We start from the raw sequence: 57,671 nt of genomic DNA, 5'->3' as shown, positions 1-57,671 counted from the left end.
TGCCTATGGTATGGATAAAAAGCAAGGCGATAGCACCGTTGCTGTATATGACTTAGGTGGTGGTACTTTTGACGTCTCAATCATCGAAATCGCTGATGTCGATGGTGAGCAGCAGTTTGAAGTCCTAGCGACCAACGGTGATACATTCTTGGGTGGTGAAGATTTTGATTCAGCGCTTATTGATTATCTGGTTGATGAGTTCAAAAAGCAGCAGGATGTTAACCTAAAGGGTGATTCTCTTGCCATGCAGCGTCTAAAAGAAGCTGCTGAAAAAGCGAAGATTGAGCTATCAAGCGCCCAAAGCACTGAAGTCAACTTGCCTTATATCACAGCAGACAGCAATGGTCCTAAGCATTTGGTTATTACCATTAGCCGCTCAAAGCTAGAAGGCCTGACTGAAGATCTAGTCAAGCGTACGATGGGTCCTTGTAAGATTGCTCTAGAAGACGCTGGCATCAAATTATCTGATATCGACGACGTTATCTTGGTCGGTGGTCAGACTCGTATGCCACTAGTACAAAAGCAAGTTGAAGAGTTCTTTGGTCAAGAGCCACGTAAAGATGTCAACCCTGATGAAGCAGTTGCTGCTGGTGCGGCGATTCAAGGTGCGGTACTCTCTGGTGACAAAACCGACGTATTGTTATTAGATGTGACGCCATTGACGCTAGGTATTGAGACGATGGGCGGTGTTATGACGCCAGTTATTGAGAAAAACACGATGATTCCGACTAAGAAATCACAAGTTTTCTCAACCGCTGAAGACAACCAGCCAGCAGTTACGATTCAGGTCTATCAAGGTGAGCGTAAAATCGCTAATCAAAACAAAATGCTTGGGCGTTTTGATTTGACGGATATCCCACCAGCACCGCGCGGCCTACCGCAAATCGAAGTGACTTTCGATATCAACGCTGACGGTATCATGAACATCTCAGCGACTGATAAAGGTACGGGTAAAGCGCAAAGCATCCAGATTAAAGCAGATTCTGGCTTGTCGGATGAAGAAGTCGAGCAAATGGTACGTGACGCTGAGGCAAATGCTGAAGAAGATGAGAAATTTGCTAACCTTGCGCAAGTGCGTAATGAAGCCGACGGTCGTATTCATGCCGTACAAAAAGCTCTAAAAGATGCTGAAGATAAAGTCACTGAAGAAGAAAAATCATCAGTAGAAACGGCTATCTCTGATCTTGAAGCGGCAACTAAAGAAGACGATCATGATGATATCAAAGCTAAGCTTGAAGCATTAGACAATGCCTTTTTACCAGTAAGCCAAAAGATCTATGCTGATAGCGGCGCAGGCAGCGAGGGTATGGATCCAGGTCAATTTGGTCAAGAGACAGAATCTGCAGATAGCACGCAAGCGGATGATGATGTCGTTGATGCTGAATTCACTGAAGTTGATGAAGATAAAAAGTAAGCTTTTAAACTATTAGCTTAATCTTAATTAAAAACGCATTCTTCGGAGTGCGTTTTTTTATTGCGTAAGATACTGATAATATTGTATTTATTGTTATATATATTTGAAATGGTAGCCACTTTGGTAGCCATCTGTTTATAATTTTAACTATTGGTAGCCATTTTTATCTAATTTGAATGTCAGGTCTTGTCAGGTTCTAACGTGTCCAAAAACTAACACACCCTGTCAGGCTTGCGAGCGTCCACCGTCCGAATAACGATCTTTACAGGCTGCACGTTGGTATCATCAGTAACGCCCTTATCTAGCCCTAGTAACTTCGCCTTACTCATTGTAGCGGTGACCATAGCAGACGCTTGATTGTTAGCCTTAGCCATTAACCTAGCGTCATCAAGTTCGATCACTAAATCATTAATACTCACATTCATTCTTTACCTCATAATATCTTTGTAGGTTATCGATGCTTGCTCAGCTGACAAGTCATTCATAAGATCACTAATGGTCTGCACCTCATCGGCATTGATGTCTTTAATCACTGGCTTATCAAAACCTAATAGCTTTGCTGTGGTAACCGTCGCTTGTATCATAGCGGTGGGCTTGCGTTCCTCTATTGCCATTTGACGCGCTTGTTCTAGCTGCTCTAATAAGTCGTCTAGCGATAATCTACTCATCATCTCAATACTCATCTTCTAACTCATTGCTAATAGCGAGTGCTGCTTCTGGTGATAATCCTGTAATATTAAAAACGACTGGCTTATCGTTTGACGCTAAGTCTTTGATGGGTTTATCGAGTCCTAGTAACTTTGCTTGTGCAATGGTCGCCACTACTAGCGCGTTTGGGTTGTGGTCATCTATCGCCATTTGCTTAGCGAGCTGTAAATCTTGCATTAAGTCGTTAAGATCAGGTAATCGCATTTAATCCCTCAATGAGTGCAATTTAGTTTATCTAGTGTTTGCTGCCAAACTTGAGCGCTAAGCTGGTCATGCTCTGTCACCAACTTATCAAACGTCTTTGAGTGCATGTAGCGAGGCTTAGCACCTATCCCATGAATAACGCCTTGCTGCCACCCTAAACGCGCTCTAATGGCTGCTATACGGCTAAACACTCTATCTATCGGCTGTTGTAGCTGACTGCCATAATTAGCACCAATGCAATGACGGCATACATACACGCCAGCGCAATATAAAACACTGACACGCTGCGAGCATTTAGGGCATAGCCACCAGTAACGATAGCCGCCATAGTGACAAGCTGATTTTGATAGCTGAATAGAGTATTGATAGGGCTTGCTGCGGTGGGTGTAGCTGACTTCGATATATTTAGCGTTACCCTGTTTAAGCTGCTCACGATAACGTGAGATTGGTAGTTTTAAGTAGTCGTTTAGACTGTGAGTAGTGGCAAGTGCTGGCATATTATCTAAATAATTAGGTAAATTCATCTTTATTATATCATCGTGAATAATATTAACCTTAATTATTCTCAACTCTGAGCGTATCTAATTAATCAGTATAAATAATACAATTACCTTAGATATTGCACTGACAAAACTGACAAAACTAAATGTCAGACAATAAAAAAGGCGCTATTTTTAAATAACGCCTAGATACTGCACTGACATAACTGACAAAAACTATATAATCTCGGTCAATCTTGAATTGATAGAGTAACGCTCTGTCGGTCTGCCTCCCTGCCCTGTGCTTGGTATCTCCTGCCAGCTTAACCAGTCATTTTCGACTAATATTTCAAGCGCATTAAGTACATCATCAGTATCAGTCAAACCTTTCCAACCTTTGCGGATCAGTTGCCTAGCCGTAAAGCCATGACTGATCCAGTCGGTTGTGTCAGTTTTGTCAGCTCCCTTTTTGACCATTTTCATTATTTTATCGGCTAAATAAGAGGCTTTGATATTCGCGCTATCGGTGACAGTGCTATATATTCTCATCATGTGGCTCTCTAACACTTCGCACCATGCTAGCGCTGCTTTAAGTGCGTTCATGTTGACTGCACCTAATGACGTACCATGTTCGATACAATCGACTAAGTGAAAGACTAATGCTAATGACGGTACTGTTTTAGCATACTTGATTAGATGCTCAGCTATGATGCTATGCTCAGCGTCACTAGCTCTTACTTTAAGCGCGTCATACCAACTCATAAACACTTGATAAGCGTCATCAGTAAAGCGGTAATAAGGGCGCTTGTGATAGTCATCAATCGGGTTTGCACCATAGCGCATAAAGTCACCTAACTGCATACTATCAATCGTTTCAAACAAGCTATAGATAGCGTCACGGCTTGGCTTGTCAGGTGGCAAGTCACGCTCTTTACTGTTTGGTAATGGGTCGGGGTAAACCATCAACTGAAAGCGCTGAATAAGTCCGTCATTGCCTAGCCCTTTCATGGTTTTAGATAGGTAATACTCGAGCTTGTCAGGCTGAATACCACCAATAACCGATAAACAATGGGTGTCGATAAACACTGAGCCTCTGCCTATTCTATCGACTTGAAAGCTACCTAAACCATTAAAGCCCTCAAGATAGAATGATCGCGCTTGTTGATTGCTTTCACTCTCTAATGAAGCAAGCCAACCTGTCAGCTCATCACGCTTTACCAGCATACCGTTTTTGTGTTTGCTCTCAAGCTCTCCGATACTCTCAATCGTACCGTCATCAGTTACGTAACGTTTGATCTCAGGTATCAGCTCATCACTCTGCTTTGACTCTGCCAATTCTTGCGCTTTGGCTTTGAGATCATCTTGGCTTATCTCAGCGTCGTCATCAGTTTGGGTCGCTAGTCTTTTGGCAAGGTCACTGAGCTGCTTCTCAGCTGCCTTTGTCATGTGCTTGTTTAGCTCTTTTTGGGTGTCATGCTCGAGCTTGTCCTCCTTGTGCTTGTCTGAAGCCAGTGCGACTAAATGCGATATAGGCTTCAATCCATCAGATAATGACGGTGATTTCTTACTTGATGGGTTACCAATGATTGCACCATAAAAGTTCGGTACTACTTCCCAGTTGTCGTACATTTTCGGGTAGATGCTCAATTTTGAGCCTATCAAGCTGCCTAACGATACCATCAAGGGCATTAGCACATATTCAATAGGTACGCTCAAGCGCTCAGCACAGTTTGAAGCATAATCCCATAGCAGTTTTGGCATTATATCGCTTGTGAGTGTCTTAACTGGTGGCAGTGTTTGACTGATTGGCTTGGGCTTTGGTTTGCCTAGCGCCTGTAAGTCGATAACTTCAGCATCAGCGATTAAGTCATCATAATCAGCATCAAACTCAAGCGCGTCATAAATGAGCGTATGCTCACAAATAATGGCTTCAACATTCACGCCTTTAAGCGGTGTTATGACTTTGGCCTTGTGCTGTGAAGTGGTCATGATAGTTACTTGCTGCACCTCTGCAAAATGTTTCACCGTTCGATTAAACAAGCTCGGTACAAGGCAAGTGAGTACCGTTATATCAATACCTAATTTACGATAAGCGTTATAACAGCGCACTGCCTCAGCAATATCAGCTATGACTATCCACTTACTATCACGACTCATTGAGCCAATGACAAAGGCGCTTGGTATCTCGGTATCAGATATAAAGATACGTCCGTTATCGTCAAGCGGTATGCTGGCGAGTGTGACAATCTCAGCTTGATTATTAACTTTTAGCAGTCCGATAGTGTTAGCAGTGTCGAGCTGCTTTTCTCCTGCCAGCGCTCCTGTAAATATGCTAATATCTCTATCTAGATAGATAACTGAGTTTAATGATCCATTACTTAGTAAGCTTTCTAACGTGCCATGACCTGTTACATCTGCCAATGTAGCGAGTCTAAAATCTGCTATAAATTGTGACAAGCCTGTGCTGATAGCATGGGCTTTGTTATTTTTATCGGTTATCATCTTTACACTCCTTAGCATCACTTCGCGTCTGAGTCGCTGCCTGTTTGATTTGGCGGTAGCGGTAACCGTGTTTATGTTTTGCTTTTTGTGCTTTGCCATGTTTTGACTGAGCAAAGGCGACTTGTGCATCAAAAAAGGTTTGCGGTTTGTCTGAGTTATCAGTCATAACTTATTACCTCCAAATTTGTGAATGTTTGAGGGTGTTTGGGCTGGCATGAGGTGGCTAATAACAACATTACTAAGCAAGCTATTATTGAGATAAAACCGATTAGCGAGCGCTTGCGTTTAGGGTGCTGATTGTAGCTGTATTGGCTGTGGTCGGCTCTTAACTTGGCTTTGTTATCTTTGCTCATCTCTTACCCCTTCAACGTTAAAAGCGATTTCTGCTATTCGTGTGGATAGCTCTTTTAGTGAATTTACTTGCCTATCACCTGTCGGTAACGCACCGCTTAAAGCTAGTAGTTTGTTTTCTACTTCTACTATCTTGATCAGACTGTTGATGGTGATTACGTTGGCATGTAAGGTAATGATGAGCTGGTCGATAAAGTCATCAGTTATCATCAAATAACCTTGCTCTTTTAGACTCTCCATGACTTTATTTATTAAATCGGCTTCACTCATGATCTGCCACCTCGCTATCTAATAAGGTAGCTTCATCAAGCCAATAGACCGAAAAACGCTTGTCATTGTGCGTGACTATCTCGCTTTGAATGGTTAGCCCTGCGGTTCTTAGGTCATGAATGCGCTGTGCTAGGCATGTGATTTGATAAAGGCGGTATGCGTCCCACGTGGTTATGGTTGCCCCTGTCATTAAGTGTGCTCTAACAATATCAATCTGTGTCTTAGGTGCTGGCTGGTTGGTCACTGGGGCGGTGCTGGTGGCTGTAGTAGTCATAATTAAACCCCCTCGCTAACTGATTGCTGATTTTCAATAAAGCGCAAAATATCGCTATTCCTAAACATAGGAATACCGTTTATATTAATTGGCTTAGGGAATTTATCAGCTTTCCACCAGCGTCTTAGTGTTTGGTGGTGTAGTCCGATTAGGTCGGCTGTAGGCTGAATGCGTGAATAGCCTTGAGGGTTTAGTGGGGCTGGTTGCTCATCTTTAATTTGATGGCTGTTATTGATGGTTGGATTGACTCGTGTCATAAGATCACCTGTTAGTTAATGATTAGTAACAGGTGTCATATTAGGATTATGATAGATAAGGCGGTAGATGGTCATTCTAGCTTGAGGGGGTCAGGCTAGCATAGTAGGGTTAATAGTTACGCTTCATTACAATAACCTTTTAGCTTATCGTAAATTAGTTCTATTAAAAGTGTCCGCTGTTTATTTACTGTCTTGCCTCTAGGCATTTTGTTTTCTGATATTATTTCTAATATCTCAATAGGGGGGATAATTTCATCATTTAGCCACCTCTTTAAGGTTTTTTCTGAGCGACTGATACCAGTTATCTGCTTTGAGATTTCTATAACGTGGGCTGGCATTAAAATATGCGAGGTATCATAACTCCATACTTCACGCGCTACATTAGTGAAAGTTATTTTGTCTGTACGCTCTCGCCTTTCAATAGGTGTGAGATTTGTACCGCATAAAGAGGCATTCTTGTATAATTCTAAAGCATCTTTACACTTATTCCGCTTCAAACTCTCCAATGCTAGAAGTAATAATAAATATTCATTGTAACGCTCTTTGTCTTGGTTGCTTCTATCCAAAACATTGGCGTTTATCATGCTTTTGATACAACTATAACCATCTAACTTGTAGCACTGATAAAAATCATCTGCATTAAAATCATAAAGTTTAGAATAGTATTCTGAATTAACTAAGAATGACTTCATGAATAACTTCAGGTATGTCATGCGATTAGTAATATCTGATTTAAGACTAAGTACAAGGTCAGCATCTATCAATGCATCTACTTTTGCTAATTCTTTAATATCCATACTCACACCTTTACACACCTTTTAATAAAATAAGGTGCAAGGCGGTGGCGGCTTTAAGGTGTGTAAATCGCTGCCGTTCGGGGATCAATCCTAGCCTTGCAATTTGTTATGACAACATCGAGTCGTCAAAGTGGTTTTGTCAGTTTTGTCAGTGCAACATCAGCCATGTTTTATATTTTTATGACTCTTAAAATCAGCATGAATAATATTATCAAACTTGCCAGCTTTGATATTGTCTAGGTAGTTTGCCCAGTCGGTCATCATTTTGGTTCTGTTATCTAAAAAATTAAAACGACTATAAGCTCTACCATACTGATTAAGCATGGTATGACCTAGTGCGAGCTCGGTTATCAATTCATCATAGCCTAGTCGCTCCATTAGCATAGTTTTAGCGCTTGCTCTAAAACCGTGGGGTGTATGAATACCTTTGTAGCCTTTACCATCATTCATAAGATCACTGTTCATTACCTTGTTAATTTCTTGCTTATGATGATATGGCGCTGCTTTGCGTCTAGTGTTATGAAATACATACTCACTATCACCTGTAAGCGGTTGCATACGCTCAAGTATAGCTATGGCTTGCGGTGCTAATGGTATAACCATACTTGCCATCATGTCGCCGCGTCCTCTGCTTTTTTGCGGCTCAAAAACCCATTGCTTAGCGTTCAAGTCAATATCTGCCCACTTCATAGTACAAGCGTCACCAATACGGACAAAGGTAAGTGCTAATAGCTGTAAGATACTTTTGTTATAAAGTTGGTTTGCATCTTCTAACTGGTCAATATCGTTTAACAGTTCGGCGAAGGTATGCACATCATTACTTAATGCTGGGCTATGTTTGACAGTATGCGTTTTTAGCGTACCTTGTAGATCGCTTGCTGGGTTGTACTCAATAATCATATGAGCTTTAGCAATTTGTAAAATGCTCTTTAATATGGTTCTTGTCTTTAAACCCTTTGCAACATGCGTCTTTTGAATATCAGTAACAAACTTAATAACGACACTAGGCGTTATGTCAGTGACTTTCATTTGACCTAGTTTGTTATCTATCAGCTTTAATATAACTTCATTCTTTTTGTACGTGGTAGGGTTTAAGTGTTTGCTGGCTTGAACATCACGCCATTCATTAATGAAGTGGTTTAAGGTGTTTTTACGTTCAGCAAGCTCTTTTTGCTTTTCTTGATCTCTATGCTCTAACGGGTCAATAGACTTTGCGAGTAACTGCATGTTGTCGCTGTAATGTTGGCGAGCATCGGCAAGGCTTAACGCTGGATATTGTCCCAATGTCATATAAGGGCGTTTAGCAGTGATAGGGTGGGTGTAGCGGTGTCTAAAATCGACTGTAGCGCTTGTACTATCTTTATGCGGTCTTATACGCACTTCTAAGCCTTTATAACCTGCTATCGGATAACTGGCTTTTGTATCGGCTTGAACAGTTTCTTTGATAGCTCGCTTGATCTGGGTGTCGGTAGTTATCTCTTTTTTAGCCATGTTCTTATCACCTGTTTTTTTGGTAGCCACTTTGGTAGCCATTTACTGACTGTTTTTAGCGATTAACTCAGGTTATCACAGGTTATATAATACCGTCAAAGCCTTTAATATTAAAGGGTTGTAGTGTTATCAAGGTTTATCATAAGTTATCAAAAGATACATTCTTCGGAGTGCGTTTTTTTTAATTAAAAAAGGCCATTCATGGACATAAATATTGCTCAAAATCTACTCATGTAACAAAAGATTTCATATCTTAGCCTTTGTAACCCATTAGGAGATGATTGCTTGCACTTCTTAACCATCATGCCCTCAATAGGCTACAGAGTATTTGAAATACTTTGTTACTATGTACTCATCGTTAGCAAACAGGACGATAGAGCAAAAAGCTCACATAAATACATAACTTGTTTGTCATATTTAAATTAATGGAGAATACAATGAAAACTCTACAAAAAACATTACTCGCATTAGCTGTTGGTTCGTTCGTTAGCGTTGGTGCACAAGCTGCTGTTACTTACGGCAATGGTTATACAGGTCAGCCGTACGTTGGTGCTAAGATTGGTCAGTTTGACACTGATGTAGACGGTGATGATCCAACTGCTTATGGTATCTATGCAGGTTATAACTTTGACCCAAACTTTGGTATGGAAGTAGAATACGTCGGATCAGATGATGCGGATCTAGATAGTGGCTTCAATGGAGAGTATGACGTCAAGACTTACGGTGCCTACGGTACTTACCGCTATGCTTTCCCGAACACAGCCTTATATGCAAAAGGTAAACTCGGTATTGCTAAAACAGAATTAGAAGCTGATTTTGATGGCGGTGGCAGTGACTCTGTAAGTGATACAGGCATTGCTGGTGGTATCGGTTTAGGATATTCAGTCAATCAAGATTTCAGTGTTGAAGCTGAATATGCCATGATGGATAGCGATGCTGATGCGTCACTTCTAACATTAGGCGCTCATCTGAAGTTCTAATATTTTATTACTATAATTGATATAAAAAACGATCACCTTGGTGGTCGTTTTTTGTTTGCATTTCATAAAAACATTTGTTTGTTCTAACGATTTTTCTTGCTATTATGCATCTGTCACGAAAGCTTGCAGTATGAGCCCAAAGACGACGAATCTATATTTTAAATTTCAGCCTTTTATTAAAGGAAAGATATGAACAATTTACAGAAGTCTTTAATTGCTTTAGTCGCAGGTTCACTACTAAGTGTCAGCGCGCAAGCTGCTTTGTTCTCTGGCGTAGCAGGTTATACTGGACAACCTTATGCTGGTGTTAAAGTTGGTCAGTATAGCCCTGATGATGTTGATGATGACGCTTTTTCTTATGGGGTGTATGGCGGTTATAAGTTCACGCCAGAATTCGGTGTTGAAGCTGAGTATCTGACTACTAACGATGCTGATGCTTTTGATGATGAGTTTGAAAAGGCAGAGTATAGTGGTGATGTTTACGGCTTATACGCTACTTATGATTATGTATTTCCTAACACTGCGTTATACGCTAAAGGCCGCTTAGGTATTGCAAAAAACGAGATTGATGTCGATTATACTGATAATTTTGACACGCGTGAAAACGATAGTTTTAGCGAATCCGATACAGGAGTAGCTGGTGGCTTAGGTTTAGGGTATAACCTTACTCCTATGGCGAGCATTGAAGCTATGTATAATTTCTATCCTTCTGTTGAAGACTTAGATGTAGATGGTATCACTGTAGGTGCTCACTTTAAATTTTAGGATATAGTACAATTATCTAATGAAAACGATCACTTCGGTGGTCGTTTTTTTGTGCCTATAACTTTTATTAATAACTTTTAGGTTATCAAATCCGATAAGCTATAAATAACAGTATATTATTGATTTATAAGAGAATAGTAAGCGCTTAACTGTGCTACATTAAAGAATAGGAATGCATAGGAGCATACAGCGATGATTGAGACCCTTTGGATGATTGAGCCTTGGCATTGGTTGGTACTTGGCTTTGTGTTGATGATTGCTGAGATATTTATTCCTACTTTTGCAAGCCTTTGGTTTGGCGCAGCAGCATTGATTGTCGCCGCCCTAGCATGGCTCTTGCCTGTGCCTTTAGTCTTTCAAGTGATTATCTGGCTTGTACTATCGGTGCTATTTATGTTTGCTTGGATCAAATATATCAAACCGCTATCTATTAATCGCAGTAAAGCAGGACTAGATAGTAGTACGCTCATTGGTGAGACGGGTATGATCGTACTCAAACCGCAAAAGAATACTGCCGGAATCATCCGCTTTAATGTCCCTATTTTTGGCGCTGATGAGTGGCCTTGTCGTATTCGTAGTGAGAGCGTAGAGGTCGGCGATCGGGTTATAGTCACAGGATTAAGTGGTAACGATCTAATGGTTGCACCAACCAAACGTATCGCCGCGCCAAGTATTGCTACTCATCCTAATATCAATCCTGTTGAGAGCCGAGTCATACCCGAAAAAGCAAAAGCTAGTCGGCTTGATCTCAACAAACCTAATCTTGATAGCGTGCGCTTGAAGAACAAGTTTATCGATAAGTGAGGTATGGTTCAGAATCTTTATTGTAAGCTACCTTGATATCGCCAGAACTTTGACATTACCAGACGTAGAGCTAAAGGTGGTGTGAATTTTTTCTACAAATATAACGCTAGTCAAGCACCGTAATGATTTAGACAAAATTTTTTAACATTGCTGCGCTCTTGATAGCAATGGCTCAAGGAGAGCACTATGAACAGCATTATAAATAACATGAGTGGCGTCAGTATTGTGATGATACTTCTCATAGCCTTAGTAGCTTTTACCGTATTTAAAGGGGTACGCATCGTACCGCAGGGTTATAAATGGGTGGTTCAGCGCTTAGGTAAATACAATCAGACGCTAGAGCCTGGTCTGACGCTGATTATTCCGTTCATTGATAGAGTGGCGTACAAAGTGACGACCAAAGACATCGTACTCGATATTCCATCACAAGAAGTCATCACCCGCGATAATGTTGTCATTATTGCCAACGCGGTCGCTTATATCAATATTGTCCGTCCAGACAAAGCGGTCTACGGTATCGAAGATTATGAGTATGGTATCCGCAATTTAGTACAGACCTCACTTCGTTCTATCATTGGTGAGATGGATTTGGACAATGCTCTGTCTAGTCGTGACGAGATCAAAGCTTTGCTCAAGCATGCTATCTCAGAAGATATCGCTGATTGGGGTATTACTCTAAAGACCGTTGAGATTCAAGACATTAACCCCTCACAAACCATGCAAGCCTCTATGGAAGAGCAGGCCGCAGCAGAGCGTCTACGCCGCGCAACAGTGACCCGTGCTGATGGTCAAAAGCAAGCGGCTATCTTAGAAGCTGATGGTCGCCTTGAAGCCTCACGCCGCGATGCTGAAGCGCAAGTGGTACTGGCCAAAGGCTCAGAAGAATCTATTCGCCTTATTACCGCGGCGATGGGTGATGAAGAGATGCCGATTGTCTACTTACTTGGCGAGCAGTACATTAAGTCGATTCGTAAACTGGCAGAGTCTGATAATTCAAAAATGGTCGTGTTACCTGCTGATATTTTGAGCACCGTTAAAGGTATGGTCGGTGATAAGTTTAAAGTGTAGTCCATAATTTAAAAAAAGACCTCGCTTGAGGTCTTTTTTTTGGCTGCTCTTGTGACTATGAACGGTTAAATCACTTTAGAAAAACGGTCTTTATGTTTGACGCTTAGATACTCATCAAACACCATCGCTACGTTGCGACCAAGCAGGCGACCTCTGGGCAAAACGCGAATACCCGCTGCATCCATATCTATCAGCTTATCTTTTTGCATAGCATCCAACTGGCTGATCTCATCAATAAAATAAGTCACTGCATCAATACCAAATTTTTGATTGACGTCTTTAAAGTCGATATAGTCGTGACAAAGCAGATTCATAATCACGTACTCACGCAGACGGTCTTTGAGTGAGGTTTTGATGCTTTTAACAGCAGGAATCAGGTTAGGGTTATGACGTGCCTTATCAATACTCTCCTTATAAGCTTGCAAGTCGGTATCGTTTTGCAAAATATAGCGCGTATTACTATTGGCGATTTGGCTGATGGCTGAGACTCCAAAGCCGAGCAAATCGCAATCGCCCATGATGGTATAACCCTGAAAATTACGGTGTAATTTACCGGCGCGCTGTGCTATCGCCAACTCATCATCCGCTTTGGCAAAATGATCGATACCGATATATTGATAGCCTGCTGCAGTGAGCATATTGACCGTATTGCCAAGCATAGTGAGCTTGTCGCTAGGGCTAGGTAGATCCTCATCCTTGATCTGCCGCTGCGCTTTAAAACGCTCAGGCAAATGCGCGTAGTTAAACACAGACAGACGATCAGGTGACATCTCTATGATGCGTGCAACGGTCTTGGCAAGTGTATCAGGGGTCTGATGCGGGAGACCATAAATCAAATCAATGTTGATAGAGCCAAAACCAAGCTTGCGCGCCTCAGCCAAGATATGAGCAATCAATTCTGCTGAATGGACGCGGTTGACAGCGATTTGCACCGCGTCATCCAAATCCTGCACCCCTAAGCTAATGCGATTAAAACCAAGACTACGCAACGTTTTGAGGGTATTATCTCCAAGCTCGCGCGGATCAATCTCGATAGAGTAATCCCCTTTATCCTCATCCAAAAACTCAAACTGCGTCTGCAAAAACTTCCACAGTTGCACCAGCTCCTCATCGCGCAAAAACGTCGGCGTACCACCGCCTAGATGCAGCTGTTTAACGATAGGCTTATCACTACCCTCTGGCGCAGTTAGCAAACGGCGTTTTTGTTTTACCTCATCGATCAAATACGCTAAATAATCGCCCGAGTCACTGTTCTTTTTAGTAATAATTTTATTGCAAGCGCAGTAATAGCATAGATGACGACAAAAAGGGATATGAAAGTACAGAGATAATGGCGCGCGTGCTTCACGCTTTTGGAGTATTTTTGTCTCTAGATTTTCAGCGATGGGGGAGAATTCTAGTGCCGTTGGATATGACGTGTAGCGGGGCCCTGAACGATTGTATTTTTGGATAATGGCGTCGTCAAAGGCAGGGAGCTGCTTACTGGTGATACTGCCGCGCGTGCTAGCATAAGGGTTGTCAGGCTGGGCGGTAGGGCGCACGGTAGTAGGCGGCGCGTCATGTGCGTAATGATCAAATTCTGCCATGTCCGTATCCTTTTTTATATTGTAAACGTTTAGTAATGTCATTTTATTATATCAAATCCCTAATAAAAGTAGGGGTAATTTATGGTCTAAGGGTTTATTGGCTCAAAAAAATCATCAATGACACGACATTTGCGCGTCAGTAGATAATACTTTATTATCAATCAATCTGCATAAGGAAGTGCTCATGTCGTTCGCGCAAGTCTATACCCGCTCCGTAGTCGGTCTACATGCTCCGCAAGTTATCATCGAAGTCCATCTCTCTCAAGGCTTGCCTGCACTGACTATCGTCGGACTCCCAGCCGCAGCAGTCAGAGAGAGTAAAGATCGGGTGCGCTCAGCTATTATAAATTCAGGATTTCAGTTCCCCAACAGGCGTTTAACCATAAATCTTGCGCCAGCTGATTTGCCCAAAGACGGCGCGCGTTTGGATCTGCCCATTGCCATTGGTATTTTGGCCGCCAGTGGTCAGCTTGAGCCTGAGGTGCTCACTGGGTTTGAGTTTATCGGAGAGCTGGCTCTAAATGGCGAGCTACGACAAGTAACTGGGAGCCTTGCTGTTGCCCGAGCCATTAAGGCTGAACAGTCCGCGTCAAAAGAGACAGTAACAAAAGAGACAATAACGAAAGAGACATTAGCAACGCGTCAGCTTATGGTACCAAGCGCTAACGGCGCTGAGGCCAGCCGAGTGGACGGTATAGAGGTACTTGGCGCGATAAGTCTAAAGGCGGTTTGTGATCATCTGCAAGCGCTAACGGGTGCCACCATGACGGACAAACAGCTGACACCAGTTGTGCCAACGCCAGCCCCCAAACATACAGGGTATAAAGTTGATTTAGCTGATGTAAAGGGTCAGCATCATGCGCGCCGAGCGCTTGAGATCGCAGCTGCTGGCGGGCACTCATTACTATTCACAGGACCACCAGGTTCGGGTAAGACCTTGATGGCGTCGCGCCTACCAACGATACTGCCAGATCTTAGCGCTGAGGATGCGTTAGAGGTCGCTAGTACCTATTCGGTCGCAGATAGCGAGTATGACTATGGTACGCGCCCCTTTCGTCAAGTGCATCACACCATATCAGCAGTCGCCTTGGTTGGTGGCGGCTCACGTCCCAAACCTGGCGAGATTACCCTTGCCAATAAAGGCGTGTTGTTCCTTGATGAATTGCCTGAGTTTGAGCGCAGTGTATTAGAAGTACTACGCCAACCATTAGAAGCCAAGCAAATTACCATTAGCCGCGCCAACTCACAGATGACTTTTCCTGCCAACTTTCAGCTAGTGGCCGCGATGAATCCGTGTCCTTGCGGTTATGATGGCGACGCCTCTAATCGTTGCCGCTGTCGTCCTGAACAGATCAAGCGCTATCAAGATAAGCTCTCAGGGCCACTACTAGATCGTATTGACTTGCATATTACCGTACCTGCGCTACCAATAGCCGATCTGCAAAACGCGCAAGCGGGGGAGAGCTCAGAGCAAGTACAAACTCGAGTAGCCGCAGCGCATCAGCGTCAACTAACGCGACAAAACAAGGTCAATAACGAGCTAAGTCCTAGCGAGCTTGATGAGCACGTTCAGTTAGGCGAGAGCGAGCAAAAGATACTACAGATGGCGCAGCAGCGTCTCAATCTATCAGCGCGTGGTTATCACCGTGTATTGCGAGTTGCCCGTACCATCGCCGATCTTGCCGATAGCATCGACATCACCAGCGCTCATGTGTCCGAAGCGCTCAGTTACCGTAGTAAGTGATTGACTATTTTTGACCTTGATGAATTAAATCAAAACAGCCCGATGATATTGCCAGCATCATCTAAGTCAATACGCTCAGCTGAGGGCTGTTTTGGTAATCCTGGCATTTTCATAATAGGGCCACAAATCACCACGATAAACCCTGCACCACTTGAGATGCTGATATCGCGCACATGGATAGTAAAGCCGGTTGGTCGTCCTAATAGTTTAGCGTCATCGCTTAGAGAATACTGCGTCTTAGCAATACAAACAGGTATCTTATCGAGATTAAGTGCCTCTAGTCGCGCGATTTTGGACTGCGCAAGGCTGCTGATATCGATGTCATCTGCGCCGTAGATACGCTGAGCAATCGCGCGTATTTTATAAGCAATAGGTTTGTCACTATCATAAGCTAACTGAAAGGTGCTGGGTTTATCGTCATGCAGCATATCGAGCAGAGTATTCGCTAGTGTCTCGCCGCCTGCGCCACCTTTTTCCCATACTTGCGTGAGCGCCACTTTAACGCCTTTTGCCTGACAGGCTCGCCGTACTAGTTCAATCTCAGCATCCGTATCACTGACAAAATGGTTGATGGCGACAACGACAGGTAGACCATAGACGTTTTGCATATTATCGATATGCTTCATAAGATTAGGCAGCCCTTCCTCAAGGACAGGCAGGTTCTCAGCTGTCAGCTCGTTTTTGGTAACACCGCCATTATATTTAAGCGCGCGGATAGTCGCGACAATAACCGCTGCATCTGGGATGAGCCCTGACAAGCGGCATTTGATATCGCAGAACTTTTGCGCGCCAAGATCAGCACCAAAGCCTGCTTCGGTAAGGGTGTAATCTGCTAAATGCATAGCGACGCGAGTGGCAATCACTGAACTGCAGCCGTGGGCGATATTGGCAAAGGGACCACCGTGGACGAAAGCAGGTGTGCCCTCGATCGTTTGGACGAGGTTGGGTTTGATGGCCTCTTTTAATAAAACTGCCATAGCGCCGTGAGCGTTTAGATCACGAGCGTAGACTGGCTGTTTGTCTTTATTAAAGGCAACCAAAATATTACCCAAGCGCTGCTTTAAATCGTTTAAATCGGTTGCCAGACATAATATCGCCATGACCTCAGAGGCAACAGTGATATCAAAGCCATCTTCACGCATGATGCCATCAGTCGTCTTGCCGATACCGCTGATAATATTGCGCAGCTGACGATCATTCATATCGACCGCACGCCGCCAAAAGATTTGTTTGGGATCGATACCCAGTGCATTACCTTGATAAATATGGTTATCAATCAGCGCGGCTAGCAAATTATTGGCCGCACCAATTGCATGAAAGTCACCTGTAAAATGCAGGTTGATATCTTCCATCGGCAACACCTGCGCGTATCCACCGCCAGCGGCGCCGCCTTTGATACCAAATACTGGGCCTAAGGAGGGTTCACGAATAGCGACAACCGTTTTTTTACCTGAGCGCTGCTGCTGATGGATGCGATTGAGCGCGTCAGCCAGACCAATAGTGACCGTGGTCTTGCCTTCACCAGCAGGGGTGGGGTTAATGGCGGTGACTAAGATCAACTTGCTACGCTTGGTCGCAGGTACTGCAAATACGTCGGCGGGGTCTATTTTGGCCTTGTAATGTCCGTAGGGCTCGATATGGTCTGCATCTATGCCTAGCTTTTGCGCAATAGTATTGATAGGTTGCAAGATTGCTTGCTGGGCAATAGCAATATCATTAGGGACGCTCATACAGGCAATTCTCTTTTATTTATAATAGGCGGTGAGTCGCTGTTTAAAGGTTACTGATTCAAAACGTAATCAAGCAAATCTGCAAAGTTGTCAAAGGCGGCGCTAGGTCGACTATCTCGAATATCTTGACCGTAATTATAGCCGTAAGATAGCGCTAGGGTATCCATACCAGCGCTTTTACCAGCGAGCATATCATTGACAGAGTCGCCAATCATAACCGCTTGCATGGGCGTAAATCCAAGAGTCTGGTAGGTATGAAGCAGCGGGGTTGGGTCAGGCTTTTTAACTGGTAAGCTATCGCCGCCAAGCACGCTTGAGAACAGCGGCGTCCAACCAAAGCTCTCAAGTATTTTGGGTACAAAGCGTATGGGTTTGTTAGTCACGAGCGCTAACGTGTAGCCCGCTTGTTTTAATTGATGTAGACCCTTATCGACATCAGGATAAGCGACGGTTTTACTGGTTTCTATGTTGTTATAAGCCTCCAAAAATATCTGCTCTGCATGATCTGCCTCGGATGGTGTCAATGCGCCATCAGGTACTTGTGTCTGTCCAACCAGAGCACGCTCAACCAGCAGGCGCGAGCCATTACCGACCCACTCTTTTATCGTATCGAGCGAGTAGGTAGGTTTGCCAAGCGTTGTCAGCATCGTATTGATTGCGTCAGCCAGATCAGGAACGCTGTCGATCAACGTACCATCAAAATCAAATATCAACAGTTTTTTATCTTGCATAGATGTACTCATTATTATGTTTGTATTAAAAATACTAGGCTAAACCGATAGTTTTAAGGGTTAAAGTTAGCACTCAAACTAAGCCATTATTCTACTTCTTTGTAGCGCTCGCGATGCTCCTTTTTCATCCGTAGATAGTCTTCATTTGCGCGGCACTCATCCCATTTGGCTTTAAATATTTGCGCTGATTCTGCCTTAACGGGGTCTTCGATTTGCCGTGGTAATTCCTCGCGACCATGCGCACCGCTTTGACCTTTTTTATCATCAGGTACAGGGCCTTTGTACTTTTTACCGCCCTTATGATTGGCGTAGCGACGCGCGCGGGTGTAGCCCATCTGAATAAATTTGCGTGCCATATCGGCACCAACGAAGTCATCGTCTGCTAAATAGTCCAAAAACATCTGATAGATTTTTTCACTACTCTCACGAGCAATATCAGGCGTCGCAAAGCGCCAATGCGGCAGAATCTCAGACTTATATGGCTCAACGAGTAACACGCCTTGCTCACCGCGCCCCACTCGGTATAGTTCAGGCTGCGCGCGCAGATCTAGATTCTTATAATCCAAATCGTAATCAAATTCTCTCATTACCTTCACCCGCTTCTGTTAGTGCTACCCAGTATACTGAGCAAAACATGATGAAAAGTAGCATAAAAGTGTTATGAATGAGTATGTGCTTGCCTGATCTTTAGTCATAAAAAAACCCTCAAACTATATAGCTTGAGGGTTTTGGCTGCTTAATTAACAGCTAAATTAGGTCAACGAAATGGTGGCTCGAGGCAGGATCGAACTGCCGACACACGGATTTTCAATCCGTTGCTCTACCTACTGAGCTATCGAGCCGTCTTCGTTGAGGTCGCTATTAAACTAAATATAGGCGCTAGTGTCAAGTCATTTTTAGCTTTTCTACTATAATATAAATAAATACAGAAGTAATATAGGCAAACATAGATATCAGATCACTCTTTGACACGTAGCAGCTCATAATCGCTCATAATGTGATGGATATCGCTATCGACAGGGACGAACTGGCGCACACCTTTTTTGACCTCAGCGTCATAAACCAATTTGATGAATTTAGCGTCTATCGCGCGCCCCTTGTTTTGTTCGTGCACCGTCAAGTATTGCAAGCGTTTGGCGTCGGTCTGCCCATCATCAAAACAGCCAACCGCAGCGATAGGCTTGTCATTGAACATACCGACATACAGGTACTGACCACGCTTAAAACCTTGCTCAATAAGACTTAAGACCTCAGCGCCACTTGGCTGGGTATCATCGTTATCGTAGAGAGCTTGCAAGCGCTCAGCAAGCTCATTGTCGCGCGCAGGTTTTTTAATGAGCGGCGCATCTAGATCGTTAATAGCAATAGCTTCTAATGGCATGGTCGAATCCTACAAAGAGTACTTTTATAATGATTAAAATAAGTAAATTGATAATACTAAACACACTATTTTAGCATAATGATGTGAGCTTTACGCACGCGCCATAGCCGTTATGGTGCCGTTTTGCTATGATAGCGATACCTAATATACTTCTCGTCAAACCTATCAGAATTTTTTATCTTTATATACAGAGAACCGTCATGTCTACTGATGCCAACCAAAATCAACAGCAAAACTCAGCTCTAAATCAATATGGTCGCCCAGCGCGCACCGCCACCGTCGAACGTAACACTGCTGAGACGCAAATCACTTGTACCGTCAATCTTGATGGCACGGGTCAAGGGGTGGTCGATACCGGCGTGCCGTTTTTGGATCACATGATTAATCAGATCAAGCGTCATGGTCTCTTTGATTTAGACATCAAATGCGTCGGCGATACCTTTATCGACGACCATCATAGTGTGGAAGATACAGGCATTACCTTGGGTCAAGCCTTTAATAAAGCGCTCGGTGATAAAAAAGGCATCCGTCGTTATGGGCACTTTTATGCGCCGCTTGATGAAGCGTTAACGCGCGCCGTCGTCGATCTCTCAGGTCGTCCTGGCTTACATATGGACATCCCTTTTACTCGCTCGCACGTCGGTACTTTTGATGTCGATCTATTTAGCGAATTCTTTTACGGCTTCGTCAATCACTCATGGATGACGGTGCATTTGGATAATCTTAAAGGTAAAAACAGCCATCACCAAATCGAGTCGACCTTTAAAGCCTTTGCTCGCGCGCTGCGTATGGCCTGTGAGTATGATGAGCGCGCGCTTAATACGCTACCATCGACCAAAGAGGCGTTTTAATGACCAAAATAGCACTCTTAGATTACGGTATGGGTAACTTGCATTCGGTCAGCAAGGCACTCACCAATGTCGGCAGCGATGTGTCCATCACCAACGACCCCAAAGTCGTCGCAGCTGCTGATAAAATCGTCTTCCCCGGTGTTGGTGCGATGCGCGACTGTATGATCGGTATGCGTGATGCTGGCATTGATGATGTCGTACGTGACGCTATCTTTAATAAGCCCGTCATGTCGATTTGCGTCGGTATGCAAGCGCTGTTTGCAGAATCTAGTGAAAACGGTGGCACCGCTTGTTTGGGTATCCTAGACGGCAACGTAGAAGCCTTTGACCCAACGTGGATAGACGAGCAGGGCGCGACGATTAAAGTGCCGCACATGGGCTGGAATACGATTACTGATATGGATGAGAGCCATCCTTTGTGGAAGGGCATAGAGAACAATCAGCACTTTTATTTTGTGCACAGTTATTACTGCGCTCCTAACGATGAGTCCCAAATTGCCGCCATTTGCGATTACGGACAGCCGTTTTGTGCCAGTATTATCAAAGACAATCTATTTGCCACTCAGTTTCATCCTGAGAAAAGCCATACCGCAGGCTTGCAACTACTCAAGAATTTTGTCGAGTGGGACGTGTAGTTAGGTAAAAGTTAAATTTGGCAGTAAGGTGAGTTATCATAGGCGTAACTCACCTTTTTTATTATCTATAACTAACATTTGAGATAAATAAGTGGACTTTACTACTTTTAAACTAAGCGTCATTGAAGTGACAGGTCTTGCCAAAGATGCCTTACATATCTACGTTGGCGTCGGCGTCTACCTGCTCTGCCTGTTTATCCTACGTCCTATTATCAAAAAGCAAGCCATCCGCTCAACTTTTGCTTTGCTAGTCGCCATCGGCATTGCCTTACTAGGTGAGTACTTTGACAATAAACACATCATAGCGCCAAAAGGTCTAATGGCTTTAGAAGGCTCAGATATAAAGGCCAGTATTCATGACCTTATCAATACTTGCTTGCTACCCTTCGTGCTTTATACTTTGACTCTATGGACGACTATATTCCACCCTTCAAACCCGCAAGTTAAAATGTTGAGACAAAGATCTTAACTTACCGCCCTAAAAATAAGCTAAAGTAAGGGTGTTCTTTCAAAAACCTGAAAGAGGCGCTATTACTATGTTTATCTCCAGCAAGTTTAAACCTTACGCTGCTAGACTCCTTTCTACATTGACCGCTTTGCTGCTTAGCTTTGGCAGCCATCATTCGGCAATGGCTGTTCAGAATGTCATTGAATCGACAAACCCCTCTATTGAAAAACCATTAGCCCGCGTAACACCTGCACCTGTCAAATTACTTGATACTAATGAGTTAAATCGAATAACGCATTTGTCAGTAGGCAAAAAAGATCAATTTTTTCCAGCTGGCAAAGTACTCAATGACTATCTTAAAATTGAATTAATAGATAAAGCCTTTTTTGAGAAAAAACGTGTGCTCGCTGTCGATTATTTATCACATAAAAACGCCATCAAAAAACGTAATGGCATAATAACTATTCAATTGGTTAAGGATTCTTTGAAACTAGTAGATATCGATAGTGACGATGATGGCGAAACTTATCGCTATATCGGCCAAATAGATGCCTTAGATCAGCATCTGGTTGAAGTACTGCGTTGGGAGAGTCAGAACTATCAAATGTTTGATCAAGTTGAAGGGTTCTTAACTCAAGAGTTTTCAGCTTATCCTTATCTGTCGCCAAATAAACGCTATATCATCTCAGCTTACGCCAACCCATATGAGGGTCATACCGATCTCGGACTCTATAAAGTTAAAGGCAGAGAGATCATCCCTGTTATGAGCGCAGGCTTTAAAAATTGGATGCCTATCACTGATCCTGCTGACATATTTTGGGCGAGAGATGGCTATCTGTATTTAGCGGTGACTCATAGCGCTAGTGCCATGCAGATCGGCGGTCGCGTCAATGCACAGATGCAGTATATTAGGATAAAAGTTGATTTATAGAGTGGTTAGTTGTTACATAGATAATTCTTGCAACTTAACAACCGACCCCTTACAAAGCTTACGAAACATAAAAACTCTCTTCTACTTAACGCCCCCTTAGTTTGTTATTTTACCCTTAGACAATAGCCAAATCGATATGCCTATCAAGTTTATTAATTTGGCTATCCATAACTATCAATAATAAAAACCTATTAAAAAGGAACCACTATGAATATCCAAAACCTAGTAGACAAAGCCAAAGATACTTTAGATAAGGCCAAAGACACCTTGGTTTTAGAGCCGCAAGAGACTGAGTCAGGCGCTTATATCCCTTCTAAGTCCTCGCTAAAGATAGCCGCACCGAACAAAACCAACTACGATCATACCGAGTATGATAATCGCTATACGGGCAATAAGAAAATTATGATGATCTGTACCGAGCAGCAGTATATGACCATGGAGAACGGCAATAAGTTTGACACAGGTAATCATCCCGTTGAGATGATGGTACCTTTATTGCACTTTAAAAAGGCAGGCTTTGAAGTAGACGTGTTTACCCCAACGGGGAAGCCTGTCAAAGTTGAGCAGTGGGCTATGCCAGAGGATGACAAAGACGTTAAAGAGATTTACGCTGAGTACGAGTCCAAGCTGAATAAGCCAAAAAGTATCGCTGACTTCGTCAAAAATGATATGGCAGATAGCGATGAATATGTGGCAATCTTTATCCCCGGTGGTCATGGGGCGATGCTAGGCTTACCCGAAGATTATGATCTTGGTGAGTTACTGCGCTGGGGTCATAAAAATGATCTATTCACCTTAGCGATTTGTCATGGGCCTGCGGCTTTATTGGCAGCTAATTTAGAAAGTCCTGATAGCTTCAAGCAAGACGATAGCGATAACGCTAAGCGCGACTTTATCTTTAAAGGTTATAAAATGGTGGCATTCCCTACGGCCATGGACAAGCAAATGCCTAAGATCGGTTATCTACCTGGACCAATGCCGTGGTATTTTGCGGAGAAGTTAGAAGATTTAGGCGTTACTATCGATAATAAACTGGCATCTGGACAGACGCATCAAGATAGAAAGTTGATCTCAGGTGACGGGCCTCTAGCGGCGAATGACTTTGGTAAAATGAGTGCTAAAGCTTTGCTAAAAGAGTTTAGTTAAAAAGGTTTTGATAAACTTGTCGCCTAAAAAAACGGACTAATCATTAGTCCGTTTTTTGTTTTTAAGAGTAAAGGGTTTTACTTAGCCTTATCATATAACCCACGCACCACCTCACCAATCACCGCAATGCCATCAATCAAAGTCTGCTCATCGGCGGCAATACTCATACGAATACACTCATGCGCGTGCTTATAGTCGCTAATATCAACACCAGGGAAGAAGTACTCACTCGGCACGATAAGCGTACCTTTTTCTTTCAAAGTCTCATACAGCTCAGAGGTACTAATCGGCAAATCCTTAAACCATAACCATAAAAATATCGCGCCCTCAGGCTTATGAATCGATAGCGGATAGTCGCCCAGCTCCTTTTTAAGTAACGCAACTGCGGTTTTCGCTTGCTGCTGATAAAAGGGTTTAATCTCGTTATCAGATAAGTCTTTAATAGTGTCATTTTCAACTAGCGGCGTGGCAATAGATGCGCCAAAGCGCGTCGGCGAAAGATTCACTACCGCATTCATCGCGCTGACCGCTTCGATAACTTCAGGAGCAGCGACAATAATACCCGTACGCACCCCCGGCAGACCAATCTTCGATAAGCTAAAACACAGTATCGTATTCACATCCCAGCTTAATTGTACATCTGAGTAAATAATATTAGGGAAGGGCATACCATAAGCGTTATCGATAATCAGCGGTACATCGTAACGTTTGGCAATCTCCGCCAAATGCGCCATCTCTTCATCGGTTAAAACATTACCTGTCGGATTGGTCGGACGCGAACAACAAATCGCACCAATACGACCTTCCTTGAGCGCGGGCAAGTTCTCTAACGCTTCAAAATCGACTCGATACTTAAAAAATCCGTCCTCGCCATCATGCGTCACTTCATCGATATGTGGCAACACTGCGGCAAAATGCTGACCTTCGACATGCACATCGCTATAGCCAATATATTCAGGCGTTAGCGGCAATAGAATAGACTTATCGACAGATTGATTATCATCAACCTTAAAAGCACCGCCAAATAGGTTAAACAAGTAGAAAAACGCATTTTGCGAACCATTGGTTAAAGCGATGTTTTCTGCGCTCAAATTCCAGTCATAATGACGATTAAAAAAGCTGACCAAAGCCTCAATAAAAGCGGCATCACCCTGCGGATTAGAATAATTCGCCATGCTGATAATTGAGGTGCTATTCGCTTCGCCTGTATCGTTATCATTGCCAAGCTCTCGGTAAGTCTGTAAAAACAGCTCATTCACCGCCTCAATCTTGGCAGGATTACCGCCGCCTAGCATGTTGACTGGCTTATCGCTTTTGAGCGCATCGCCCAAGTCATCCATCAATTGCGAGATGCCCGTAGGCTGAATAAACTTTTGACCAAACTTAGAGAATTTCATAGGATTACCGTGCGCTTGTCAGTATCTGACTGTTTGATTAGGTGAGTGTGCGGGTTCGCGTGGCGCTAGTATAGCAAATGCCAGCTTTGATGTGCGCCTTGTCAAGCGCTGATCGCCGTTTATCTTTCGTATATTTAACCCACGAATAAACCAAAAAACACCCTCTATATCAATAGCGAGCGTTATGGTTTGCGGTTTTAGAGATTGGGGTTTTGGAGCTAATCCTGCTTTACGCTTGTAGTTGGCAGTCTGTGGCGCACAGCACCTAGGCACAGCAGCATTGCTGTTGCCTCGACACTACTCCTGTGTAAGGTGCTGTAAGCGTCCCAGCCCACCAAGCTACCGCTGCAATCAGGGCTAAACCGCCTTGCTACAGCAGGGTTACCGGTTCATTACGATAATCGAAACTTTAAATTGAGTTTGAATTTGAGCGGTAGGGTGCGCCCAGCGCACCGATAAATTATAAAATCTATAAACCTAGATAGATGTTATCAAGGGGTAATCATCAACACGGGTTTAAAGTTAAGAATAGCGTTCTTAACGGTGTACTGGGCATAATTTACGAATAGTTATGAGTTAAAAAAATTTATCATAATCTGGATTTGGAGCGTATTCACCATCTATAATTATAGGCATCCAACCAAAATAAGCTTTGAAGAACTTAAGACTTCTTACCTCATACTGATTTTCTGCACACTTTTCTATAGAAATCATAGCGTGATTGTAATAAGTATATTCGCCGCCAGCTCCGCTAGGGAACAGTAAATTCAGTCTTTCGACATCCCAATCTACCATTTCACCTTCTAATACATAAGGATCAAAATCTAAAGTCAAAATGAATTTATTGTTAATCTTACAAAAACAAGGTATATCCTCCCTCTTGATAAGCTCATTTAATCTCAGGTCTTCTGGTACGTTCATTAGCAGTTTCATACTCAACCTTTTTTTTGTAGTTTTAACTTTATATGTATATATTACAGTAGAGTGCGTTCCAAGTAGCGACGAATTAGGCAAGTAATAGATATGAACACACTCTGTCAGGCGATAATCGTTTATGCGATGTTGAGGCTGAGGACAGCGTTCTTAACCTTGATCTCCTATGCAAGGTGCTGTAAGTGCCACAGCCCATCAAGCTACCGCTGCAATCAGGGCTAAACTGCGTTACGAGGCGGCTATTGATTGCTAGTTGTAGAATAAGATTTATAGGCACTAAAAATGCTTGCTATATATAATTATTGGTTTCTATACTTTGCAAAATAGTATCTTTTCTAACTAACATATGTTAGGCTTCAATAGCCTACTATAATTAGATAGTAGGGGTGTATGTAGAATACTAGTTCTTATTGAGCAGCGTTCATGGCATTGATTTAAATAAATGCCATGAACTATCGTGAACATCAGAGCTAGTACTTCAAATATGATTGTGAAAGTCAGACTAATGTCTCCAAGTAACATGAGTATTATACCACCTATGGTTTGTAGCACAGGGTCTATTAATAAATGTTGATGTTTATACATGTTATAGATCTGATGGCGTCCGACAATAACTTAATATGTTATTAAATAAGGCGTTAGTTCTAATATTCCGAGGAAGATACTGGATCACCCAAGTCCCATGCTTCCTCGGTTATGCTAACCATTAATTTAGACTATATTGTGCAAATATTATGAAAAACAAGAAAAAGTCTAATCATCCTTGGTTCAAAGAAAAGCGTTATCTACATTTTGATTTTCCTATAGGTGAAAAAAGAGCAGAACAGTATGTTCTTCACTTTAGAGAAAAACCTGACCATAGCTTTTATCCTTTTATTACCTATACTCTTAAGCTAAGAAGAGTTACTAGAGTACCCATTTTAGAAAGGTCAGATAATAAAAGATCTCTAAAATTTAAGCCTAAAAAAAGACCCCTAGCTTATTGTGCTCATAGAGATAGGGCAATATATAGTTATTACGCTTACTTACTAAATGATGACTATGAAATATATCTAAAGCGTTGCGTATTTTCCAACTCAGTATTTGCTTTTCGAAAGCTTGGAAAAAGCAATATTCACTTCGCTAAAGAAGTATTTGATGAAGTCAAAAAGTATGAAAGCTGTTTAGTAATAGCTATGGATATTAAGAGCTTCTTTGATCATTTAGACCATAATTTAATAAAAAAACAGTGGAAAACTATACTTGGTGTGGATGAGCTACCGAAAGACCATTATAAAGTTTTCAAGGCTATTACTAAGTATTCAGAAGTTGAGCGGAGTTCTATATATGACGCTTTAAATATCTCTCGCTATCATACACCCAAAAATCTATACCGTTTTTGTGATAGTAAAACTTATCGCAAAAAGATTCGTCCCCTCATTAATAATAACAAGGACTCCAAAAATTGTACGAAGGGTATACCTCAAGGCTCTCCTATAAGTGCTTTAATATCTAATATATATATGATAGATTTTGATAAGAAGGCTTATGAGTTAGCTAATAGTGTAAATGGTAATTATTATAGATACTGTGATGATATTTTATTTATCCTTCCTAACATCGATTTCAGTAAAGAAAATTTTTATAAAAATAAAATCAGTCATTATATCGAAGATATAAACTTGGTTTTGAACAAAGATAAAACTGAAGTTTTTCATTTTCAGAATGGTTATATAACCAATCAGAACAAACCCTTACAGTATTTAGGTTTTTGTTTTGATGGGAAAAATATCTTGTTGAGAGCAGCTGGAATTCAAAAATGCTATAGTAGGATAAGAGGTAGTACTAAATTAGCCTCGCGTACTAGGAATAAAAGACTAAAATCAAAATCACCTTTAGCGAGGAATACACTTCATAGAAAAAAACTTTATGAACAGTATACTCATGTTGGTAAAAGAAATTATATCAGTTATGCTTTGAACTCATCTTTAATAATGCAATCAGAAAAAATAAAAAAGCAAATCAAACCAATATATGGTTTTTTGAATAAACAAATATATTACTGGGATACTGAGTTTCAGAATCAATTTTTTAAAAACCATTTTACTGCTAGAACTTACCTATTGAATAATAATACAGGAAAAATAGTTGATATTATGCTTCAACCATATACTGAAGCATATAGTCACCTGACCATAAAAGTGTTATAAAATAAATCGACTAAACGATTATCAGTATAAATGACCATGACTTACTCCCTAGACTATCGCAAACAAGTTCTGAAAAGCTTAGATGAGGGCATGACCTTTGCTGAAGCTGCTGTTTTCTATGATATCAGTCCAACGACCATCCAGAAGTGGAAAAAGCGTCTCCACAGTAAAACCACTCGAGACATCAAGCCCTACAAAATAGAGGATGAAGCCTTAGCTCAAGATGTTAAGGATTACCCTGACGATTACCATTATGAGCGAGCCCAGCGTTTCAGATGTAGCCCAACAGGTATTAGTAAAGCCTTAAAGCGTATTGGTATTAGCAAAAAAAAAGACACTTGAGCATCCCAAAGCCTGTCCTGTGAGAAGAGCGACTTATCTGGCCAAGCTTAACCACTACATCGCTCAGGGCGTTGCTATTGTCTACATGGATGAGAGTGGCTTTGAAAGTGAGACGATACGCCGTTATGGTTACGCACCTATTGGTAGCCCTTGCATTGACCGTTATAACTGGCAAGCCAAAGATAGAACCAATGTCATTGGTGCGCTCTATGGCAAAATGCTGTTTGCACTCGATTGCTTAAAGACCACCATCAATAAAGAGGTTTTCTATCACTGGTGCAAGTTCACGCTGATACCAAAGCTTAAGAAAAAATGTGTGATTGTCATGGATAACGCTGCCTTTCATAAAAATAAGCGTATTCAAAAACTATTGAATAGACATGGCCATCGTATTCTATGGCTACCACCCTACAGCCCTGATCTGAACCCTATCGAGAAGAAGTGGGCTCAAGTGAAGTTTCTACGCCAAGGCTGGATGGAAAATGACTTATCTAAATTGTTTTATGATATTCATCCAAAACATAACTCTTTTGTAGTGCAGTGACTATATATTTCATCATTAAATCCGAATAAATATAATGTTTTAGTAAGAAAAATATAGATTAACTGAGCTACATATTTTATTCCATATTCTCTCGAACCTTACTATGCGTATTCAATTTGCTTCTCAAACCATAGCCCGAACCCGCGCCATAATCCCACGTCCAATCACCAATCTCACATAAATAATCGCAATACCCAGCAGCAAGGCAAGCAGCAATCCGCTACCAATAGCTAAGTTCGCCCACGGGACGCTAAAGCGCAAATCAAACCACTGGGTAATCGCAAACCACGAGCCAGCACTGGCAATCGTCATCGCAAACACCGCGGCGCTAACGCCAAGTACACCAATCTCCAAGATATTAAGCAGGTATAAATCACGCTTTTGCATACCGAGCAGACGGAATGAGGCGCTTTCTTGCATGCGGTCTTGTGAGGTGGACAGCAGCGAGCTAATCAGTACCATAATGCCAGTCAGTAGTGCTAGTAAGGTGAAGACATAGACCAAGCGGCTCATCTGCTGCACTAGCCCTTGGATTTGCTCAGCGATAGCCGTACCATCAACTGTAGTAACGGCAGGGAATTCGCGTACCAGTTGACCTTGCACCTCAGCGATACTGTCTTCAGGAATATGCGCGGTGGCAAATTGGATTTGCGGGGCGGCGGCTAATAGCTCAGGCTCGAACAAAAAGTAAAAGAAGGGGCTGGGGCCACGTTCGAAGCGCGAGCGAATACTGGTAATCTCTCCGGTTATCTCAATGCCTTGAATATTAAACACCACCTCATCGCCCATACCGACATTTAACATCTCAGCGGCGCTATCTAAAATAGATAACGGCTGTACTTGTTGTAGTTTTGAGATTTGTGGGTCTTGACCATCGATAGGGCTATACAGCTCGTCATTGGTGACCGCATCGACGATGTATTCGGTGTCCATAATCGTGTCGGCGTAGCTTAAGTTAAACACCCGCGTCGGCTCATCGAAGTCGTCATCAGCATCGATATCTTCTGCCGCCACGCCTCCCGCGGTGACGATACGCGCGCGAATAACCGGATAATAGCTGACCGGTGCGCCAATGATGTTATTAATCTCGTCGTGCTGCTCGCTTTGCACATCAAGCAAGAATATATTGGGCGCATCTTCAGGGTAGGCGTTGACGAACTGAGCGTTGATACTGTGATTGAGAGTAGTAATCAGGGTCAATACCGCCACCGATAGCGATAGCGTGACGAAAAATAGCGCCGATTGATTGCCTTTACGCGCCAGATTATGAATAGCAATGCGCTGCATCCAGCTGACATTTTTATTTTTAGCTAGCCGCGATAACAGCCACAGCCAACCGCGTGCTAGCGCCCAAAAGATAGCGACAAAGCCAATCAAACCGATAAGCAGTTGTGCTGATAAGCGCCAAGAGCCGACTTCATAAGTGAAGAACAAATACAGACCGATAAACATCAGCCCGTACCAGAGTAGGGGTAAGCGTTTGTACCAAGGTTGTCTACCCGATTGTTGGCTAGCGCCTTGATTAAGCAGGGTAGCGGGTTTGGTGGTACTCAGCTCATTAAGGCCGCGCTGGGTAATCACCAAGGTCAATATGATAGCGATAATCAGCGTTTTAATGATGCTAAGCGGACTAATCGCTAAACCAAGGTCTTCGGGCAAAATAGCGGTAAGATAAGGCTGACCGATCTTTAATAGCCCAAGACTGACCACGACAGCAGCAACACTGGCAATGATGGAGGTGCCCAATAATAGCCGATAATAGCTGGCTTTGATTTGACGGGCAGGTTCGCCCATCGCCATACGGATGGCATTGTTGGCTTGCTGTTTGGTGACAAAGGCGGTAATGACGCCATACATAGCAACGGCGGATAGTAGCAGTACCGCGATGACCAGTAATTTCAAAAACATGAGCACATTATCAGAGATGCGCGAGACCTGCGTATCTTCGCTATCGATATCGGACAGCCTGATGTTAGGGTAGCTGGTTAAAGTTTGCTCTAATTGCTCATTTAGTGCGGCTATGGTTTCCTCGTCGCCTGCTATCTCAATACGGTAACGCACGCGGCTACGCTGACCGAGCAGATTAGTTGCCGCTAAGCCGTCCTCTTGCATGAGTACATGGCCGCCAAAATCAAAGGCGCTAAGCGGTCTATCTGGCTCTTTGGTCAGCACATCGCTGATGGTAAATTGTCCATCGCCAATAGTAACGCTGTCGCCAACGCTGGCATTTAACCCTTGTAACACCTCTGGCGCGATGACGATAGTGTCTGGCCTTAGCTGTTGCCATAAGGGTTTACCGGAGGCGGTTTGTGCCTCGCCATATAAAGGATAGGCAGGAGTAACGCCTTTTATACGCACCAATAAGGTTTGCTCTTCAGTCACCGCCATAGAACTAAACTGATAGTCATAGACGACTTGGCTCTCAGGCAAACTGCGTACTTGCTCTAACACTTGCGCCGGCCACTCTTGATTGCTCTCGAGCACCAAATCACCACCGACCAGCGCGCGCTGATTGTCCGTGATATAGGTATTGACCGCTTGCTGAATCGAATCCAAAGTCAGGTAAGTGGCGAGCGATAGGGTTAAAGTGATTAAGAATAAAACGGGATACACCCAGCGTCGCCACCAGCTACGGGTCAGGGCTTTAGTGCCTAGGGTGGAAGCAAAAAGCTGGCTTATTATGCTGTTAGTGGGGTCTGCATTATCGCTGACATGATGACCAGTTTGATTGTTTTTGGTGACGTTATCCATTGGCGTAAGTTCCGTCTATCACCCCATCATGCATAGTAATCACTCTATCCGCCATCTCAGCAAGCGCAGGGTCATGAGTCACGACCACCAGCGCTGAACCGGTTTGTTGCCGCAAATCGAGCAATAATTGCATAACTTGGTCGGCATTTTGCTCGTCCAAATTACCGGTTGGCTCATCAGCAAAGACGATTTTGGGACGCGACACCAAAGCGCGGGCGACGGCGGTACGCTGTTGTTCACCGCCAGATAATTGATTAGGCAGGCTATCACGCCGATGCCCAAGTCCGACCGCATCGATGAGTTCATCAACCCGCGCTTGATCGGGACGCCGCGCAATATCGAGTGGAAAAGCAATGTTTTCTGCCACGGTCAATGTCGGCAATAAATGAAAAGACTGAAACACAAAGCCCATGTCACGCTGACGAATAGCGGCGAGCTTATCTTCATCAAGCGCACTTAAGGTTTGCTCGCCAAGCTTAACCGAGCCGCTATCGGGATAATCGAGCGCCGCTAGCAAACCAAGCAAGGTTGATTTACCTGAGCCAGACTTACCCATAATCACCACAAACTCGCCGGCATTGACATGGATACTGACGTCCTTAATAATCGCTAGCGATTGCTCGCCAACTTGTACGGTTTTGTTAAGGTTTGTGGCGGTGAGTAGGGCTTTACTTATAGGTGTAGCAGTCATTGGACAGTCTCAATTGGCATTTTATGGCTATAGGTTTGCGAAGCGTAGTCTGGCAAGCATTTTTAATTACGCGCGCTTGCCACTATGCTCTCAAGCTCCGGCTCTAGCACAGGCAAAATATTATTATTAACGATAATGGTATAGCCCTCGCTGGTAGGATGGATAGCATCCGCTTGATTCAAATCAGGGTCGCCGCCCACGCCCTCTAAGAAAAAAGGAATCATCGGCACATTCATATCTTCAGCGATACGTGGATAAATAGCTGAGAACGACTGTACGTATTCATTGCCCAAGTTATCATAAATTTGCATACCGCCTAAGATCACTTCGCTACCATTATCTTGTAGATGTTTAACTGCCGTACGAATGTTATCTTCAATCGTTGCTACATCGAGACCGCGTATCGCATCATTAGCACCGATAGTAAGTATGGTAATGTCAGGCTCGGTTTGCGTCACCCAGTCCAAGCGATTCACCAATCCAGTACTAGTCTCGCCGCTTAATCCTGAGTTGACCACATCGACGTTAACGTAGCCCATTTCTTTTAATTTGGCTTCTAACTGCGTGGGGTAATTACCGTCACGCTCAACGCCCAAGCCTTCGGTTAGTGAGTCGCCCAGTGCTAGGATAGTGATAGGCTGCTCTACGATTGATACATCGCTTTGCTCTGTTTCACGTGAAACAGACTCAGCACTATTGGTAGTTTCTACTGGAGCTATAATTTCGACAGCGTCATCCGTGGCTTGCTCATCCTTAGCGGGACTACAGGCGATCAGAGACAGGCTCATTAATACGGCTAAGCTCGCTGTTTTAATTGATATAGAGTTTAAAGATAAGAACATAGGGGTTCCGTAGTAGGACTATATTTAGACTTTTACTTTGCACTGACTATAGTAGCAAGTTTGCGGCTAGCGGCTTGTCTAGGAATGGTGAGCGTTGTTTCTTAACCTTGTCATCAGCATATATTTGTCTAAATTTTGCTGTTTAAAAACGCATTGATAGCCCTATAAGTCTGCATGCAAACATCAGGGTTGAGGTTTTCCATATTGAGGTAAGCGTGAATAACCTTATCATAAGTGATGTGCTGCGCATCAACGCCTGCTTGGTTGAGTTTGGCAGCATAAGCGACGCCTTCATCATATAAAGGGTCAATGGCTGCATTGATAATAAGCGCAGGCGGCTGACCCTTGAGGTCGTCTAAACTGGCAAATAGCGCGGACTTAGCTTGTGTATCTTCATTGTTCTGAAAGTATTGGTTAAAATACCAGTCGATACGTACGCGGCTGAGCAAGTAGCCACTGGCATATTTTTCAACAGAGGGGCTACTCATTGTAAAGTCGACGCTAGGGTACATCAGCACCTGCGCGCTGATTTTCTCTATCATACCCGAGGCTTTTACCCTAGGATCACGTAATAGATTGGTTACTAGCGCGCCGCCATGACTATCGCCTGCGACCACTACCTTGTCTGTCATTATCTGACGACGAGCAAGTAGTTTATTGAGTCCAAGCAGCACAGTACAAGCGTCGTTTTGCGCGGCAGGATAAGGATTTTCTGGCGCTAAGCGATATTCTGGCGCGATAATAATGTGCCCAGTATATTTGGCCAAACGACATAAAATGTGATGATAAACAGAGACGCTACCTGCCGTACCACCGCCACCATGAAAGTACAGCATCACAGGTAGTTTGGTCGGCTCAGCTGGTTTGGTATCAGCGGGCAAGCTAGGATAAAAAAGCCGTACCGGTATATCATAAGTCGGCATGTCACCAGCATCTGTAGCTAGTCCATCACCTTTAATAATGTCGTCAATTATCAATGGGATATCTACTGCTTGGGTCACAAAGGTATGAGTCAAATTTGCCAGACCATCTCGTGCATTGATTGCATTAGGTACGCTACCTGTTTTGATAAAAGCAGGTAGCACTTGCTCGTTAAGTACCTTTAAATAATTGGCAACGGCGGGTAGTAAATCCGCCTCAATTGCATTATTTACCGATGTTTTTTTGTTCACAGTAGTCATATCAATTCCCTTTAATAGATAATATTGTTAACTATTCGACTATGCCGCACGCCCATCGATCATCACAGGACGACTAATTAGCCAAGCCACGACGACGTTGATAATCATCAAGATCGATATCAGAAGTAGCGGCAAACTCCAATCTCCCGAGACTTCATTGAGCCAGCCTGCGCCCAGTGGACCAAAAAACGCAATCAAATAACCGACCGTTTGCGCCATACCAGACAGCTCGCTCGCCTGATTAGGCGTATAAGTACGCAAGGAGAACAGCATCATACTCAAGGTAAAGATAGCCGAGCAGCCAGCGCCCATCATCCCCGACCATAGCCATGCTAAATCTGCCGATAGGTAGCTCATACCCAAGACGCCGACCACGTTTAGTACTGCTGCTAGCACCGTCAACGCTTGAATGGGGCGACCACGGTTGACCAGCCACGTCAAACTGATAATCGCAATAGGTGCCATAAACTGAAACACCGAACCCATCTGTCCTGCTTTTACCGCGCTTAAGCCTTTGCTCACCCAGATTGAGGGCAAAAAGCTAGCGACGGTATAATAAAGCAAAGATTGCAGCCCCATAAATACCGCGATCTGCCAAGCAAAAGCATTGCGCCATATCGCGATATGCGATGTCCCTTGAGCCGCTATTGGTGCTATCAAATTCGTTGATGAGCCAAGGCGCAAGCGCAAAAATATCCAGACGACAAGTGCCAACACACCCAAAATTGCCCAGCCACCTAGCGCCCATTGCCAACCCACATATTCAGATAAAGGTAGAACGACACCAGCGACAATACCTGCAACGACTGTCATAGTCAGACTAAAGAGTCCAGTAATCAGTGGAATATGATTAGGCGTGCGCTGCTTAATGACAGGAGCTGCAAGCGTATTGGCAAAGCCGATCGCTAAAGTGAGCATAATCGTTCCGCTCAAAAACCCAGTCCAAGTCAGTATAATAGAGCGCACCACCATGCCCAAAGTCAGCAACGCAATCATAGCGATAAGCGTATTCTCAAGCCCAAAGCGTTTACCGATAGTAGGCGAGATAAACGAACCCACAGCAAAGCCCAACATAGGCACCGCGCCAAGCCAACCAATCTGGGTTTCAGAGATATTTAGCGCCTCTTGCACCACGGGTGCAATAGAGCCAAGGGCAACGATAGGCGCGCGCATATTGGTCGCCAGTAAAATAATAGCGCAGAGCACGACCCAAAAGGTAAACTTTGATGACGGCAGCTTAGATGATGGCTTGGCATCTGCGTTTGATTTGAGCGCTGAGTGAGGTGAAGTAGACATAGCAACCCGATTACCATTAAAAGTAAGTCATCAAAAGGGCTAACAAATGAGCACTTTTTAAACGACAACAAAAAAATTCCACTATAAAGTGGCCGATATATGAGATGCGCTATAAACCACAAAAACTCTATACCCTAAAGAGGGCAAGAGTAATAGAGTAAAGCTATCGCAAAGAAATATAGGAGGTTATCTACAATAGTGCTGAGTATAAGATAACACTCAGCACCATTGTATATCTACGAGGGGTTATGTACTACCAGCGTTAAGTAACTGCTGAGCCATAGGCGACTGATGAGCAGTCGCAGAGTTTGACTATGCCAAATTATGCTAAGCTAAGTTGTGCTAAGCTAAGTTATACTAGTCTAAGCTAGGCTATACTAAGTACTAAAGGGTTTAAGTGCGGATTGCTATAAAAGCTAGATGCTACACAAAGCTAAGGGTTAAACAGATTTGCCTAACTTAGCTGCATTTAACGAGGTAGCTTGTTGCTCTGCAATCATAGAATCACATTTGTTGGGATCATCACCACAAAATGAGCATTGCTCATCGCCCATTAATTTGGCGACGCCGCCGCAAGAACCTTTAAGCGGTTGTTTTTTGAACATATAACCGATACCCATAAAGACAAAAAACAGTACGAATACAGTAAAGGTAATGGCGAACATTGGAATTAATTGACTAAGCATGGAGGAGACCTCGACTCATATCAGACCATCCATAGTGATAGATGGTCTTAGAATGTATAGCTCTATTCTAGCACATTTAGTCTCGTTAAAGGTCAAACTATCAACAGCTTAAGGCAGTATCTATATCATCTGTATCAAGATATAGGTCGCCGCGCCTGCCAAGTAACCGACTAGAGCTAAGCCACTGATACGCTTGAGATACCACAGAAACGGAATCTTCTCCATACCCATCGCCGCAACACCTGCAGCTGATCCAATGATCAGGCAGCTACCACCGACGCCCGCGCAATACGCTAAAAAGTGCCAAAACTCGCCATCTTGCATAAACTGACTTTGACGCGCCAGCTCATCGCCCGCCAATCCCGCCATCGCCGCCTCACCAAGTAGCGGATACATTTTCATAGCTCCAGCGACAAGGGGTACGTTATCAACTAAAGATGATAGCAGACCAATCAAGACATTGATGACATATAGATTACCAAAGGTATTATCCAGCCACATCGCCATATCAGATAAATGCCCAGCGGTCGCCAGACCTGAAACAGCAAGTAAAATACCTAAAAAGAATAAAATGCTGGGCATATCAACACGGGTCAAGACACCGACGACGGTCATGTGCTGCTTGACGTACCAATCTTGATGACGATGCATCAGCTCAGTGAATACCCACAGTACCCCAACACCGAACAAGATACCCATATAAGGCGGTAGATGGGTGACCGTTTTGAACACAGGAACAAAGGCGAGTGCGCCCAAACCCAATGCTAAAACGCTCAGGCGCATTCTATTGGTAATAACGTCGCTTGGCTCTACTGCCACCGCGCTACTACTGACATTTGAGGGCGAGCTTGAGGGCATAGTAGTAGGCGTATCGATACCATTAATAGCAGAAGCGGTCGCCGTCGTCGCTGTATAATCCCCTAGGTAGTTGGTGTTAGTAGAGAGCACAGGTTCTTTGTCATCGACAGGGCGCATGACTTGCTTACCCTTAAAGATAAGGGTTAGCATGATAAGCGGCACAACGGCAGCGACTAGGCTTGGGATGATTAGATCTACAATGATACGGCTAGCGGTAATCTGACTGCCAATCCATAGCATAGTCGTTGTCACATCACCAATAGGCGACCAAGCGCCGCCTGCATTAGCACAGACGACAACCGTGCCGACGAACCACCAACGCAGCTCTTTGTCAGCGACCAGTTTGCGTAGCAAGGAAACCATAACGATAGTGGTGGTTAAGTTATCAAGCAGCGCTGAGAAAAAGAAAGTCAGCGTCCCTATGGTCCAAAGTAGCGTGACTGCATTGGTCGTTTGAATGCGGCTGGTAATAGCATAAAAGCCGTCATGAGCATCAATCAGCTCCACGATGACCATAGCACCCATCAAGAAAAACAAAATCTCCGCAATCTCTGCCAGATGATGCCTAAGCTCGCTGTTTAAAATATAAGTGGCTCCAAGACTATCTACTGCGCTCAGCTCTTCAACGAGTAACGTGTCAGCACCGATGACCAGCAGTGTCCAAATGATGGTAGCGGTCAGTAGAGCAGAGGCGGCCTTGTCTACATGGAAGTTATGCTCTAAGGCAATAGCGATATAGCCGAGCACAAAAACCACAGCCATCAAGGAGTAAATCATGGGAACCCTTAAGTGTAATAATGCGGTAACAACAGTTAACTAAAGGGCAATAGTTTAACGAGTTATGCTCAATATTACACCTAGTAATAATGACTGACTAAATAACGCGGCAACCCAATGTAAATCAATGGGTTAATAGAGGGACACTGAGCAAAAATACTGAGTAAAAATTAGTCAGACTCTCCTGCACGCAGAGCTTTCATAGCAGCCGTTTGTACAGTCGTCCATGTTTTTAGAGGACTTGTACCTATGCCGTCTTTATTACCTGCATGAATCACAAACAGAGCTGCTAAGTTCTGCCGTTTAGTGGTATCTAGAGCTTTGTCATAAGGCATAGCAGTCAGCGCCGTTGCCCACGCATCAGCAAGCGCAACTGAATCGGCAGCTACGGTTACAGACGGCGCGCCGCCAACGATAGGCTCGCCCGTCGTGGGGTCGATGGTATGACTATAGCGCTTACCATCAAATATGATAGCGTTACGGTAGTTACCAGAGGTCGCTAGATGCATGGTACTCCCAGCAGGCTGGCGAATAGCTGCAATTGTCTGGCGCTCGCTAACTGTACTGCCCTCAATCGGCGCGTCAATCGCGATCTGCCATGGCAACTTTTGAGCGCTGACGCCAGAGGTCGCCACCTCTCCACCAATCTCAACCATATAATTGCGAATGTTATAATCACTTTTGAGCACATCAGCGATGACATCGACGCCATAGCCTTTTGCCACCGCAGAAAAATCAAGCCCGACACCGTCTTTGGTCTTGTACAGCAGCTTGTCCTTTTGCATGATACTCTCAAAATCTACCAAAGCTTTTGCTTGTGCAATCTCTTGCGCGCTTGGCGGACTTTGCAAACGCTCAACGGTCATAGTGCTACCAAAGCCCCAAACGTCTATCAAAGGCATGACGGTAGGATCAAAGGCGCCGCCTGATTGCTCATAAACTTGACGCGAGATTTGTAGCACTTGGCTAAAGTCTGCATCAATCATTACGGACGCATCTGCAGCCAAACGATTGAATTTAGAAATGGTTGAATCATCTTGGTAAGTCGACATGCTGTCGTTAATCTGCTGCAAACGCTGATCGATAGCCGCTTGAATCTCGTTTTCATCACTATGGTCTGGCAGCTGATAACTAATATGGTAACTGGTACCCATCGTCTCGCCGCTTAGATAGTTGTAATCTGGCGTTTGCTGGCAAGCACTTAAGCTGAGCAGGCTGACAGAAGCGAATACGCTCATCAAAATTTTATGATTAAAGGTATGGGGAGAGGCGGGCGGATTTGTATTTATCATAGATATTTTTGGATAGAGTAGGGGCGAATGTAGGATACATTTTACACCCCTTTATATCAATAACGCTAATAAGTATGTCTATGAACCAAGCTTGGTGCAGAGTCTTATTTGACTTGCGACTCGCGGATTAGTTTGTAAAGCTTGGGCGGTGATACACGGTTGACTCTGGTGGCAAGCTTCTCTTTGGAGCCGGCAACAATGATATATTCCTCCCCTTTACTCAAAGCTTTGGTGACTTGCTTGGCAAACTCGGTCGCCGTCAATCCAGCATTAGTCGCCTCATCCATCGTGCCTTGCGGACTACCATCTGCCGTCAAAGCATTGATTGAGATATTAGTTTGAATAAATCCTGGAAATACGGTGGCGACTTCTATCCCTTTATCATGCAATTCAGCACGCAGGCTATTTGCCCACATATGGAGCGCCGCTTTGGCTGCACCATAAGCCCCGCGGTACTGCGTACCAAGTAGACCTGCTACGCTAGAGATCATCACGATCCTACCACCGCCTTGAGTGATCATATCTGGTAATATGAGCCGCGTTAGGCGCGTTTGCGCAAAATAATCTATCTCCATGATCTGGCGCTCAACCTCCTCTTCTGTCTCCATAATCAGTGAGCGCTGAGAGATACCTGCATTGTTAATCAGCCAATCAACCTTGCCTGTTTGCGCTTTGATTAATTGATAGGCTTTTCTTGCCTGCTTGCTATCGGTAATATCAAATGGAATAACGATATGTTTATGCGAGCGTTTACATTTATCTTTGACGGTCTCAAGTTTTTGACGATCACGCCCGCTTAAAATGATAGTCGCGCCTTTTTTTGCAAAAGCAATAGATAGCGCAGCACCAAGTCCACTTGATGCACCTGTAATCCATATGGTTAGATTTTTAAACTTGGTTTTCATAAGCATCCTTACTGACAGTATTAAATGACTTGTATTGAGTAATAAGAGGCAGAAGAAAGTATCTAATATTGAGGCAATAATATTGACGATCACTATTTATCCGATACTAGAACAAAAAAAAGAGCCTCGATTGAGACTCTTAATTTAGCACAAAATATTTTACTTAACGGTTAAACATTTTTTAACCACCAAAGTCATCGAGAGCGATATTTTCATCTTCGACGCCTAGGCTATGAAGCATATCGATGACAGCAGCGTTCATCATCGGTGGCCCACACATATAGTATTCGCAATCTTCTGGGTTTGGATGATCCTTGAGATACTCTTCTAGTAACACGTTGTGAATAAAGCCGGTGTAACCATCCCAGTTGTCTTCTGGTAATGGATCTGATAAGGCCACATGCCACTCAAAGTTATCGAACTCTTCTTCTAGTTGATCATAATCCTCAACGTAGAACATCTCGCGGATAGAGCGTGCCCCGTACCAAAAGCTAATCTTGCGATCAGAATTGAGACGTTTGAGCTGATCAAAGATGTGCGAGCGCATCGGTGCCATACCTGCACCGCCACCGACAAAGACCATCTCAGCATCCGTGTCTTTTGCAAAGAACTCACCATAAGGGCCTGATACCGTTACTTTATCGCCAGGCTTTAGACTAAAGGTCCATGATGACATTTTACCTGGTGGAATATTATCAGGGCCACGCGGCGGTGGACTTGCAATACGAATATTGAACTTAATAAGGCCTTTTTCTTCAGGGTAATTGGCCATCGAATAAGCACGGATAACAGGCTCATCGACCTTTGACACATATTTGAAGATGCCAAACTTTTCCCAATCTTCGCGGTATTCTTCTGCGATATCGAAGTCTTTGTAGTGTACTTCGTGTGGCGGCGCCTCAAGCTGAACATAACCCCCAGCACGGAAATTAACCTCTTCGCCTTCTGGAATTTTGAGTACAAGCTCCTTAATAAAGGTCGCTACGTTGTCATTAGAGATGACCTCACATTCCCATTTTTGCACATCAAAGAATTCAGGATCGATCTCAATTTCCATGTCTTGCTTAACTGCAACCTGACAAGCCAAGCGCATATGATTGCGAATCTCGCCTTGGGTAAAGTAGCCCTCTTCGGTAGGCAAAATAGAGCCGCCACCTTCGATAACGCGGCAGCGACACTGTGCGCATGTACCACCGCCACCACAAGCTGAAGATAAAAATATACCTTCGCTTGCAAGGGTTTGCAATAATTTGCCGCCTGCTGGCGTGACCACATCGTTAGCCGGATCTTCATTAATGCGAATGGTTACGTCACCTGAACTGACCAATCTTGAGCGCGCTGCCAAAATAATGGCAACCAGACCCATGATGATCACGGTAAACATAGCAACGCCACCAATCGCCGTAGCATAATCCATGATAGGTATCCTTAACTATGAAGTAGCGGTCTAAAAGTGAATTCTCGTACCGCTACCGTATAAATGAATAAGAAACTGATAAATTCTTTCGCTTAAATCGACATACCACCAAAAGACATAAAGCCAAGTGACATAAGGCCTACAGTAATAAAGGTGATACCCAGTCCGCGAAGAGGGCCTGGAATGTCTGAGTATTTAAGCTTTTCTCGAATACCCGCCAAGGCGACAATAGCGACCGCCCAACCAAAGCCTGCACCAACGCCATAAACGACTGATTCACTAAAGTTATAATCACGCTCAACCATAAAGAGTACGCCGCCCAAAATAGCGCAGTTGACCGTAATAAGAGGCAAGAAAACCCCAAGCGCGTTATATAATGCGGGCACGAACTTATCCAAGAACATCTCTAGAATCTGAACGGTTGCTGCGATAAGACCGATGTAGCTTAGTAGACCTAAGAAGCTTAGATCAATACCAGGGAAGCCGGCCCAACCTAGAGCGCCATCTTTTAGGATGAACTGAAATAGCAAGTTGTTCAGCGGTACGGTAATGACCATAACCACGATAACGGCAACCCCAAGACCAATAGCCGTTGAGACCTTTTTTGATACTGCCAAAAAGGTACACATGCCTAAGAAGTAGGCGAGTGCCATATTCTCAATAAAAACTGAGGTTATAAATAAACTAACGTAATGTCCCATTAGTGACCGCCTCCATGTGCCATGCCTTTAGACTGCGGCTTCATAACAAAATCAGCTTCTTCGATTTGTTCTGGTTTCCAGATACGTACGATGGCGATAAACAGACCAATAATAAAGAAAGCCGATGGTGGCAATAGGAGTAAGCCGTTTGGTAAGTACCAACCGCCCTCTGATACTGGCTGCAAGATAGTAATGCCAAACCAAGTACCTGAACCTAATAGCTCACGGATAGTGGCGACAAATAGTAGTACCGCAGAATAGCCAAGACCATTACCAATACCGTCCAAAAAGCTCGGAACCGGCGGATTGCTCATAGCAAAGGCTTCGGCGCGGCCCATAACGATACAGTTAGTAATAATCAAGCCGACGAATACCGATAGCCCTTTACTAATGTCATAAGCGACCGCTTTGAGTACCTGATCGACCAAAATTACTAGAGAGGCAATAATCGTCATCTGCACGATAATACGAATGCTTGATGGAATTTTTTTGCGAATAATAGAGATAAAGAAACTTGAGAACGCCGTCACTAGGGTCAGTGCCACGCACATGACCAGCGCATTGGACATGCTGGTCGTGACCGCTAGCGCCGAACAGATACCCAAGATCTGTAGAGCAATAGGGTTATTATCAAAAATAGGCGAGGTTAAAATACCTTTTGTATCCGCCATATTATGCCTCCTTGCCGTTTGCTACTGGCGACTTTACTGCCAGATCGGTGGTGGGTTGTGCAGCTTTGTCATCAGATAACTGAGCCTTCGCTTCAGCGTTATCGATGGTTTCACCGCTCTCTTGACGTAGTGCGTCTAGGTAAGGCTTATAGCCTTGCTCACCTAACCAAAACTGAATCATGTTGCTCACGCCGCGCCCTGTTAGGGTAGCACCGCTAATACCATCGACCCAGTTCTCTTTTGGATTACCCGCTTTAGTCACGCCAGTTGCGACCGCGCCGCCTTCATCATAAGAATGAATACCTTGCCATTTGGCGCGCCATTCAGGCTCCTCGATACGAGCGCCAAGTCCTGGGGTTTCTTTATGCTCATAAAAGCTGATACCTTTTATGGTATTCATATCGCTCTCAAGCGTCAAGAATCCATAAATCGTACCCCACAGACCATAGCCTTGAATCGGTAATACGACCATTTCAGGGTTGCCCGCTTCATCGTTTTTGACATAGACTTTGGCATATTTAGGAACGCGGCCAATGCTAGCAGGATCATTACTACCTAAGTCTTCGCTAAGCGCTGCGTTTTTAGTCGCTTGACTGGCATCATAAGCATTGCGATCAGGAATTCCAACCTCTACGAGCGCATTGTCATCTAGGTAGGTGCCTTGAGTTAGATCAACAATCTCGACATCAAACTCTTTAAAGCGCTCTACTACATCATCAGCAGTATCAGATTCAGCGTTATATAACCCTGCTGCCACCAAGATATTCTTGTTACGATCTAAGCGTGCATTCTCAACTTGGGCAGGCTTGAGGCCAACAGCGACTGCTGAGACCAGTACCGAACACACCAAGCATAGCGTAAGCGCGACGCTGATGGTTTTTGCATTGTTACTTTTGGGCTTGGACATAACGAACCCTCCGTGCGGTTTGACGCTTGATATTGGCTTGCGTCACAAAATAGTCAAACAAAGGCGCAAATAAGTTAGCAAATAATATGGCCAGCATAATGCCTTCTGGGAAGGCGGGGTTGACCACACGAATAAGTATCGTCATAAAGCCAATCAAAATACCATAAGCCCAGCGGCCTTTATTGGTATGAGCGGCTGATACTGGATCTGTTGCCATAAAGACGGCACCAAAAGCAAAACCACCGATAACTAGATGCCAATAAAACGGCATATTCATCATTAGGTTTTCTTCAGAACCGATCATGTTAAAGACAAGCGAGGTCAAGATAAGACCGATCACGCAGCCTGCCATAATGCGCCATGAGGCGATACGCGCCCACAATAAGAATACGGCACCGATTAAGATGGCCAGTGTCGAGACTTCTCCAACACTACCTTGGATATTGCCTAAAAAAGCATCGCTCCAAGTGATCGCTTGACCGTAGACGTTAGTAAAGTTCTCAGGTGTCACCCCAAGAGCAGCAAGACCCAGCGGCGTGGCTCCCGAGAAGCCATCGACCGCCGTCCAGACCGAATCACCTGACATATAAGCGGGGTAGGCAAAGTACAAGAACGCACGACCCGATAGGGCAGGGTTCAAGAAGTTCTTACCAGTACCACCAAAGACCTCTTTTGCGACCACGACCCCAAAGATAATACCTAAGGCCACTTGCCATAAAGGAATATCTGGCGGCATGATAAGCGCATACAGTACCGAAGTCACAAAGAAGCCTTCGTTGACTTCATGACCGCGCACTACCGCAAATATGATCTCACAGGTAATACCAACGGCAAAGGTGACGATATATATCGGCAAAAATTGCATAGCCCCGTAGACAAAGCTTGCCCAAATGCTATCTGGATTATAGCCGGCCATACTCGTGATAATAGTGCGCCAGCCATCAGGCTGTAGGCCTAATTGAGCAATAGCAGTTAGTGCTTGATGACCGACGTTGTACATACCCCAAAACATTGCAGGAAAGGTACAGAGCCATACCGTAATCATAATGCGTTTTAGATCGATACCGTCACGCACGTGCGATGAGGTAAAAGTCGTTGAGCTAGGTTGACGCAAAAACGTATCGAACATCTCAAAGATGGCATAGTACTTTTCGTGCTTGCCGCCTTTGGTAAAGGATGGCTCCATACGATCGAACATATTGTATAAAAATTTCATCGTGATTAACCCTCCAGCTCAATACGCGTCAAATTATCACGCAAGATATCACTGTATTCATATTTACCAGGTGAGACAAAGGTGCATAATGCCAAGTCTTCTTCGTCCAGCTCAAGTACGCCTAGATCTACAGCAGTAATCATATCCTCGATAATCAGCGCGCGCAGTAGCTGCGTTGGCAGATAGTCTTGTGGCATGACTTCTTCATAGATACCAATTGGTACCATCGCTCGTGGTGAGCCATTGGTGGTCGTCGTAAAGTTGTATTTCTTCTTAAAAAACTGCGAGATGTAGATAGGCAGCTTAGAAAAACGGTTTTTGCCAGGGCTAAAGAAGTGAAAAGCGGGGCGCTCATAGCCTTCTGATAAGGAGCTGACTTGATCGTGAAAGCGGCCAAGATAGGCGATGTTATCAAAAACTCTGCGACCTGATAATACCGAGCCTGAGATCACGCGGTTATCGCCCTCTAGCAGTTTGCCTTGTGTCAATGCGATTAAATCAGCGCCGCGCTCAGTCGCCACCAAATGCGGGTTTTTGACCGCAGGACCTGCCAAACTAATCAAACGGCGCGTGTACAAGCGCCCTGTGGTGAATAGCTTGCCGATAGCGATAACGTCTTGATAGCCGATCGTCCATACGGTTACGCCGCGCATGATAGGATGCAAGAAATGGATATGCGTACCCGCAAGGCCTGCTGGATGCTTGCCTGCAAAAGCATGATATTCAGTCACGTTGCTACCAGCAGTCTTAGTGAGTGCAGGCAACTTGGCGTCTGCATGATGACAGACATACGTTTTTGGGCTGAGCGCTGATAACACTGCAAGACCATCATTAAAGGCTTGCATCTGTTCAGTGATAAGTAGCATAGGGTCAAATGCTAATGGATTGGTATCGATAGCGGTGACAAAGATCGCTTGCGGACGCGCACCGATTTCAGGCGCACGGCTATAGGGACGGGTACGAAACGCCGTCCATTCGCCCGATGCCAGTAACTGCTTTTCGATAATTTCAGAATCAAGCGTAGCAAGGCTTGCCGAATCAAAGCGCTCAAACTCGACTTCTTTGCCGTTTGGGTCTACTTCAATCACCAAGCTCTCAAACACCCGGCGCTCGCCGCGCTTGACGGCTTTGACAGTGCCAGCTGCAGGTGCAGTATAAATAACGCCTACCCGTTTTTTGTCTTCAAAAACAGGTTGACCTTTGGCTACGACATCGCCTTCTGTGACGTTCATCGTAGGTTTCATACCCACATAATCGTAACCAACAAGGGCCACGTGCTTAGGTTGATGCTCGGATATCTCGCGGGAGGGTTCACCTGTGATGGGCAAATCCAAACCTTTTTTGATGGTAATCATAAGCGAAAACTTAGTCCATAGTTCAAAACGATACCAGACGTCCTGTTTGGTATAACGGCAACATACTCAAGCGATTATTAAGCAGACTTGATTTTATATGGTCTTTAATCTCTAAGGATTAAAAACTATCATCGAGACTGTCAAAATATAGGCTTAAGATTTGCTACTAGCAAGAGTATTAACGCTGACCTTAGACTCCTTAACAACACGTTAATGTCTTATTCGTTGTACCAATTAGCGACCGGCTACCAAGATGCAGAATAAATAACGCTCCTAAAGCGCATTGAGACTGTTTTACTCAACACTCAAACTATAAGAGCCCGTTTATCCTGCCATTTATAACCAACTTGTGATGCTATAAAAGCTTAATTCAACAGTGAAACCAAAGCGTTGAATTGATAAATGAGCAGCTGACCTAGGATCGAGTACAGTGCTCATAAACTTTTATTTATCAAATAATCCATATCTTATGAGTATCAAACCAGGTTACAAAGCCCAACGTCTGATGACTCTTCTATAAAAACAAATACAAATTTACCTAGGATTATACGCTAAATTGACCTAAAATTGCCAGTTACTAATTGAATTTACTTGATATTAGTGCTTATTTTTTATGGCAATAATATCTTGTAGCAAAATGATGCTTTTTTAGTATTCATGCGATAAATGTAATGTTTTTATAAGGAATAAAATATGTGTGCAGCGCCAGTTATTATCCCTGCTATTGATCTAAAAGACGGCAAATGCGTGCGTCTCAAACAGGGCCGGATGGAGGATGACACGGTATTCTCTGATGATCCAGTCGCTATGGCAGCACGCTGGGTGGATGCAGGGGCGAGACGTTTGCACCTAGTCGATCTTAACGGCGCTTTTGATGGCGTGCCGGTACACAAAGACGTGGTACATGACATAGCCAAATCTTACCCCAACCTACCTATCCAGCTGGGCGGCGGCGTGCGTACGCTGCAGACTATCGAGCAGTACATCAGTGCTGGCTTAACCTATATCATTATCGGTACCAAAGCGGTTGAAGATCCTAAGTTTGTCGCTGACGCCTGCCGCGAGTTTGCTGGTCACATCATCGTCGGCATCGATGCCAAGGACGGTATGGTCGCCACCCACGGCTGGGCAAACGTCACTGATACCCGCGCCACTGAACTGGCTAAGCGCTTTGCTGATGTCGGTGTCTCATCTATCGTTTATACCGATATTACCCGCGATGGCATGATGCAAGGCGTCAATGTGGAGCAAACCGTCAATTTAGCGCGAGAGGGCGGCTTGCCAGTGATTGCCTCAGGTGGCGTGACCGATATGAAAGATATTGAACTACTCAAACCTTTTGGCGACTGTATTGAAGGTATTATCACTGGTCGTGCGATTTACGAAGGCATGTTGGATTTAAGCGAAGCACAGCAGTACTTAGATCGCTAATACGACATTCCTTAAATCAGCTAGAGCATGTCATTAATCAAAAAAATTTCATTGGCAACATGCTCTAGACTCAAAGCTAAAAAGCACGATTGATTTGATATTAAAAAGAGCATTTATAATGACCGACTCAAGCCTGCACGCCCAAAAACTACCTTTTATATTAAGATTAATTGTCGGCACTACGCCACGCTTTATACTAGCCTCGCTGCTGCTATTTATCAGCTTAGTACTAGCTATGCCTAGCTACGCTGCATCAGAGGAGCTGGCGGGCGTGGCAACGGCTTTGGGTGTAGAGGGCAGTGAGGTAATAGAGACTCCAGGTGAGGAGGAGGTAAGTGAGACACCAGCGCCGCCTGTCATCAATGGTCAAAGCACTAACAATGCGCAAATAGAAACGACGCCAACACCGCTTAAAGACGACGAGATTCGCACACGTATTAAGGGTATATTCTCAGAGATTGAGGGCTTGCAAGCGGTCACAGTAAAGGTATCACAAGGCGTTGCGACTCTAAGTGGTGAGGCGCCTAACGAAAAAAAGGCTCAGCAAGCCATTAATTTAACCAATCGTTTAACGGATGTGGTCACTGTAGATGACCAAATCGAGCGTACACTCGATGTACAAGATAACGTCTCAACTGTCTATCAAGGTCTAAAGACCCAAGGCAGAAACCTTCTCAAAGCCATTCCTTTATTACTAGTCGGTATTGTCATATTTGGTATAGTGGCTTGGTTTGGCAGTTGGCTATCCAACCGCAAACAGATGTGGCAACGCCTCACGCCCAACCCCTTTGTAGCAGAGCTATTAGCACAAACGGTCAAAGTCATTTTTATCATCTTCGGTCTTATACTGGCGCTTAGTTTGATAGGCGCTGAGACTGTGCTCGGCACACTGCTTGGCGGTGCAGGGGTTATCGGTATCGCTGTAGGTTTTGCAGTTAAAGACACGATTGAGAACTATATTGCCTCCTTAATGCTCAGTATACGCCAGCCTTTTCGCGCGCGCGATCAAGTCGATATCAATGGGCAGGAGGGTATCGTAGTTAGATTGACATCACGGGCGACGATATTAATGACCTTAGATGGCAATCAGTTGCGTATTCCAAACGCTGAGGTGTTCAAAGGGACTATTTTGAACTATACCAAAAACCCTGAGCGGCGTTTTACCTTTGAGCTGGGCGTGGATGCCAATGATGATCCATTAGCGGCAATCAAAGTCGGACTTGATGCGATTTATACCTTAGATTTTGTATTAGACAAGCCTCGATCCATTGCTATTATTACCAATGTTGGCGACTCAAATATTATTTTAGAATTTCAGGTGTGGGTGGATCAGTCCGAAACCGACTTTTATAAAGCACGTAGCATCGCGATCCGCGAAACCAAACATGCGCTAGAAAACGAAGGCTTTAGTCTGCCTGAACCTATCTACCGTTTGCGCTTTAATGACAAGGTAGAAAAAGCTCTAGAGTTTGGTCAAGTTCTAAGTGAGCAAGAAGCGCCTCAAAGCACTGATATGAGTATCACACCGACGACACCAGAATCTACCAGGGATGTGAAGCTTGACGACGTCAACAATGATGATGAGGACAAAAAACGCGCTAAGGCCCGCGCCAAGTACATTTTGCAAGGTCGCAATGCTGATGAGGTATTAGACGCCCGTCCTGATGATAAATTGATGGAAAAGGTAGAACAAGAGATCGCAGAAAACTCCGACGAGACTGATTTATTAAACAATAATAGTCCGCAAGAGTAATTTGAAAGACTAAGTCCAAAAAATTAAGAGTGAAGACAAATTATAGAAGGTTACACCTATGCAAAGAAAACATCTGATAGCTTTTACTCTTGCTACTGTCTTTATGCTACTTGGCTTTAATATGATCAATAATTATTTTAACCAAAAAAACAGAGCTGCGCTAATGGATGCTGATGTGGCAGTAGTTAAAAATAAAGACGAGGCAAATGACAGTATCTCAGGACAGCCTTTAGGTGAGCAGCCCAAAGCCATTATTGATAATGTGACGGCTGATATTGAACAAGCTCAAAACCTCGAGCAACAGCGACTTGAACAGATGCAAGAGAGCGCTGAGTAACTATAAGCTACAAGCGGTCATTTATTTTTTAATTTGCAAACAAAGTATCCTGTATCGTCCTTGCTACAAAACAAAAAAGGCTAACATCGCGTTAGCCTTTTTATTTAAATAAGTTTTGTCAAAAAGATTCTAGAGAAACTAGCTCTTTTTGTTACCGCCTTTGCCGCGGCTGCTTTTCTTGGCAGGTGCTTTTTTAGAGTTGTCTTTCTTAGTTTGATTCATAGCGCTGGCTTTCAGCTTAGCGGTCAAATCAAAATCAATCTGTAACAAGTCCATATTAACGCCAGCGACTTTTACTTTTACGGTGTCGCCAAGTCCAAATAGACCACCTTTATCTTTACCGATAAGCTGTTGCTGCTTTTCATCATAGACAAAGAAGTCATCGCCAACGTTTGAGATATGCACCAGGCCATCGATATATAGGTCGGTCAAAGTCACAAATAGGCCAAAGCTTGTCACACTGGTTACCACGCCTTCGAACTCTTCGCCGACGTGATCGGTCATATAATGACATTTGAGCCAAGATTCTACGTAGCGAGAGGCTTTTTCCGCACGGCGCTCAGTATCTGAGGTTTGCGTGCCCGCACCGTCCAAAGAGAAGTCCATGACAGGCTGTTTGCTACCTGTGACTTTTGCCTTGATCGCGCGATGAAGCATCAAATCAGGATAACGGCGAATTGGTGAAGTAAAGTGACTGTACTCATCGTAAGCCAAGCCAAAATGACCGATATTATCAGGGGCATAGTTAGCTTGCATCATCGAACGTAGCAACATGCTGTGCACACTTATAGCATCGGGACGGTCTTTAGTCGCCTCAATAATCCGCTGATAATCCGCTTGCGTCGGGTTTTCTTCTGGGAAGGACAAGCCAAAGTTCTTAGCGTATTCATGTACACGCATGGACTTCTCGCCATCTGGCTTATCGTGGTTACGATACAGCACCGGCAGCTCTTCTTTGAGCGCAAAGTTCGCCGCGCAGGTATTAGCAAGGAGCATGCACTCTTCAATTAGCTTGTGCGCGTCCCCGCGTGTGCGAGGTACAATGGCTGCAATACCGCCTGTCTCATTGAACTTGATGTAAGTTTCAACCGTTTCAAACTCCATCGCATGACGCTCTTCACGCTTTTGGATAAGCAAATCATACAACTGATGTAGCGTATCGATAGACTTCTTAACGTCTTTGTTGCCTGTTAATGACTTTGGAATGCTGTCATCTTTTGGATTGGCAAAGTAATCATTGACCTGATTATAGGTCAGACGTGCCTGCGAATGGATAACCGCAGGATAGAACTCATAACCTGTCACTTTACCGGCGCGTGATACTTTAATATCTGCGACCATACACAGACGATCGACATCAGGATTTAATGAGCACAGACCATTGGATAAGACTTCTGGCAACATCGGAATCACCCGATGCGGGAAGTAGACGGACGTACCGCGCTCAAAGGCTTCAACATCTAAAGGAGAGTTCGGCGTGACATAGTGACTGACATCAGCGATTGCTACAACGACGCGATAATTGCCACCAGAGCGTTTTTCGGCGAATACCGCATCATCAAAATCGCGTGCATCCTCGCCATCGATAGTGACTAGGGGTAGATCACGCAAATCAGTACGACCTTTTAGGTCTTTTTCGGTCGGCTCTTTATAGTCATTGGCTTGCTTGAGCGTCGCTTCGCTAAATTCTGACGGGATATCATAATTGAGCAGCGTTGTCTCAATAATGAGTTCGCGATCGTTCTCATCATCGAGCACTTCTGTGATTTTACCCGTAGAGAACTCGTGCTGGTTGGGCCAATCGATAATATCTACTTTGACAGGAGCGCCTTGCTTGATATTGAGCGCATTGACATTGTCATCAGTAACCGTAATCGGTTGATGATTATTAGGACTACCCAGCTCAACGCAGTAGCCGTCCTCATCGCGAGCCAGTGTACCGATGAATTGATTTTGTTGACGTTCAACGACATCAACGATGCGACCTTCAGTGCGGCCGCGATTGTCTGTAGAGGTCGCAACTGCCGCAACCGTGTCACCGTTAAAGACCCAGCGCATTTGCTTTTCATGCAAGAACAAATCTGGCATATCACTTAGCAATACAAACCCAAAGCCCTTGGCATGTGCAGAGACTGTACCCTCAACGACGTCATGCTGCGTGACCGTACGATAGCGATAAGGACGCCCATCACGGTTAACTTGACCATCACGAGCCATTGCTTTTAGGCGATTGCCTAGCGCATCAAACTGATCAGGATCCTCTATGCCAAAGGCTTTTGCCAGTTGCTGATGGGTCGCTTCGCCCTGCTCAGTGATCGTGCTAAGTATAAGCTCACGACTAGGAATAGGATTATCATATTTTTGTGCCTCAGCTGAGGCGTTTGGATCATTCCAACTCATAAATTACCGTTTCTATTTTTAAATTATTAGTAGGCGCTATCTTAACACGAACTTTGATGCAATATATGACGTCTATTGTTCGTCTTAAAATAACAAATAAGGCAGACACTCAAGTAATGAGCATCTGTGAATATATAAAACCAAATCAAAATGGCTATTAAGATACTACTCTGCTAAATATCGATACCAGATTCGTCTGTTAGCGACTTGCTATCGAGCTCTTTTGATACCTCTATCACCGTGGTCTGATTGGATTTATCGAGATACTTTTGTGCTTTATCGACTTCACTCGTTAAAGTATTGACCGTCTGCTTCATATTCTCGAGCGCTTCAATCTTATAATTACTAATCATATCCATAGTGTCATAGACATTATTGAAGGCGTTTTGCAATTTATCAAGCTCAATGGTGCTACTAGTCGCCTGCTCATGAATCTCGCCTGACTGACGTTTGAGCATCTCAGAGGTCGACTCGATCAAACTACTGGTGGTTTTATTGAGTGCTGTAATCTGGTCCAGAACGAGCTTTTGATTGGTCATCGCTTGAGCGACAACGACTGCAGTACGTAGAGCAGAGACTGTGGTCGTAGTCGCGCGATCGACACCCTTTATCAGCTCTAGGTTATTCTTACGAATCGTATCGAGTGCCAAATAACCTTGGACGTTTACTGCCAACTGCGTCAAAAAGTCGGTGTTCTTTTGACGCACATAAAACAGCATCTCTTCTTTAATAATGCGCGCTTTTTCAGGGTCTGTCGCTTCTATCGCGTGAACTTTTTGCTCTAATTGCTCATCGATTTTTTTACCGACATAGACATACTGACGTATCGATTGCATTAGCTCCCACATATTGACTTTTTCTTGCTCAATGGTGGCATTGTCTTTGAGTAGCTCGTCTTTACCGTTATAAAGGCTAGTCACTACCGCATTAATATGCGATTGCGCCGACTCGTACTGACGAAAATAATCTTGGACTTTGTTACCAAAGGGAATCAAGCCAAAGAGTTTACGCGAACTGGTCAATTGCTTTTTACTAGGGTCTAAATCTTCGACGATACCGCGCAGCTCGGTCAGAGATTTTGCGATAGGGGAGTTATCAAACAGACCGTCGTTTAAACTTTTGGCAGGCAAGTCCAGCATGCGGTTTGAGACTTGCGCGGACTCGCGAATCTCTTTGGTGCCCAAATTGTGAATGGACTGAATGTTTTGCTGAAACTCAGGACTATGCACAGAGTTAGTGATGACATGATCGACGAATGCATCGACTTTGGCGTCTAGCTCTGGAATTTGACTCTCATCTAGCTTTACCATCTGATCCGCTTCACTTTTTTGTATCTCTATTACAGGCTCTGGCGGTGTTAGTGAGATGCTTGGCGTATTGGTGTTTTCTGGTGGGGTCAATTCTTGCATGTCATGTCCTATTATAATTCGTGAATGAGCTTATTGGCCTAACGGTCGAGCTTTTGAATGCCCTGTTGTTTTTATTAATGTGAGCTGATTGAACCAGTAGCGTTTAATCTTAGCTATAGACTACGCGGTTACTACCGAGTTGGTAAGGCAGATTTTGTAAATGCAGAACCTATTAAAGGCAAAACAACACCAGCTACAAATTAAAGACTACCAACCATAGATAATAAAAAACCATCAATATATCGCTGTATATTGATGGTTGGACATTACAATTACATACGTTACAGCTATCACTACTCTTATAGCCTATTTTTTGCGAGTAGGGCCTAATAGCATACCCATCTGGCGACCTTCCATCTTTGGATGTTGCTCGACGTTTGAGATCTCTGCGGTATCTTCAATGATACGCTCAAGCTGCTTGCGACCCAAATCTTGGTGCGCCATTTCACGACCACGAAAGCGAATACTGACTTTAACCTTGTCCTGATCTTCTAAGAAGCTGACAATTTTACGCAGTTTTACCTGATAATCAGCTTCATCAGTGCTCGGACGCAGTTTCATCTCTTTCAACTGAGTTTGCTTTTGGTTCTTCTTAGCCTCTTTCGCCTTTTGCTTTTGATCATAGAGGTAGTGCTTATAATCCATGATTTTGCATACTGGCGGCTTGGCATCTGGGACCAATTCAACCAAATCTAAGTTGTCCTCACGAGCCGTTCTCATCGCGGTCTCGATATCAACTACGCCCATTTGTTCGCCATCTTCTTTAACCAAGCGAACTTCTTTGACGTTAATATCTTCGTTAATGTTTAAACGGTTTGACTGTTTAATAGGTATTACTCCTCATCTGTTTTTGGGGTCTGTCGGCCTTTGGCACCAACAGCGGTCTGTACTAATGCAATAAATTCGTTAACACTCATCACGCCGAGGTTCTCACCTTCTCGCGTACGGACATTGACATTGCCCGATTCCACTTCTTTATCCCCTAATACTAGCATATAGGGAATACGTTCTAATGTTTTCTCTCGTATCTTAAATCCAATCTTTTCGTTACGCAAGTCGCTAATAGCACGCAAGCCTACGTTTTTAAGCTCATTGACTACATTCTCGCAAGCATCGGCCTGTTTATCCGTGATATTCATCACAACTACTTGCTTGGGCGCAAGCCATACTGGCATCCAACCGGCGTAGTTCTCAATCAAAATACCAATGAAGCGCTCAAACGAACCCAAGATGGCACGGTGCAACATGATAGGTACTTCGCGCTCGTTTTGCTCGTTAACGAATTCAGCATCTAAGCGCTCGGGCATATTAGGATCGACCTGAATAGTACCGCACTGCCAGACGCGGCCTAAGCTGTCTTTGAGACTAAATTCAATCTTTGGACCATAAAATGCGCCTTCACCGGGCAGATACTCCCAATCAAGCCCCGAACTATCGAGCGCATCGGCTAGCGCTTTTTCGGCAAAGTCCCAAGACTCGTCACTACCGACACGCTTTTCAGGACGGGTGGAGAGCTTCATAATAATATTATCAAAACCAAAGTCTTCATATACGGCAAGCGTTAGCTTAATAAAATCTGCGACCTCCGCCTGAATTTGCGACTGCGTACAGAAGATATGCGCGTCATCTTGGGTAAAGCCGCGTACCCGCATCAAACCATGTAATGACCCCGACGGCTCATTACGGTGACAAGAGCCAAATTCTGCCATGCGGAGTGGCAAATCACGATAAGACTTTAAGCCTTGATTGAACACTTGCACGTGACACGGGCAGTTCATCGGCTTTACCGCATAATCACGGTTTTCACTCGACGTCGTAAACATGTTGGTCGCATAGTTGCCCCAATGTCCCGAACGCTCCCAAAGCGATCGATCGACAATCTGTGGCGTCTTAATCTCTTCATAGCCGTTATCGTATTGCACTTTACGCATATACTGCTCAAGCACTTGATAAATCGTCCAGCCATTGGCATGCCAAAACACCATACCCGGCGCTTGCTCTTGCATATGAAACAGATTTAAAGCTTTGCCAATCTTACGATGGTCGCGTTTTTCCGCTTCCTCAATACGCTGGATATAAGCTTTCAGATCTTTTTTATCCGCCCAAGCGGTACCGTAAATACGCTGTAGCTGTTCGTTCTTAGCATCACCGCGCCAATAAGCACCTGACATCTTAGTTAATTTAAATACTTTTAAGAATCTTGTATTAGGCACATGCGGGCCACGGCACATATCGACGTATTCTTGATGATGGTACAGACCAAAAGCCTCTTCACCTGGCATATCATTGATGAGCTTAAGCTTATAATCCTCACCGCGCTCTTCAAAGATTTTAATCACTTCATCACGTGGCGTTATCTTCTTTATGACGTCATAGTCCTGCTTTATCAACTGCATCATGCGTTTTTCGATCGCTTCCATATGCTCAGGTGTAAACGGCGTCTCGCTATAGATGTCATAATAAAAGCCATCTTCGATCACAGGGCCAATCACCATTTTAACGTCTGGATACAGCTGCTTGACCGCATGACCGAGCAGGTGCGCGGCTGAGTGACGAATGATATCGACCCCATCAGCATCTCTTGGAGTAACGATTTCAACGACGGCATCATGGGCTATAGGATCAGAGGCATCTACCAAATGACCATCTACTCGTCCCGCAACGGTTGCTTTTGCAAGACCTGCGCCAATACTTTGCGCTACTTCCATGACTGTCGTGCTGCCCTCAAACTCTTTTACGCTACCATCGGGTAAAGTAATCGCTACCATAATCTTATCCAAAATTTATTAAAACGCTATCAATACATGACGGCTATTAAAACAGAAAAACCAGCAATAGCGCTAGTTATCATATATAGGTTATCTAAGTGACGGCTATTATAAACGATTTTTGGGAGCTAATCTTGCTATTTGCTTGTATCTAACACGCTCTATGAGCTGCTGGCTAAAGAAGGTATCTCAGTACATAAGGTATCCTAGTATTATCGTAATCATTAAGGCTTAACTACACAGAAGATCGTAGATTTTCTCTGGTATCAGGGCAAGTGTCTCCCAAGCACTTGCTTTTACCTTCTTGTATCGAGGCTAGCGGCGAGGTTATGTTCTTATAACTATCATATAGTAATATGAGTTAGATTCTCCTACATATATAAGTATCATTAGCCACGAGTCGATGACATTAATATGCAATAAACACTGTCAGTGGGCACACCCCACACAGCAGAATCTTAGAAAACATCAGTATATAAAATAAATCTACCAAACCCCTTGACCCAACTTTAAACATGCGTATAATGCCACCCAGTCGAAAGGGAAGGCGGATTGAGAATGAGTTATCATTCTAACCAACCAGCCAATAGCGAGAAGTTTCAAACTAACTACTTTAGTAATTAGAAATGAAATTTCAAACTAAATAAAATAAACCCTTGACACCAAATAATAAGCGTCTATAATACGCACCTCGATAAGAGATAGGACAAGACAGAGACTCATAATTTTAGTCAAATCAAGTTCTTAACTTAGCGAAACAAATTATAAAAAGAGTTGACAAACTAATCTATTATGATAAGATAGTCGGCTCGCTAGATAGCAAAGACCCTAAGGGTTTGAAGCGAATTTAGCAAATAGATATTAGATTAAATCACTGACTGGACGACAGCAGTGGAACACTATTTAAAAGCGAAACTAAAGAACAACTTGTGTGGATTTTTGCTGAGACAAGAATGCTAAAAATAAAGTTGGTTTTGATTTCTTTTCGGAATCAGTTCTAACTATAAAAATTATCATTTAATCAGCAGAAAAACTCAAAGTTAATTCATTACGAACATAATTTAAAGCGATTTTG

At 43.9% G+C, this 57,671-nt stretch carries 54 protein-coding genes and 1 tRNA gene (1 of these 55 running past the window's edge); 17 read left to right on the top strand and 38 right to left on the bottom strand.

Going from position 1 to position 57,671, the window contains the following annotated elements; genetic code table 11:
- On the top strand, positions 1 to 1,414 hold the 3' portion of the coding sequence (gene dnaK, locus ACTXGE_RS00275; protein WP_443541287.1) for a molecular chaperone DnaK. 527 nt of this gene lie to the left of the window's left edge; 1,414 of the gene's 1,941 nt are visible here — the last part of the coding sequence; its start codon lies off the left edge, out of view; its stop codon occupies positions 1,412 to 1,414.
- A 212-nt stretch (positions 1,415 to 1,626) separates the two neighbouring features.
- On the opposite strand, the gene ACTXGE_RS00270 is transcribed toward dnaK, so the two are convergent.
- From ACTXGE_RS00270 to ACTXGE_RS00220, 11 genes are all read right to left on the bottom strand, one after another.
- Positions 1,627 to 1,833, bottom strand: coding sequence for a hypothetical protein (locus tag ACTXGE_RS00270; RefSeq protein ID WP_443541288.1), 207 nt, complete (start codon positions 1,831 to 1,833; stop codon positions 1,627 to 1,629).
- A gap of 9 nt (positions 1,834 to 1,842) precedes the next feature.
- Entirely contained in the window at positions 1,843 to 2,097 is a 255-nt protein-coding gene (locus ACTXGE_RS00265) for a hypothetical protein (protein ID WP_443541289.1), read from the bottom strand.
- Positions 2,087 to 2,326 carry a hypothetical protein gene (locus ACTXGE_RS00260; protein WP_443541290.1) on the bottom strand — a complete coding sequence of 80 codons (240 nt, stop codon included), beginning with the start codon at positions 2,324 to 2,326 and terminating at the stop codon, positions 2,087 to 2,089. Before ACTXGE_RS00260 ends, ACTXGE_RS00265 begins: the two co-directional genes overlap by 11 nt.
- An 8-nt stretch (positions 2,327 to 2,334) precedes the next feature.
- Positions 2,335 to 2,850 carry a hypothetical protein gene (locus tag ACTXGE_RS00255; RefSeq protein WP_443541291.1) on the bottom strand — a complete coding sequence of 172 codons (516 nt, stop codon included), beginning with the start codon at positions 2,848 to 2,850 and terminating at the stop codon, positions 2,335 to 2,337.
- 192 nt (positions 2,851 to 3,042) lie between these two features.
- The gene (locus ACTXGE_RS00250) at positions 3,043 to 5,307 is read right to left on the bottom strand and encodes a YfjI family protein (RefSeq protein WP_443541292.1); all 2,265 of its coding nucleotides are present in this window, start codon (positions 5,305 to 5,307) and stop codon (positions 3,043 to 3,045) included.
- Positions 5,294 to 5,473 carry a hypothetical protein gene (locus ACTXGE_RS00245; protein WP_443541293.1) on the bottom strand — a complete coding sequence of 60 codons (180 nt, stop codon included), beginning with the start codon at positions 5,471 to 5,473 and terminating at the stop codon, positions 5,294 to 5,296. Before ACTXGE_RS00245 ends, ACTXGE_RS00250 begins: the two co-directional genes overlap by 14 nt.
- A 173-nt stretch (positions 5,474 to 5,646) precedes the next feature.
- The gene (locus tag ACTXGE_RS00240) at positions 5,647 to 5,928 is read right to left on the bottom strand and encodes a hypothetical protein (protein ID WP_443541294.1); all 282 of its coding nucleotides are present in this window, start codon (positions 5,926 to 5,928) and stop codon (positions 5,647 to 5,649) included.
- Entirely contained in the window at positions 5,921 to 6,202 is a 282-nt protein-coding gene (locus ACTXGE_RS00235) for a helix-turn-helix domain-containing protein (RefSeq protein WP_443541295.1), read from the bottom strand. Before ACTXGE_RS00235 ends, ACTXGE_RS00240 begins: the two co-directional genes overlap by 8 nt.
- A gap of 2 nt (positions 6,203 to 6,204) precedes the next feature.
- Positions 6,205 to 6,459 carry a helix-turn-helix transcriptional regulator gene (locus tag ACTXGE_RS00230; protein ID WP_443541296.1) on the bottom strand — a complete coding sequence of 85 codons (255 nt, stop codon included), beginning with the start codon at positions 6,457 to 6,459 and terminating at the stop codon, positions 6,205 to 6,207.
- Positions 6,460 to 6,575: 116 nt separating this feature from the next.
- A complete protein-coding gene (locus ACTXGE_RS00225) occupies positions 6,576 to 7,256 on the bottom strand; it encodes a hypothetical protein (RefSeq protein ID WP_443541297.1) in 681 nt (226 codons plus the stop codon).
- A 159-nt stretch (positions 7,257 to 7,415) separates the two neighbouring features.
- Positions 7,416 to 8,789 carry a tyrosine-type recombinase/integrase gene (locus tag ACTXGE_RS00220; RefSeq protein ID WP_443541298.1) on the bottom strand — a complete coding sequence of 458 codons (1,374 nt, stop codon included), beginning with the start codon at positions 8,787 to 8,789 and terminating at the stop codon, positions 7,416 to 7,418.
- Positions 8,790 to 9,184: 395 nt separating this feature from the next.
- Between ACTXGE_RS00220 and ACTXGE_RS00215 the strand changes: the two genes are divergently transcribed.
- From ACTXGE_RS00215 to ACTXGE_RS00200, 4 genes are all read left to right on the top strand, one after another.
- On the top strand, positions 9,185 to 9,727 hold the full coding sequence (locus ACTXGE_RS00215) for a porin family protein (protein WP_435949914.1): 543 nt from the start codon (positions 9,185 to 9,187) through the stop codon (positions 9,725 to 9,727).
- Positions 9,728 to 9,916: 189 nt separating this feature from the next.
- The gene (locus ACTXGE_RS00210) at positions 9,917 to 10,492 is read left to right on the top strand and encodes a porin family protein (protein WP_435949913.1); all 576 of its coding nucleotides are present in this window, start codon (positions 9,917 to 9,919) and stop codon (positions 10,490 to 10,492) included.
- Between the two features lie 192 nt (positions 10,493 to 10,684).
- Positions 10,685 to 11,296, top strand: coding sequence for an NfeD family protein (locus tag ACTXGE_RS00205; protein ID WP_435949912.1), 612 nt, complete (start codon positions 10,685 to 10,687; stop codon positions 11,294 to 11,296).
- Between the two features lie 207 nt (positions 11,297 to 11,503).
- Positions 11,504 to 12,364 carry an SPFH domain-containing protein gene (locus tag ACTXGE_RS00200; RefSeq protein ID WP_435951080.1) on the top strand — a complete coding sequence of 287 codons (861 nt, stop codon included), beginning with the start codon at positions 11,504 to 11,506 and terminating at the stop codon, positions 12,362 to 12,364.
- A 65-nt stretch (positions 12,365 to 12,429) separates the two neighbouring features.
- On the opposite strand, the gene hemN is transcribed toward ACTXGE_RS00200, so the two are convergent.
- Positions 12,430 to 13,950 carry an oxygen-independent coproporphyrinogen III oxidase gene (gene hemN, locus ACTXGE_RS00195; protein ID WP_443541299.1) on the bottom strand — a complete coding sequence of 507 codons (1,521 nt, stop codon included), beginning with the start codon at positions 13,948 to 13,950 and terminating at the stop codon, positions 12,430 to 12,432.
- A 184-nt stretch (positions 13,951 to 14,134) separates the two neighbouring features.
- Between hemN and ACTXGE_RS00190 the strand changes: the two genes are divergently transcribed.
- The gene (locus ACTXGE_RS00190; protein WP_443541300.1) at positions 14,135 to 15,694 is read left to right on the top strand and encodes a YifB family Mg chelatase-like AAA ATPase; all 1,560 of its coding nucleotides are present in this window, start codon (positions 14,135 to 14,137) and stop codon (positions 15,692 to 15,694) included.
- Positions 15,695 to 15,723: 29 nt separating this feature from the next.
- Here the strand turns inward: ACTXGE_RS00190 and ACTXGE_RS00185 are convergent, their stop codons facing one another.
- The 5 genes from ACTXGE_RS00185 to ACTXGE_RS00165 form a co-directional block, all read right to left on the bottom strand.
- A complete protein-coding gene (locus ACTXGE_RS00185) occupies positions 15,724 to 17,424 on the bottom strand; it encodes a formate--tetrahydrofolate ligase (RefSeq protein WP_443541301.1) in 1,701 nt (566 codons plus the stop codon).
- A gap of 50 nt (positions 17,425 to 17,474) precedes the next feature.
- The gene (locus ACTXGE_RS00180) at positions 17,475 to 18,155 is read right to left on the bottom strand and encodes a phosphoglycolate phosphatase (protein ID WP_443541302.1); all 681 of its coding nucleotides are present in this window, start codon (positions 18,153 to 18,155) and stop codon (positions 17,475 to 17,477) included.
- A gap of 86 nt (positions 18,156 to 18,241) precedes the next feature.
- Complete coding sequence (locus tag ACTXGE_RS00175) at positions 18,242 to 18,742, bottom strand: DUF4385 domain-containing protein (RefSeq protein WP_435949907.1); 501 nt, start codon at positions 18,740 to 18,742, stop codon at positions 18,242 to 18,244.
- 179 nt (positions 18,743 to 18,921) lie between these two features.
- Positions 18,922 to 18,997 (bottom strand) — tRNA-Phe (locus ACTXGE_RS00170).
- 116 nt (positions 18,998 to 19,113) lie between these two features.
- Positions 19,114 to 19,536 carry a hypothetical protein gene (locus ACTXGE_RS00165; RefSeq protein WP_443541303.1) on the bottom strand — a complete coding sequence of 141 codons (423 nt, stop codon included), beginning with the start codon at positions 19,534 to 19,536 and terminating at the stop codon, positions 19,114 to 19,116.
- A 200-nt stretch (positions 19,537 to 19,736) separates the two neighbouring features.
- Between ACTXGE_RS00165 and hisB the strand changes: the two genes are divergently transcribed.
- From hisB to ACTXGE_RS00140, 5 genes are all read left to right on the top strand, one after another.
- Positions 19,737 to 20,387, top strand: coding sequence for an imidazoleglycerol-phosphate dehydratase HisB (gene hisB / locus ACTXGE_RS00160; RefSeq protein ID WP_443541304.1), 651 nt, complete (start codon positions 19,737 to 19,739; stop codon positions 20,385 to 20,387).
- The gene (gene hisH / locus ACTXGE_RS00155) at positions 20,387 to 21,022 is read left to right on the top strand and encodes an imidazole glycerol phosphate synthase subunit HisH (protein ID WP_443541305.1); all 636 of its coding nucleotides are present in this window, start codon (positions 20,387 to 20,389) and stop codon (positions 21,020 to 21,022) included. Before hisB ends, hisH begins: the two co-directional genes overlap by 1 nt.
- 91 nt (positions 21,023 to 21,113) lie before the next feature.
- Positions 21,114 to 21,491, top strand: coding sequence for a hypothetical protein (locus ACTXGE_RS00150; protein WP_435949903.1), 378 nt, complete (start codon positions 21,114 to 21,116; stop codon positions 21,489 to 21,491).
- A gap of 67 nt (positions 21,492 to 21,558) precedes the next feature.
- On the top strand, positions 21,559 to 22,401 hold the full coding sequence (locus ACTXGE_RS00145; protein ID WP_443541306.1) for a hypothetical protein: 843 nt from the start codon (positions 21,559 to 21,561) through the stop codon (positions 22,399 to 22,401).
- A 207-nt stretch (positions 22,402 to 22,608) separates the two neighbouring features.
- Entirely contained in the window at positions 22,609 to 23,547 is a 939-nt protein-coding gene (locus ACTXGE_RS00140; protein ID WP_443541307.1) for a DJ-1/PfpI family protein, read from the top strand.
- A gap of 77 nt (positions 23,548 to 23,624) precedes the next feature.
- Here ACTXGE_RS00140 and ACTXGE_RS00135 read toward each other — a convergent pair whose 3' ends face one another.
- Positions 23,625 to 24,944, bottom strand: coding sequence for a valine--pyruvate transaminase (locus ACTXGE_RS00135; RefSeq protein WP_443541308.1), 1,320 nt, complete (start codon positions 24,942 to 24,944; stop codon positions 23,625 to 23,627).
- 576 nt (positions 24,945 to 25,520) lie between these two features.
- Positions 25,521 to 25,877 carry a hypothetical protein gene (locus tag ACTXGE_RS00130; RefSeq protein WP_443541309.1) on the bottom strand — a complete coding sequence of 119 codons (357 nt, stop codon included), beginning with the start codon at positions 25,875 to 25,877 and terminating at the stop codon, positions 25,521 to 25,523.
- A gap of 734 nt (positions 25,878 to 26,611) precedes the next feature.
- On the opposite strand from ACTXGE_RS00130, the gene drt2 reads away from it, so the two are divergent.
- Genes drt2 through ACTXGE_RS00115 form a run of 3 tightly spaced genes read left to right on the top strand, consistent with a single transcriptional unit; the run spans position 26,612 to position 28,952 of the window.
- The gene (gene drt2 / locus ACTXGE_RS00125; protein ID WP_443541310.1) at positions 26,612 to 28,066 is read left to right on the top strand and encodes an antiviral reverse transcriptase Drt2; all 1,455 of its coding nucleotides are present in this window, start codon (positions 26,612 to 26,614) and stop codon (positions 28,064 to 28,066) included.
- Positions 28,067 to 28,102: 36 nt separating this feature from the next.
- On the top strand, positions 28,103 to 28,408 hold the full coding sequence (locus ACTXGE_RS00120; protein ID WP_201619236.1) for an IS630 transposase-related protein: 306 nt from the start codon (positions 28,103 to 28,105) through the stop codon (positions 28,406 to 28,408).
- 19 nt (positions 28,409 to 28,427) lie between these two features.
- Positions 28,428 to 28,952: an IS630 family transposase gene (locus tag ACTXGE_RS00115; RefSeq protein WP_443541311.1), complete on the top strand. Its 525-nt coding sequence runs from the start codon at positions 28,428 to 28,430 to the stop codon at positions 28,950 to 28,952.
- Positions 28,953 to 29,075: 123 nt separating this feature from the next.
- Here the strand turns inward: ACTXGE_RS00115 and ACTXGE_RS00110 are convergent, their stop codons facing one another.
- From ACTXGE_RS00110 to ACTXGE_RS00040, 15 genes are all read right to left on the bottom strand, one after another.
- The gene (locus tag ACTXGE_RS00110; RefSeq protein WP_443541312.1) at positions 29,076 to 31,703 is read right to left on the bottom strand and encodes an ABC transporter permease; all 2,628 of its coding nucleotides are present in this window, start codon (positions 31,701 to 31,703) and stop codon (positions 29,076 to 29,078) included.
- On the bottom strand, positions 31,696 to 32,394 hold the full coding sequence (locus tag ACTXGE_RS00105) for an ABC transporter ATP-binding protein (RefSeq protein ID WP_443541313.1): 699 nt from the start codon (positions 32,392 to 32,394) through the stop codon (positions 31,696 to 31,698). Before ACTXGE_RS00105 ends, ACTXGE_RS00110 begins: the two co-directional genes overlap by 8 nt.
- A 62-nt stretch (positions 32,395 to 32,456) precedes the next feature.
- Positions 32,457 to 33,182 carry an arylesterase gene (locus tag ACTXGE_RS00100; protein WP_443541314.1) on the bottom strand — a complete coding sequence of 242 codons (726 nt, stop codon included), beginning with the start codon at positions 33,180 to 33,182 and terminating at the stop codon, positions 32,457 to 32,459.
- Positions 33,183 to 33,364: 182 nt separating this feature from the next.
- On the bottom strand, positions 33,365 to 34,417 hold the full coding sequence (locus ACTXGE_RS00095) for an alpha/beta hydrolase (RefSeq protein WP_443541315.1): 1,053 nt from the start codon (positions 34,415 to 34,417) through the stop codon (positions 33,365 to 33,367).
- Between the two features lie 39 nt (positions 34,418 to 34,456).
- Positions 34,457 to 35,713, bottom strand: a complete 1,257-nt coding sequence (locus ACTXGE_RS00090; RefSeq protein ID WP_443541316.1) for an MFS transporter — start codon at positions 35,711 to 35,713, stop codon at positions 34,457 to 34,459.
- Positions 35,714 to 36,153: 440 nt separating this feature from the next.
- Entirely contained in the window at positions 36,154 to 36,399 is a 246-nt protein-coding gene (nqrM, locus tag ACTXGE_RS00085) for a (Na+)-NQR maturation NqrM (RefSeq protein ID WP_317200682.1), read from the bottom strand.
- A 120-nt stretch (positions 36,400 to 36,519) separates the two neighbouring features.
- Complete coding sequence (nhaD, locus tag ACTXGE_RS00080; protein WP_317200681.1) at positions 36,520 to 38,034, bottom strand: sodium:proton antiporter NhaD; 1,515 nt, start codon at positions 38,032 to 38,034, stop codon at positions 36,520 to 36,522.
- A gap of 170 nt (positions 38,035 to 38,204) precedes the next feature.
- Positions 38,205 to 39,272 (bottom strand): FAD:protein FMN transferase, encoded by a 1,068-nt coding sequence (locus ACTXGE_RS00075; protein WP_443541333.1) that lies wholly within the window; start codon positions 39,270 to 39,272, stop codon positions 38,205 to 38,207.
- A 158-nt stretch (positions 39,273 to 39,430) separates the two neighbouring features.
- Entirely contained in the window at positions 39,431 to 40,231 is an 801-nt protein-coding gene (locus tag ACTXGE_RS00070; protein ID WP_443541317.1) for an SDR family NAD(P)-dependent oxidoreductase, read from the bottom strand.
- A 181-nt stretch (positions 40,232 to 40,412) separates the two neighbouring features.
- Positions 40,413 to 41,648, bottom strand: a complete 1,236-nt coding sequence (nqrF, locus tag ACTXGE_RS00065) for an NADH:ubiquinone reductase (Na(+)-transporting) subunit F (RefSeq protein ID WP_317200679.1) — start codon at positions 41,646 to 41,648, stop codon at positions 40,413 to 40,415.
- Positions 41,649 to 41,740: 92 nt separating this feature from the next.
- Positions 41,741 to 42,349, bottom strand: a complete 609-nt coding sequence (nqrE, locus tag ACTXGE_RS00060; RefSeq protein WP_317200678.1) for an NADH:ubiquinone reductase (Na(+)-transporting) subunit E — start codon at positions 42,347 to 42,349, stop codon at positions 41,741 to 41,743.
- On the bottom strand, positions 42,349 to 43,020 hold the full coding sequence (locus ACTXGE_RS00055; protein WP_317200677.1) for an NADH:ubiquinone reductase (Na(+)-transporting) subunit D: 672 nt from the start codon (positions 43,018 to 43,020) through the stop codon (positions 42,349 to 42,351). Before ACTXGE_RS00055 ends, nqrE begins: the two co-directional genes overlap by 1 nt.
- A gap of 1 nt (position 43,021) precedes the next feature.
- Entirely contained in the window at positions 43,022 to 43,927 is a 906-nt protein-coding gene (locus tag ACTXGE_RS00050; protein ID WP_317200676.1) for a Na(+)-translocating NADH-quinone reductase subunit C, read from the bottom strand.
- Positions 43,908 to 45,143: an NADH:ubiquinone reductase (Na(+)-transporting) subunit B gene (locus ACTXGE_RS00045; RefSeq protein WP_317200675.1), complete on the bottom strand. Its 1,236-nt coding sequence runs from the start codon at positions 45,141 to 45,143 to the stop codon at positions 43,908 to 43,910. The genes ACTXGE_RS00050 and ACTXGE_RS00045 overlap by 20 nt, the downstream gene beginning before the upstream one ends.
- A 5-nt stretch (positions 45,144 to 45,148) precedes the next feature.
- Positions 45,149 to 46,498 (bottom strand): Na(+)-translocating NADH-quinone reductase subunit A, encoded by a 1,350-nt coding sequence (locus ACTXGE_RS00040; protein ID WP_443541318.1) that lies wholly within the window; start codon positions 46,496 to 46,498, stop codon positions 45,149 to 45,151.
- Positions 46,499 to 47,191: 693 nt separating this feature from the next.
- On the opposite strand from ACTXGE_RS00040, the gene hisA reads away from it, so the two are divergent.
- From hisA to ACTXGE_RS00025, 3 genes are all read left to right on the top strand, one after another.
- A complete protein-coding gene (hisA, locus tag ACTXGE_RS00035) occupies positions 47,192 to 47,929 on the top strand; it encodes a 1-(5-phosphoribosyl)-5-[(5-phosphoribosylamino)methylideneamino]imidazole-4-carboxamide isomerase (protein ID WP_443541319.1) in 738 nt (245 codons plus the stop codon).
- Between the two features lie 235 nt (positions 47,930 to 48,164).
- Complete coding sequence (locus tag ACTXGE_RS00030; protein ID WP_443541334.1) at positions 48,165 to 49,682, top strand: mechanosensitive ion channel domain-containing protein; 1,518 nt, start codon at positions 48,165 to 48,167, stop codon at positions 49,680 to 49,682.
- A gap of 58 nt (positions 49,683 to 49,740) precedes the next feature.
- On the top strand, positions 49,741 to 50,019 hold the full coding sequence (locus ACTXGE_RS00025) for a hypothetical protein (RefSeq protein WP_435949883.1): 279 nt from the start codon (positions 49,741 to 49,743) through the stop codon (positions 50,017 to 50,019).
- A 138-nt stretch (positions 50,020 to 50,157) separates the two neighbouring features.
- Here the strand turns inward: ACTXGE_RS00025 and rnr are convergent, their stop codons facing one another.
- The 4 genes from rnr to thrS all read right to left on the bottom strand — a co-directional run bounded on the left by rnr (position 50,158) and on the right by thrS (position 56,596).
- Entirely contained in the window at positions 50,158 to 52,419 is a 2,262-nt protein-coding gene (gene rnr, locus ACTXGE_RS00020; RefSeq protein ID WP_443541320.1) for a ribonuclease R, read from the bottom strand.
- Positions 52,420 to 52,592: 173 nt separating this feature from the next.
- On the bottom strand, positions 52,593 to 53,828 hold the full coding sequence (locus ACTXGE_RS00015) for a toxic anion resistance protein (RefSeq protein WP_443541321.1): 1,236 nt from the start codon (positions 53,826 to 53,828) through the stop codon (positions 52,593 to 52,595).
- A gap of 306 nt (positions 53,829 to 54,134) precedes the next feature.
- Positions 54,135 to 54,656 carry a translation initiation factor IF-3 gene (gene infC, locus ACTXGE_RS00010; RefSeq protein ID WP_443541335.1) on the bottom strand — a complete coding sequence of 174 codons (522 nt, stop codon included), beginning with the start codon at positions 54,654 to 54,656 and terminating at the stop codon, positions 54,135 to 54,137.
- 5 nt (positions 54,657 to 54,661) lie between these two features.
- Complete coding sequence (thrS, locus tag ACTXGE_RS00005) at positions 54,662 to 56,596, bottom strand: threonine--tRNA ligase (protein WP_443541322.1); 1,935 nt, start codon at positions 56,594 to 56,596, stop codon at positions 54,662 to 54,664.
- Positions 56,597 to 57,671 lie beyond the last annotated feature (1,075 nt).

The organism is Psychrobacter sp. T6-4 (genome assembly GCF_052258425.1).
GTDB lineage: Bacteria > Pseudomonadota > Gammaproteobacteria > Pseudomonadales > Moraxellaceae > Psychrobacter.
Note: the sequence above shows the minus strand (reverse complement) of the source record. Positions and strands in the feature narration are given on the sequence as shown.

Excerpts from the sequence above, each read along its gene's own strand:
- ACTXGE_RS00015 (WP_443541321.1), bottom strand. The coding sequence starts at position 53,828 with ATGCAAGAATTGACCCCACCAGAAAACACCAATACGCCAAGCATCTCA.
- ACTXGE_RS00135 (WP_443541308.1), bottom strand. The coding sequence starts at position 24,944 with ATGAAATTCTCTAAGTTTGGTCAAAAGTTTATTCAGCCTACGGGCATC.
- ACTXGE_RS00210 (WP_435949913.1), top strand. The coding sequence starts at position 9,917 with ATGAACAATTTACAGAAGTCTTTAATTGCTTTAGTCGCAGGTTCACTA.
- thrS (WP_443541322.1), bottom strand. The coding sequence starts at position 56,596 with ATGGTAGCGATTACTTTACCCGATGGTAGCGTAAAAGAGTTTGAGGGC.
- ACTXGE_RS00055 (WP_317200677.1), bottom strand. The coding sequence starts at position 43,020 with ATGGCGGATACAAAAGGTATTTTAACCTCGCCTATTTTTGATAATAAC.
- ACTXGE_RS00180 (WP_443541302.1), bottom strand. The coding sequence starts at position 18,155 with ATGCAAGATAAAAAACTGTTGATATTTGATTTTGATGGTACGTTGATC.
- ACTXGE_RS00075 (WP_443541333.1), bottom strand. The coding sequence starts at position 39,272 with ATGAGCGTATTCGCTTCTGTCAGCCTGCTCAGCTTAAGTGCTTGCCAG.
- ACTXGE_RS00215 (WP_435949914.1), top strand. The coding sequence starts at position 9,185 with ATGAAAACTCTACAAAAAACATTACTCGCATTAGCTGTTGGTTCGTTC.
- ACTXGE_RS00105 (WP_443541313.1), bottom strand. The coding sequence starts at position 32,394 with ATGACTGCTACACCTATAAGTAAAGCCCTACTCACCGCCACAAACCTT.
- ACTXGE_RS00235 (WP_443541295.1), bottom strand. The coding sequence starts at position 6,202 with ATGACTACTACAGCCACCAGCACCGCCCCAGTGACCAACCAGCCAGCA.
- ACTXGE_RS00040 (WP_443541318.1), bottom strand. The coding sequence starts at position 46,498 with ATGATTACCATCAAAAAAGGTTTGGATTTGCCCATCACAGGTGAACCC.
- ACTXGE_RS00185 (WP_443541301.1), bottom strand. The coding sequence starts at position 17,424 with ATGAGCGTCCCTAATGATATTGCTATTGCCCAGCAAGCAATCTTGCAA.
- ACTXGE_RS00245 (WP_443541293.1), bottom strand. The coding sequence starts at position 5,473 with ATGACTGATAACTCAGACAAACCGCAAACCTTTTTTGATGCACAAGTC.
- ACTXGE_RS00145 (WP_443541306.1), top strand. The coding sequence starts at position 21,559 with ATGTTTATCTCCAGCAAGTTTAAACCTTACGCTGCTAGACTCCTTTCT.
- ACTXGE_RS00110 (WP_443541312.1), bottom strand. The coding sequence starts at position 31,703 with ATGGATAACGTCACCAAAAACAATCAAACTGGTCATCATGTCAGCGAT.
- ACTXGE_RS00050 (WP_317200676.1), bottom strand. The coding sequence starts at position 43,927 with ATGTCCAAGCCCAAAAGTAACAATGCAAAAACCATCAGCGTCGCGCTT.
- ACTXGE_RS00165 (WP_443541303.1), bottom strand. The coding sequence starts at position 19,536 with ATGCCATTAGAAGCTATTGCTATTAACGATCTAGATGCGCCGCTCATT.
- ACTXGE_RS00260 (WP_443541290.1), bottom strand. The coding sequence starts at position 2,326 with ATGCGATTACCTGATCTTAACGACTTAATGCAAGATTTACAGCTCGCT.
- ACTXGE_RS00090 (WP_443541316.1), bottom strand. The coding sequence starts at position 35,713 with ATGTCTACTTCACCTCACTCAGCGCTCAAATCAAACGCAGATGCCAAG.
- ACTXGE_RS00220 (WP_443541298.1), bottom strand. The coding sequence starts at position 8,789 with ATGGCTACCAAAGTGGCTACCAAAAAAACAGGTGATAAGAACATGGCT.
- hemN (WP_443541299.1), bottom strand. The coding sequence starts at position 13,950 with ATGGCAGAATTTGATCATTACGCACATGACGCGCCGCCTACTACCGTG.
- ACTXGE_RS00240 (WP_443541294.1), bottom strand. The coding sequence starts at position 5,928 with ATGAGTGAAGCCGATTTAATAAATAAAGTCATGGAGAGTCTAAAAGAG.
- nqrF (WP_317200679.1), bottom strand. The coding sequence starts at position 41,648 with ATGGATTATGCTACGGCGATTGGTGGCGTTGCTATGTTTACCGTGATC.
- ACTXGE_RS00250 (WP_443541292.1), bottom strand. The coding sequence starts at position 5,307 with ATGATAACCGATAAAAATAACAAAGCCCATGCTATCAGCACAGGCTTG.
- hisB (WP_443541304.1), top strand. The coding sequence starts at position 19,737 with ATGTCTACTGATGCCAACCAAAATCAACAGCAAAACTCAGCTCTAAAT.
- ACTXGE_RS00225 (WP_443541297.1), bottom strand. The coding sequence starts at position 7,256 with ATGGATATTAAAGAATTAGCAAAAGTAGATGCATTGATAGATGCTGAC.
- ACTXGE_RS00140 (WP_443541307.1), top strand. The coding sequence starts at position 22,609 with ATGAATATCCAAAACCTAGTAGACAAAGCCAAAGATACTTTAGATAAG.
- ACTXGE_RS00130 (WP_443541309.1), bottom strand. The coding sequence starts at position 25,877 with ATGAAACTGCTAATGAACGTACCAGAAGACCTGAGATTAAATGAGCTT.
- nqrE (WP_317200678.1), bottom strand. The coding sequence starts at position 42,349 with ATGGGACATTACGTTAGTTTATTTATAACCTCAGTTTTTATTGAGAAT.
- ACTXGE_RS00230 (WP_443541296.1), bottom strand. The coding sequence starts at position 6,459 with ATGACACGAGTCAATCCAACCATCAATAACAGCCATCAAATTAAAGAT.
- nhaD (WP_317200681.1), bottom strand. The coding sequence starts at position 38,034 with ATGATTTACTCCTTGATGGCTGTGGTTTTTGTGCTCGGCTATATCGCT.
- ACTXGE_RS00175 (WP_435949907.1), bottom strand. The coding sequence starts at position 18,742 with ATGAGAGAATTTGATTACGATTTGGATTATAAGAATCTAGATCTGCGC.
- hisA (WP_443541319.1), top strand. The coding sequence starts at position 47,192 with ATGTGTGCAGCGCCAGTTATTATCCCTGCTATTGATCTAAAAGACGGC.
- ACTXGE_RS00265 (WP_443541289.1), bottom strand. The coding sequence starts at position 2,097 with ATGAGTATTGAGATGATGAGTAGATTATCGCTAGACGACTTATTAGAG.
- ACTXGE_RS00120 (WP_201619236.1), top strand. The coding sequence starts at position 28,103 with ATGACTTACTCCCTAGACTATCGCAAACAAGTTCTGAAAAGCTTAGAT.
- ACTXGE_RS00070 (WP_443541317.1), bottom strand. The coding sequence starts at position 40,231 with ATGAAAACCAAGTTTAAAAATCTAACCATATGGATTACAGGTGCATCA.
- nqrM (WP_317200682.1), bottom strand. The coding sequence starts at position 36,399 with ATGCTTAGTCAATTAATTCCAATGTTCGCCATTACCTTTACTGTATTC.
- ACTXGE_RS00190 (WP_443541300.1), top strand. The coding sequence starts at position 14,135 with ATGTCGTTCGCGCAAGTCTATACCCGCTCCGTAGTCGGTCTACATGCT.
- ACTXGE_RS00255 (WP_443541291.1), bottom strand. The coding sequence starts at position 2,850 with ATGAATTTACCTAATTATTTAGATAATATGCCAGCACTTGCCACTACT.
- drt2 (WP_443541310.1), top strand. The coding sequence starts at position 26,612 with ATGAAAAACAAGAAAAAGTCTAATCATCCTTGGTTCAAAGAAAAGCGT.
- hisH (WP_443541305.1), top strand. The coding sequence starts at position 20,387 with ATGACCAAAATAGCACTCTTAGATTACGGTATGGGTAACTTGCATTCG.
- ACTXGE_RS00025 (WP_435949883.1), top strand. The coding sequence starts at position 49,741 with ATGCAAAGAAAACATCTGATAGCTTTTACTCTTGCTACTGTCTTTATG.
- ACTXGE_RS00200 (WP_435951080.1), top strand. The coding sequence starts at position 11,504 with ATGAGTGGCGTCAGTATTGTGATGATACTTCTCATAGCCTTAGTAGCT.
- ACTXGE_RS00030 (WP_443541334.1), top strand. The coding sequence starts at position 48,165 with ATGCCTAGCTACGCTGCATCAGAGGAGCTGGCGGGCGTGGCAACGGCT.
- ACTXGE_RS00045 (WP_317200675.1), bottom strand. The coding sequence starts at position 45,143 with ATGAAATTTTTATACAATATGTTCGATCGTATGGAGCCATCCTTTACC.
- ACTXGE_RS00205 (WP_435949912.1), top strand. The coding sequence starts at position 10,685 with ATGATTGAGACCCTTTGGATGATTGAGCCTTGGCATTGGTTGGTACTT.
- rnr (WP_443541320.1), bottom strand. The coding sequence starts at position 52,419 with ATGAGTTGGAATGATCCAAACGCCTCAGCTGAGGCACAAAAATATGAT.
- ACTXGE_RS00100 (WP_443541314.1), bottom strand. The coding sequence starts at position 33,182 with ATGAGCCTGTCTCTGATCGCCTGTAGTCCCGCTAAGGATGAGCAAGCC.
- ACTXGE_RS00095 (WP_443541315.1), bottom strand. The coding sequence starts at position 34,417 with ATGACTACTGTGAACAAAAAAACATCGGTAAATAATGCAATTGAGGCG.